Raw genomic sequence first — 57671 nt, forward strand, 5'->3', positions numbered from 1 at the left:
CGAGGCACTATGCCTTGGGATGCCCAATCGACACCTCAAGAACTCAAGGACTATCTCGACAATTCACTTCATGTAGGCCAGTCAGTGTTTATTCCTGGGTGTGGTGCCGCTTATGAACTGAGCACTTTTATTCAATATGGGCATGACGTGATCGCGATGGATTACAGCCAAGAAGCGGTAAAAATGGCGCAATCAGCGTTAGGTAACTACAAAGATAAAGTCGTATTGGGTGATGTATTTAATGCCGATTTTTCTCACTCGTTTGATGTCATTTACGAGCGGGCCTTTCTCGCAGCACTACCGAGAGACATGTGGTCAGAATACTTTGCTATGGTGGATAAATTGCTGCCAAGAGACGGTTTGTTAATTGGTTATTTCGTTATAGATGATGATTACCACTCTCGCTTCCCTCCATTTTGTTTGCGAAGTGGGGAGTTGGCAGCTTTTCTAGAGCCCACGTTTGAACTTGTGAAGTCCTCAGTGGTGGCAAACAGTGTTGAGGTTTTTAAAGGCAGAGAGCAATGGATGGTGTGGCAGAAGTGTTAGTCGTCACTGAGACTTCTTTAGAAAGTATTCGCGGAAACTGTCTGGTTCTTTTTTAATCGCTGAAAAGTAAGTCACAAATGTATGATATTTGGTCGATGCCATGAGCCAGAGAGCGATAATAGGAAAAAGTACAAAACTAACAAAAAAAAGTTTATGTTCATCTTCAAGAAGGAATAGGCCAAGAGCGTAAACAAGGAACTGAAAGTAAATATTGATTAAGTTGATTTCTGCCGCTTTAGGTTTGCCTCTAACAATCATCATGTTTGGGATAACAAGCAGTAGAGTCATGACCCCAGCAAAAGAAAAGTTTAGAGCCAAGAAAGTATCAGTAGTTAAGTGCTCAGACGACTGGTCAATCAATATTGCCAGCAACGTTACTGCCATGCCGCCTCCCATCATAATCAAGGTAATGACTGCCACGCCAACAAGAAAAGCCCAAATAGAAAGGTAATGGTTGTCAAAAAACTCTTCTGCCTTCAATCTTTTAAACCTCATCGATACATACTGTGAAATAACAGAGGTTACTTCACTCTATTCCTGTTGAGGGGATACTCACACAGAAAGAATACGTATGTAAAATATCAATAAGCGTTAGTTTTAAAGGCGGGAGTTACCCCCATAATAGGTCGAAAGGTATTTCAGAATGGCTTAGTCATTGTTGTGTGGCCATGTGTAACGAATGACAGGCTGAGCAGACTGCCGCGACGAGTTCCATATTCTCTCCTGGCGCTAATACCCCATCACCAGCTGATTTGACCTCCACTTCAGATGAAACAGTATTCCAATCTGGTGGCGTAGGGTTTTGGGTTGCTAGCCATGCAATGATTGCGGCTCGCGCACCCGGGTCTTTTACGCCGGGAAAGACCATGTTTGTGCCCGGAGCAAACTCCGGTGGTGACGCCAAAAAAAGCATCCAGTTTTTCTGCGTCCCATTGACCTTGATGCTGTTTGATGGCTTCGCTGTAATTGAAGCCGGCAATATCACGCTCTGCTAAGCCCCAAAGAGGCGGCGGCCCCACAAACACTTCCTCCATTTTTCAAACTGGTGACAAGCTTTACACACCATCGCTTGCTGTTCGCCTGCGGCTATCAACTCGTCAGTGTTTGCTAAGGCTGAGTAACTTAACAGCGCGAGAAAAGTAAACGAGAGCGGGAAAACCCGCTTATTTAAGAATGTTGCTTTCACTGTTATTCCCCCTTCATGTTTAACCCTTAACAATCAGCGCGATTCGGTGGAAGGTGTTGTTGAGGTAACCTTTCGGGTTCCATGCGATAGCAAAAGGTTGGCCCACCTCTTGGTCATCAGTCGCTTTTGCCCAAACTTCGTAGTAGCCCGCTTTGGGGAATGTCACTTTGGCGTTGAACGTCTGCCAAGCGCTGTCATTGGCTGGGGCTGCGAGTTCTGCATCCATCCATGTTGCGCCAAAATCAATCCTTTCTCGCTGAACTACCGAGAGACCAGTGGCCAGATTACTTTGCTATGGTGGATAAGTTGCTGCCAAGAGACGGTTTGTTAATTGGTTATTTCGTTATAGATGATAAGTACCACTCTCGCTTCCCTCCATTTTGTTTGCGAAGTGGGGAGTTGGAGGGTTATCTAGAACCGACGTTTAAGCTTGTGGAAGCCTCAGTGGTGGCAAACAGTGTTGAGGTTTTTAAAGGTAGAGAGCGCTGGATGGTGTGGCAGAAAAGTTGCCGTATTTAAACGCTATGGCATCAAATAATGAATACAAAATCAGCGTCACATAATGCATCTTTTAAAGACAATTATTCTTGTGGTAACGATAAGTGTTGTGAATTGGCGAAGTTGTGAGAAGTGTAGATCATGTCCTTTGAAAACATAAGGATATATAATATGGACAAATCATTTTCTCTCATCGATAAGCCTACCTTCTTAGGCTCACTCTTTCTTTTACTCAGCGTCGTTATACCCTTAATTTTATTTCCCACACAAGGTGCGGATTGGATAGCTTCGGCCAAATTTTTCATGACCGATAAGCTTGGTGTGTTATACCTCGCACTGGGTATCGCAGCAATGTGTTTTATGATTTACACCGTGTTCAGCGATCTTGGCCAAATCAAACTTGGTGAAGCCGACGAGCAACCAGAATTTGGTAACGCCTCATGGGCTGCAATGCTATTTTGTGGAGGTATTGGCGCAAGTATTCTGTATTGGGGGTGTATCGAGTGGGCATACTACTATCAATCACCACCATTTCAGTTGGAAGCAGGCAGTGAAGAAGCCATTCGCTGGGCCGCGACTTATGGTCTGTTTCACTGGGGACCGATCGCTTGGTCAATTTACCTTATTCCTGCTCTGCCTATCGCTTACTTCTTTTATGTACGCAAACAACCTGTTTTGAAAATCTCTAGTGCGTTAATGCCTGTATTAGGAGAAAAGCGCGCAAACGGTGGTATTGGCAAGTTTATTGATGTGCTGTTTATTTTTGGTATGTTGGGTGGCGCGGCGACTACGCTTGGCTTAGCAGCGCCTCTTATCAACGGTGGTCTACATCATATCTTCGGTCTTCCAAACAATACCTTCAGCCAAGTGGCTGTATTACTTCTCTGTACTGCGATTTTTGGTTACTCCGCGTATGCAGGGCTTGAGAAGGGGAGCAAATTCCTTAGTAACATTAACTTCTGGGGGGCGATGGGCTTGTTACTCTTTGTACTTGCCGTTGGGCCAACCGTGTTCATGTTAGAAACGGGCTTAGATTCTATTGGTCGTATGTTGTCAAACTTCTTTGTTATGGCTACCTGGGCGGAGCCGTTTGGTGGTTATGGTGAGTTTACAGATACACACTTCCCGCAAGACTGGACTATTTTCTACTGGGCATGGTGGTTGGTCTTTGCTCCTTGTATGGGATTGTTTGTTGCGCGTATCTCGCGTGGAAGAACGATCAAACAGATGGTCGTAGGTTCTATATTTTACGGTTCTTTAGGTTGTTTCTTATTCTTCATTGTTTTAGGTAACTATGGTTTATCGTTGCAATTGACGGGTGAGCTTGATGTCATCGCAATCCTCAACGAATCAGGCGCACCAGCGGCTATTTTTGCAATGTTAGACACATTACCGTTAGGGCCAATCGTTATTGGTGTTTTTACACTATTGTGTATCATTTTTACGGCGACTTCGTTTGACTCTATCTCGTACATTCTTGCGTCTGTGGTTCAAAATGATGTGACGGAAGAACCGATGCGCTGGAACCGTTTGTTCTGGGCGTTTACTTTGTCTTTTCTGCCAACCGTCCTAATGTTCATGGGAGGTTTATCGACATTACAAACCGCTGCGATCGTGGGAGGTTTACCATTGCTAGTTATCTCGGTGATGTTGATGGTGTCCTTTGTTCGCGCGGCGAGCCTAGATATTAAACATCAAGCAGAATACGAAGAGCCAACCATTAACATTGAAGAACTGCCGGAAATTGACCCTTGGTCAACAGAGGGAATGGCCTTGGCGAAATTTGAGCGCTTTAAAGACTTAGCTCAACAGGCGGCTGAAGAAGAGCGCGAAGCAATGGCGGCCCTGATGAGCATGCGTAAGAGAATTCGCGCATTTGCCTTAGAACACAGCTGTGAATCTGGGTTTTCGGACCATCATTTACCAGAAGATATGCAAACAGAGCTACAGCAACTAACCGAAGCGCTTGAGTTGGCTCAACAGAAGAAACAAGAACTGTCTGAGCAAGCCCAAGAATCTCGAATGGAATTTAATCATGTGTTATTAGGCGGCGCGTCGGCAGGTTTAGCAACGTCGCAGGCTTAAGAATAGACACACAAGAGCCGAGTACAAACTCGGCTCTTTTTTTTGCGTGGATACCTTACAGTTAAAAATTCTGCTCAGTCAGTGTTACTGCTTATACTATTTTAGGTTGACCATCTGATGCGGTGGCGCCGCCGTCTACAGGTAGGTTTACGCCATTAATGAAAGATGCGTCATCACTTGCCAAGAAAGTCACGACAGACGCAATTTCTTCAGGTTCGGCTGCTCGGCCAAGCGCAATGCGCTCATTGAATTTATCGCGGATGTCCTGCGGCCAGCCGTTTGTCATGTTGGTTTTTACTAAACTTGGGCATACGGCGTTAATTCTTACCCCATCCGCACCATGGTCCAATGCCATCGCTCGGGTAAGGTTCACCACTGCACCTTTACTCGCGCAATAGAATGCGGCACCCCAGTCACCACCCAAACCGGAAACGGACGCGGTATTTACCATACAACCTTTCGTTTTTAAGAGTTCAGGCAAAGCAAACTTCGCGCAATAAACAACACCATCAATGTTTACACCTGAGATCTTCTTCCAGTCTTCCACACTACCTTCAATCACGGAACCAGGGACATGTACGCCAGCATTGTTTACTAAAATATCCAGTTTACCGAAACGGGTAACAACATCAGAAATCAGTGCTGCGACTTTGTCTGGATCAGAAACATCAATGGAATGTGCCGACACACGCTGTTTATCAAAGCCCTCAACGGCGTTTGCCAACTGCTCTTCATTCCAATCGGCAAGAGCGACGTTTGCGCCTTCTTCATACAAACGTTTTGCGATGGCCAAACCAATGCCATTGGCAGAGCCAGTCACGAGTGCGACTTTATTTTTTAATCCTCTCATGCGATTTCTCCTTCGAAACTTACAAAAACGGGATCTTGATTTTTCTCTGTGCGCGGCAACATCAGTTTGTCGTTGTCGCTGTAATCTACGGGGATAGCCACCACTGCTGGTCCTTCAACATCCATGGCTTTATTCAATGTCGGTAGTAATTCGTGTTGACTAGTCACTGCGAAGCCTTTCGCGCCAAATGATTCGGCGTAGACCTTGAAATCAATTGGTCCAAATTTCACACCAGAGCAGCGCTGATATTTGTTGACCTCTTGCATTTCTACCATGTTGTAGGCGTTATCAACCCACACAATATGGACGATATTGCAGTTCAGTCTAACCGCGGTTTCTAACTCCATGCTCGATTGCATAAAACCGCCGTCTCCTGATATCGATACCACTTTGCTACCAGGTTTTAGTAGGCTGGCACCAATGGCCCATGGGAGTGCAACGCCCATTGTTTGTTGGCCGTTAGACACCAGCATTTGGCGAGCTCGAAAACAGCTCAAGTAACGAGCGATCCAGATGTGGAAGCTCCCCATATCAAGGCATAGCGTGGTATCCGGTGTGATGATAGATTGCATAGCTTTTATTAGCGCCAGTGGATGAAATCCTTGCTTGTTATAGACATTGGGATAGGTTTTGATCACTTGCCGTTGCAGTGCTACCTCTTCCAGTACTGAAAGTGCCGTTGGGGAAAGGCGAGCATATTCAGAGATATAGCTGCCCATCTTGTCTAATGACTGCGCAATGTTTCCGACGATTTCAACACAAGGCAGATAATTAAGTTGGTATTCTGCTGGTTCAATATCGAGGTGAATCACTGGGTTGCGGTGGCTGTTCCAAAGCTCAGGGTCATACTCTATTGGGCTAAAGCCGATGGTGAGAATTAAATCGGCGTCCCGCAGTAAAACATCGCCAGGTTGGTTATTAAACAAACCGACACGCCCAGCAAAGTGATGATAGTAATTGATGTCTACCGTGCCGGCGGCCTGGTAAGTGCCGACAACGGGTAGCTGCGTATTTTGAAGAAACCGAGCGATAGCAGCAGCGTTTTGACTGCGGCTCGCGTGAAGGCCAAGTAAAACCACACAGCGCTTTGCTTTACTGATTCGACTGACCGCTTCTTCGATTGCTGCGATGTCTGCGCAACCAGGCTGTGTGTAAGGCGAGGGGACAATAATGTCCGTTTGGGTTTGCTCGGATAAAACATCTTGGGGGAGACTCAAAAAGCAAGCCCCAGGACGACCTGACTCTGCGATACGAAATGCGTTCGCCATGATCTCGCTTGCGGCGTCCACATGCTGCACTTCAGCACTGAACTTAGTTATAGAGCGAAAAATACTGACGGTATCCATGCTCTGGTGTGTTTGTTTTTGTTGGTCAGTTCGTTTCACCGCACCACCGATAGCAATCAGCGGATCGCCTTCGGAGTTTGCTGTTGCAACCCCCGTAACTAGATTTCCACAGCCAGGGCCTGACGTAACCATTGTGACGCCTGCTTTGCCGGTTAGTCTTCCCATAACGCCCGCCATAAATGCGCCGTTAGCCTCGTGGCGTACCGGAATCATTTGGATGTTAGTGTCTTCAATCGCATCGAACAGTCGATCGATTTTTGCACCGGGAATACCGAAAATGTACTTAATGCCGAGAGACTCTAGCTGTTGAGCGATCAACTGAGCTCCATTTTTATTTGAAGGTTTGGATTGCATTTGTTGTCCTTATTATTTGCCTGACTTTGTTACTTTTCCGCCTTTTCTATGGCGGTATTTATATCTTCCGGAGCCAAATTGGCGTTGAGGAAGTCTGTCGATACTGGGGTATCAATCACTAGCCGCGAGACTTTGCCAATCTGGAGGAACCCTGACGAAATGCTGTAATCCTGAATATGACCACCTCCTTGGCGGTCATCGGTAATAAAGTGTTCGTGATAGCCGGGCACATTGATGCCAGTCGTATATTTAGGACTGCGAAAGCCGGCGACCACGCCTTGCTTATGCGTGAAGCGGAACGTTGGTTGTTCTTTGACCACTTCAAGCATTGGCCGATAAGGGCGTGTTTGTTTAGGTACGGTGCGAGTACGAACTGAATCGAAAACGCCATCAATGCGCACTGCGCAAAATAGGTTATCGCTTGGAACCATCTCGTCTATGATGCTATGGACTTCATGACGTGACATGCGCGATGTCAGTGGCAGCTCGATATCAGGCTTAAAAAAAGTCATGACAGCAAAGGGCGTTTTTTGCGCCAGGTCTGCCGGGTTTGCGGAGCCATCCGACTTGAGTTGAAAAACTTCCTTATCAAACGCAATCAACTCACCATCCAATTCATTGAACGTACCTAAACCAAAATCCCCATGTTTCAGCAGTTCTTCTATGGTTGTTGAGCCTTCGTAAACACCAGCGATCAAAGCACTCATTAACGAAGTCTGATAAATCTCACCATCTCCGGTAACGTGATGGTATTCAGAAAATTCTTTCGCTACTTCAAGCGAACAAGCACATAGAGGGTTATAAAATCCACGCATGAGTAAGACCAGTTATGCAATGAAGAGTATATTTAGATTGACTTCTACACGGTGCTAAATCCAATATAAAAAAGATTTATTTTGATATGGAAAATATATGGAATTTCGCTACCTGAAGTATTTTGTCGCGGTCGCCGAGACTCGTCACTTTACCCGAGCAGCTGAACAGTTAGGGATTGCGCAACCTCCTTTGAGTCAACAAATCAAAAAGCTAGAGCACGAGCTTGGCGTGGACTTATTTAAGCGCTTGTCTAGAGGAGTAGAACTGACCCATGCAGGGCAAGTCTTTTATACGGATGCGGTAAATATTCTTGCTGATGTGGAACGCGCTAAAGCAAAAGCCCGACAGATTGCCCGTGGTGAAAATACGCAGGTTAAAATTGGGTTCGCGACGTCAACATCAACCTGCATTAAGGTATTGGAGAGGATTGGGCGTATTCAAGAGAATGGGGTTCATTTACAGACGGCGGAACTATCAATGCCAGAGCTTGCCACTCAGTTAAAAAGCAAACAACTTGATCTCGCAATCATGCGGCTACCCTGTTACGCCAGTGAGCCTTTTGAGCACAAGGTGTTGTTTAACGACCCGTTTGTCGCGGTGATTCCGGCGGGGCACGAGCTGGCAAAATATCCCTGTATCCAGATGAAACAGTTGAGAGGCCATAAAATTTTACTGTTTCCACGAGAGACGGGCCCCGCATTGTTTGATGGCATGAGCACACTTTTTGCCGACGCAGGAGTAAGGCTCGAACCACAGTTCGCAGCACCGCAACTTCGTACGACGATTGCCATGGCGCAGGCCGGGTTAGGTATCGCTCTCGTACCGCGCTCACTGGCTGAACATCTCGATGATTCCGCGACAGTCGCCGAGATTGAGGATATCCCTCTCACTAGTCATGTTGTTGTTGCTTGGGAGGCATCTAATCTCAATAAACAAGCGCTAAAAGTAGCCATGCATATCGGTCATGTTGAGGCTTAAAGATGAGTCATCGAACTGGCTCTGATAGCCACAGGCAAATGTGATACTCTCACTCGTTATATGCAAAGCTATGCTTTGGTTGAATAGACAAATCTTACTCAACGAATAGAACTTACTGAGGATGTACCAATGATATACGCTGCGGTCTTTGATATGGACGGGTTGCTGATTGATTCAGAACCTTTGTGGAAGGAAGCGGAAAAGCAGGTGTTTTCATCAGTTGGTGTCCAAGTGACCGAAGTGCTGTCAAAGCAGACTGCAACTATGACGACAGGTGAAGTAACAAGGTTTTGGTATGAACGTAATCCTTGGCAAGAAAAGAGCCTAGAGGAAGTAGAGAATGCTGTTGTGGATAAAGTGGAGGCATTAATAATTGAAAAAGGATGCGAATTAGAGGGTGTTACAGAAACACTCAAATTGCTTAAGGAAAAAGGGTTTAAGATAGGGTTGTCTACTAATTCACCTTATCAACTCATTCCCATCATTTTGAACAAACTCGGTATTGCCAGTTACTTTGACGCGATATCATCGTCAGACGATGTAGAGCAGGGTAAGCCAGAGCCAGATGTCTACCTTTTAACAATCAATAAACTAGGTGTAGATTCAAGTAACTGTATTGCCTTTGAAGACTCTTATTCGGGTATGCTTGCGGCAACACGAGCAAACATAAAAACAGTCGTGATACCTCAACCTGATAAGTTCTACCAAGAGTTTAATGAAGCCAGTCTAAAGCTGCAAAAGCTATCAGAGTTTAATGAAAGCCATTTGGCGAGTTTAATGGACTTGAATTTGAAAGAAACAATTGCACCAACACCGCATGAAAGTTTTTTAGAAGAAGGACTTGATTGTGAATAGTCGGTCGCTGAAAAAATACCTACTGCCAATGTTCTTATTGGTTTTACCTATAGAATCATTCGCAAAAGATACGACTATGTTGGACGAGCTCAATAATCGATTTGTTACATTTGAAAGGCGATTTGATGATTGTATCAACTCTGCTTCTCAAAATGATATGAGTGAAAACATTGTCGGTCAGATTCAAGCGCTTAATATTGATTTTGAAATTTCGGTTGGCTATTTATACAAACAATCACTTTATTTATGCTCTGATGATGAATTCAGTGATTTAGCAAGAATTATCATGATAATTGAAACCTCCGATAATGATGGATTGCAATTATCAAAGGCAAAAGCTAGTCAAATTAGAAAGCTACTTTTTAGCAAAGTGGATTTACGTTTAGAGTCGAAGTTTCAAAGTTTACCGCAAGATAAAAAGGAAGCATTACTGAGCATTGCGAAAAAGCTTGAACCTTTTGATCTCGTAAGCATGCATGAACGACTTCAGGCAATGTAGACTTATGAAAGAGTGTTTTGAGTAGATTCTTAACGCTTAGCTTTTTCATTAAGATTGAGTATTAGGTTCAACGCCTCTAGCTCTTACACAAGATCTAGAGGCATCCATTTTTTATTGACTTAAAAGTGCCGAGCTAAGATTTTAACCCTGCAGCGGTCATCATGACGCGAAATAACATAGACACTAACCCTAATGCAGCGACGCTAACGACCCATATTCCAATCATCCAAGCCCATTGGCGGCACCAATTTTTGATTTTCATACTCACTCCTTATCAACTCGTTAATGGTACGCTTCGCCTTCTTTTACTTTTCCGGAGAAGACGTAGTAACTCCAAAAGGTGTAAGCCAGAATGATCGGGATGATGATCACTGCTCCAACGAGCATAAAGCGCTGACTGCTTGCAGGAGCCGCTGCTTCCCATATTGATATGCTAGGAGGAATGATATTTGGCCAGATACTGATGCCAAGCCCAGCGAACCCGAGAATCACGATCACCAATGCCATCACGAAAGGGCTGCGCTCTTTACGCTTTTTAACGGAGTCGGCAATCTTCAAACATACCAGCCCAGTAATGACAGGTACGGGCAGTAAGTAGAACAAATTAGGCAGAGAAAACCATCTTTCCGCAATGGCAGGGTAAGCAAGTGGAGTCCAAGCGCTCACAATGACTAATGCGGAGATCATCGCCAGTAGTGTTTTGTTAGTGAAGCGGTACATCGTGTTTTGCAGTTCACCTTCCGTCTTCATGATGAGCCATGTGCTACCAAGCAGCGCGTACGTTGCGACTAAACCCAAACCACAAAAGATGGTAAAAGGGCTGAGCCAGTCGAGTTGACTACCTACGAAGACGCGGTTTTCCACCGCAAAGCCTTGAATTACCGCACCAACAACGATGCCTTGGAAAAACGTGGTTAAAATCGATCCGACCATAAAAGAGCGATCCCAGAACTTTAAGTGGCTTTCCAATGCTTTAAAGCGAAACTCAAACGCGACGCCACGAAAGATCAAAGCAATCAACATCAACGTCAAAGGGATGGTTAGCGCTTCAATAATTACCGCGTAAGCCATCGGAAAAGCGCCAAATAGAGATGCGCCTCCAAGCACAATCCAAGTTTCGTTACCGTCCCAAACTGGCGCGACACTGTTGACCATGACGTCTTTTTGTTTTTCATCCTTGATGAAGGGCATCAGTATTCCAATACCCAAATCGAAGCCATCCATGATGATGTACATCAAAGTGGCAAAAACGATGATCGCGAACCAAATCACGGATAAATCAAAATGCATATTCTTTACCTTAACTTTGTGACAAATTCTAGATGCGGCCTGAAACGGTCGTCATGTCGTGCTCATCGTGTTCGATTGCATCGGGGCCTTTCTTGATTTGGTGGGTCATGTAGTAATACCCAAAACCAAACACCAAGCTGTACACAACCAGGAAACACAGCAGGCTGATGCTCATTTGTAGGTCTCCGTGTGCAGAAACCGCATCACGCGTTTTTTGTACGCCATACACGACCCAAGGTTGCCGACCAACCTCTGTCGTAAACCAGCCAGCGAGTATTGCGATAAGACCAGATGGCCCCATAAACAATGAAAACTTGAGGAACCAACGCGAAGTATAAAGCGTGTTCTTTTTTCGTAACCATATGCTGTAGAAGCTTTGAAAAATCATCAGAAGTCCTAGCCCGACCATGATTCGAAATGACCAAAAGACGATAGGTGAGTTCGGTCGTTCCTCTTTCGGGAAGTCTTTCAGCGCCGGGATTGGCTCAGTTAAACTGTGGCGTAGGATCAAACTTCCTAAAACAGGAATTTCTAAGGCATAGTCTGTGCGTTCTTGTTCCATGTTTGGCATGCCGAACAATATCAATGGGGTTGGTTTGCCATCGCTGTTATCCCAATGTCCTTCGATGGCAGCGATTTTGGCGGGCTGGTGTTCCAGAGTGTTTAGCCCGTGCACATCGCCAATCACGGCTTGGAGTGGCGCAAGGAACACTAAGATCCCGAGCGACTTCGAAAACATGGTTTTTACCGCAGTCGATTGATTGCCTCTCAATAAATGCCAAGCGGCTGACGCGCCTACAAAGAGTGCCGAACTGACGAAAGCCGCGACGCTCATGTGCGCCAAACGATAAGGAAATGAAGGATTGAAAACGATAGCAAACCAGTCGGTTGGCACCACACGTCCGTCGACAATTTCATAGCCTTGTGGCGTTTGCATCCAACTGTTGGAGGCGAGAATCCAGAACGTCGAAATGATCGTTCCTAACGCCACCATCGAGGTTGCAAAAAAGTGCAGCTTTTCGCCGACGCGACGCCACCCAAACAGCATTACGCCAAGAAATCCGGCTTCGAGAAAGAAAGCCGTTAACACTTCATAAGTCAGTAATGGGCCTGTGATAGAACCAGCGAAGTCGGAGAAACCACTCCAGTTGGTGCCGAATTGATAGGCCATGACAAGACCAGATACAACACCCATTCCAAAGTTAACCGCAAAAATTTTCGACCAGAAGTGATAGAGCTTTTGGTAATCGGGATTACGTGTTTTTAGCCATAAGCCTTCCAGCACGGCGAGATAGGTGGCCAAACCTATGGTGATAGCGGGGAAAATAATATGAAAGGATACCGTAAAGGCGAACTGTATCCGTGCAAGCATAAATGCGTCGAGGCCAAACATTAAACTTCCTTTGATCTTTTAAGTTTTATGAGAGAGCTATTTTAAAAGGAGCGGAATGAGGGAAGTAGGTACAGACAGTGACTATAAACCTATAACAGATTAAATATTGAAGTGTTATTATTTTGAATTCGGCTTTATGGAAGGGGATTTGCGTTTGGCGAAGTATCAAGAGTTAGTGGAACAGCTTAAAAGGCAGATAAAATCGGGGATATGGCATCCGGGTGACAAGCTGCCTTCGCTGCGTCGCCAATCTGAACACTCGGGTTTGAGCTTGATGACGGTGTTGCACGCGTATCAAATTCTGGAATCTCAAGGCTGGGTCACGTCACAGCCGCGATCTGGTTATCGAGTCGCGCCCAATATTAAGAGCTCAAATGAACCCCAAGCGCCAGCCGCGGTTTCGTGGACTGAGCAGGTAGACATCAATGAGTTTATCTTTGATGTTCTGCAGGCGAGTAAAAATCCATCCATGATCAATTTTGGCTTTGCCTATCCAGACCCAAGTTTGTACCCACGATATCACGTGAATCGGGCGATGAGCGCAGCCGCTCGCAATATGCCGATTTCCACGACCTTTGATAACTTACCGCCGGGAAACGAGCAATTACGCACCATCATCGCGAAGCGTTATGCTGCGAAAGGCATTGAAATTTCACCCGATGAAATTGTCATTACGGCAGGCGCGCTGGAGGCGTTAACGCTCAGTTTGCAAGCCTGCACAAGACCGGGAGATTGGGTGGTTGTGGAGTCGCCTGCATTTTATGGTGCATTGCAATCCTTAGAGCGGTTAGGTTTGAAAGCGCTCTCAGTAAGAACAGACCCAGTCACGGGCATTGACCTAGACTCATTGGAACGAGCGCTGCAAACACACGATGTGAAAGCGTGCTGGCTGATGTCGAACTTCCAGAATCCTCTGGGTTTTACGCTTTCTAACGAGAAAAAACAAAAGCTGATTGAACTGACACAGCGATATAACGTGCCAGTGATTGAAGATGACGTGTACAGCGAACTGCATGCAGGGAATGACTCGGTTTATCCACTAAGAATGTTTGATGACACGGGCAATACCATGTTGTGCTCCTCGTTTTCAAAATCATTAATCGCAGGGCTACGTATTGGTTGGGTTGCGGCGGGAAAGCGGGCGCTAGAGGTACAAAAGTTACAGTTAATGAGTACATTAGCGACGAGTGCACCAGTGCAAATGACATTGGTACACTATTTAACAAGCCGCAATTATGAATCTCATTTGAAGCAGTTACGGAAAAAGCTGTTTGAACGTAAAAGTAAGATGACGGTTCTGCTTAGTGAGCTGTTACCTGAAGCAGTCAAAGTGTTAAGCCAAAGCGGTGGGTACTTTATTTGGTTAGAGCTTCCCAAGCATATTGATGCCTTGCCGATATATCGAGAAGCGCTAAAAGGTAATATCAGCATCGCACCGGGAAAGATGTTCAGCCTGACAGAACAATACGATCACTGTATTCGTCTTAACGCTTCTTTTGAGCTCAATGACAAATATGTTCATGCTCTCAATCTGCTCGCTAATATTATTCGCGAGCATTTGGCGAAATAGCGACTTTCTTCAGTTTTTTGGTTTAATGGAGCGCGCCGGATTTCCAACAACTCGATCGCCCGGCGCAACGTCTTTGGTTACGACAGAGCCAGCGCCGACGACGGCCTCATCGCCAATGGTCACGCCCGGCAGTATGATTGCGCCCCCACCAATCCAAACGTTATTGCCAATTGTTACCGGTTTGGCGATCTCATCTCCGGCTAAGCGTCTTTGTGTATCGAGTGAATGAGCGGCTGTGTAAATTTGCACTCTAGGCCCAATCATGACGTTCGCGCCAACCTCAACCTGCCCATTGTCCAGAATAATGGCATCCCAGTTGATGTAGGTGTTTTCTCCGATGGACAAGTGACAACCGTAGGTAAGTTGTAGCGGTGGCTCTATACAGGCGCTGTTTTCTAATTGGACGCCCATTTCTGCCAATAGTTGTCTACGTATATCTGGGTTTGGCTCGTGGTTAAATTGGAAGACAAGCTGCGCGGTTTTGGCGCGCATTAGCTTTAGTTCTTCATCCAGACAATTATAGGTTTCTCCAGAGCGCATCCGAGTCAGTTCTGACATGACAATCATTCCATCAATGTTGTTTGCAATAAGGTGCATAATAAGTGAGAGTGATTCGAAGTGAAAATTTGATGCTTAAAAATCAGAAAGTTATCACTGATTTGCCTTGCGTCTCAAGTTGGTTGATTGGCTCGTTTAGTTCACAAAGACGTACTCCCTAAATGGCTTAATCGGTTGAAGCCAAAGTGGGAAACCACTCGAAGCGTTTTACGTAGATTACTATATAGTTAATAAGAAGAACTTAATTGAGCCGCTTGCGCTATCGATTGGGCTAAAAATATAAGACTTATGCGCTCTGGCTTGCTGGCAACGATGAATCAAGAGTGAGCACTTTATGTTCGAACGGGTCATTTCATTTTTAGAAACAACACTGTTTACCTTTAACGAACAACCTATCACGTTGTGGGCGATATTGATGGTGCCGACATGGGTCATTGTCGCTTTATGGTTATCCAAAATTTTGATCAAAACCGTTACGTCAAGAATGTCTTCATCGGGGAAAGACCCAAACGTGATTCATTTGGTTAAACGGATATTATTTGTCATCGCTCTCGCCATTATTTTTATGACCACACTTTCGATGATAAATGTGCCAATTACCGCGTTTGCCTTTCTGTCTGGTGCCATCGCTATCGGCTTCGGTTTTGGTGCGCAAAACATCATTAACAACTTCATAAGTGGCTGGATTTTGATTGGTGAAAAGCCAATCCGAATTGGGGACTTTTTAGAGGTTGAGGGCGCCAAAGGCACTGTCGAGCAAATAAATACACGCTCAACGAGAATCAGACGAACCGATGGTGTTCATATGCTCATACCCAACAGTCAGTTGATTGAGAACGTGGTGATCAACTGGACGTTATGCGACAGATTAGTTCGTGGCTCTGTCGTCGTCGGTGTCGCGTATGGGAGCGATGTCAAACAGGTTGCAGCCTTAATGGCGGAAGTGACTTCGCAGCAAGCGCAAGTTCTGAGTTCGCCAGCGCCAGATGTGTTTTTTCAAGATTTTGGTGACAATGCTTTGATCTTCGAATCTTATTTTTGGATTAACTCAACGGTTGAGGGCGGTATTCGCTCGGTCGCAAGTGCCATGCGTTTTGAAATCTACGAAGCTTTCGAAAAGCACGGCATTGAAATCGCGTTTCCACAACGAGATGTGCACATTGATGGGCAAATCAAGTTGTCTAGGGAGAGAAACGGATAGGGCGATAAGCGGTATTGGTGTTCTTATCTTGGTGTCGAGTAACCATAGCGAGGCGGTCACAACACGGATTCACCTCGCTAGAAACCAGTTTGAAGGCGTTATTGGTTGTCCCACATGACTTCGCATTCTTCTTTGATTGCTGATTTTAGCAACTCAATCAGTGGAAACGCTCTGCGTCCTAGGCTTACCGCGGGCTCTGCTTGTTCTTCCTCTTCGTCTACATCAGTAGGGAGGTTTTCTTCAGCTGCATTTTTCGCAGATAGAGCAGAAGTTAATCTTGATAGCGCGTCAGGAACATCTTGAGCGGAAATTGATCCCGGCACAGTGCCGCTGTGCCCCATCATTTTGAGCATATCTAATGCAATATCACCAAACATTGTGACGTTTGAGTGGCTTCGACAACGAAATGTTATGAGCATTTACCTGATCCTGCTTTATATGTTCGCTTTGAAACTAAATTGTAGCTGAAATCAGACACTAATTAATGTGATGAAGACCGTTGAGCGTTAAGGTTTTTATGAGTAACAATAAAAAACGGGCACGTACGTCTGCATGCCCGATGAAATACATTACCTGATTGGTTGTTGATGATTTACAAGCTATACGGATCGCCCAGAGCTAATGCGACCCTAGAAGCAGGAGACTTTCCTAACGCACGGCAAATTTGCCAACCCGCTTCATTGATGACGCCAAGGTCAACGCCTGTTTCAATCCCAAGTTGCTCACACAGATAAAGTACATCTTCCGTTGCAACATTGCCACTGGCTCCTTTCGCGTAAGGGCAGCCGCCGAGCCCCGCTACTGCGCTATCAATGGTGTTGATGCCCATTAACAAGGCTTGGTAGATATTGGCTAATGCTTGTCCATAAGTGTCATGAAAATGTACTGCGAGCGCGTCTTTTGGTAGTAGCGTTAACAACGAATCCAGCATGGCGACAACGCGATTAGGCGTTGCTTTACCGACAGTATCACCGAGCGAAATCTCATAACATCCCATATCAAACAACGTATTGGCGACCTTGGTAGTTTGCTCTGGCTTGATTACTCCCTCATATGGACACACCATGGTACAAGACAAGTACCCGCGTACAGGAATGTTGTGCTGGTTCGCCAATTCGATAACGGGTTCAAATCGAGCGAGACTTTCGGTAATGCTGCAGTTGATGTTCTTCTGGCTGAACGTTTCTGAAGCGGAGCCAAACACCGCAATTCGCTTTACACCGCTTTCCAGCGCACGTTCTAACCCTGCGAGATTTGGTGTGAGCGCGCTATAAACCACGTCAGGCTTTTTTGAGATACCAGCAAACACCTGATCGGAATCGGCCATTTGAGGCACCCACCTTGGAGAGACGAAAGATCCCGCCTCAATATGCTTTAAGCCACTGCTGCTTAGTTGGTTAATCAAACGGATTTTATCAACCAGCGTCACTGCCGTTTCATTTTGCAGACCATCACGAGCGCCGACTTCGACGATATTAACCTTCGCTGGTAGCATATTCGCGCTCCTTATCTTCACTGACGTTATCCGATATCAAAGACAAATTCAGCAGTATGGAACCGTGCTGTACTTGGTCCCCGTGCTGATAAAACAATTCGTCGACTGTTGCTGCGACCGGAGCCGTGATGGTGTATTCCATTTTCATTGCTTCGAGTACCAAAAGCGGATCGCCCGCCGCCACTTCGTCACCTTTAGCCACCATAACTGCTGAAATTATGCCGTTGAGTGGTGCGGTTGGACTTAGTTCATCATCTACATCTTTTGCAGAGTCAAAGTTAGGTTGATGAGCGAACGTGCGCTGCTGACCAAGATAAAATAGTGTTGTTCTTTGTTCATCGCTAAGTGCATTAAAGGTGTAACGCACATTATCAATATCGACGATAATCTGGTTGTCACTTTCAAGCAGGATGACCTGATGCAGCTCCTCACCACATCGGACAGTGAAGTGAGATCCTGTATCTTGCGATGATTGTTGCAAACGTACCTGATGGTTGGCATTGGCATCCGTGAAGTTAAATCGGTAAACGTTGTCAACTGACAGTCTAAAACCTCGTCTGGTTGGCGCGGGTAACGTTGAGCTGTCTGATTTTGAAATGAGATCATTCCGGTGAGCAACCGCCGCCAATGTAAGCCAGATTGAATCCGACACGTCTTGCTGCTCATTTATGCCTTGTTGATGTGTTACGAGGAAACCTGTATCGAGCTCAATCTCGGCAAAGGCTGGCTGCGAAATAATACTGTGCAGATAACCAATGTTTGTCGTTACTCCACGTACGTGATATTGAGTTAACGCCTGCTTAAGCTGCTTTAGTGCGATATCACGAGTTTGCCCCCAGACGATCAGTTTGCTGATCATTGGATCGTAATATTCGCTGATGCTATCGCCTTGGGTAACACCACTATCAACGCGTACGCGCGCTAGGCGCACATTACTGTCTGATACGGGTTCTTTTAAGTAGTCAATGCGGCCAGTCGACGGCATAAAGTCATTGTCTGTATCTTCTGCGTAAATTCGCAGCTCAATTGAATGGCCGTCGTGGGTGATTTCAGATTGCGAAATAGGTAAATGCTCGCCAGCTGCGACTTTGAATTGCCACTCCACCAAATCAACGCCGGTGATCAATTCAGTGACAGGGTGCTCAACTTGCAGACGGGTGTTCATCTCCATGAAGTAGAATTGACCTCGGCTATCGAGTAAGAACTCCACCGTGCCAGCGCCAACATAGTCGATCGCTTGAGCGGCCTGAACCGCAGCTTCACCCATTTGTTTACGCAGTTCATCACTAAGACCGGGAGCTGGTGCTTCTTCGACTACTTTTTGGTGACGGCGTTGAATGGAGCAATCGCGATCAGAAAGATAGACACAGTTGCCATGTTGGTCAGCAAATACCTGAACTTCAACGTGGCGAGGCTGCAATATACATTTTTCGATTAGAAGCTGCTTATCGCCAAAGCTTGAAAGTGCTTCACGCTGCGCACCGTCGATGGCCAGAGGCATTTCGGCTGCGCTATTGACCACTCGCATGCCTTTACCGCCGCCACCTTGTGTTGCTTTAAGCATCACTGGGTAACCGATTTTTTCCGCTTCCGCTAATAAGTGCTCTACGCTGTTGTCTGTGCCGTGATAGCCGGGAACCAAGGGCACGTTCGCCTCAGACATGATGGCTTTGGCTTGCGACTTCGAACCCATTGCTTCAATTGCGCTGGTGGAAGGGCCAATAAAAACAATGCCATTTTCGCTGCACGCTTTCGCCAGTTTCGGGTTCTCGGAAAGAAAACCATACCCAGGGTGGATAGCATCGGCTTGCCATTTTTTCGCAGCGCCGATAATCGCATCGATATCGAGATACGATTCACTCGCCGGAGCGGGGCCAATGAATTCAGCGAAATCCGCTTGTTTAACATGTAAGCTGCTGCGATCCGCTTCGGAATAGACGGCAACCGTCTCGATAGCCATGCTTTTTGCGGTTTTAATGATTCGGCAGGCAATTTCACCGCGGTTTGCGATCAGTATTCTTTTAAACATGATTCCTCCAATTGGCGGCGCGCTTTTCAAAAAATGCACTCAGTCCTTCTTGTCCTTCTGCGGACACGCGGGCGGTTGCAATAGCTTGGCTGGTGTATTCAATTAATGAATGCTCGATAGGTTGATTGTCACAACGTAAGCAGAGCGTTTTTGCTGCCTGCATGGCTTGTGGACCGTTGTTGAGCAGGTGATCAATGGTGCGATTGACGGCTTCACGTGGTTGAGCGTCTATCTGATGAAGAATACTCATCGATAGCGCGGTTTCGGCATCAATCAGTTCCGCGGTTAAAAAGTAGCGTCGGCTCTGTCTTTGTCCAATCGCTCGGATTACGTAAGGTCCGATGGTGGCGGGTAACAAACCGAGCTTCACTTCACTCAAACAGAAGCGACTTTCAGGTGTACCGATAGCGATATCGCAACAGCAGATAAGCCCAAGTGCGCCGCCAAATGCAGCGCCATGCACCATAGCAATAGTCGGTGTGCTAAAGGTATCCAGCGTATGCAAAAGTTTTGCTAGTTGCTGTGCATCTTGCAGGTTTTCACCCTCGGTTTTGGTTGCCATTGACTGCATCCAGCCAAGATCCGCACCCGCAGAAAAGTGTTTACCTTGGGCCGTTAGTACCAATGCACGTAGAGAGTCGTCTCTATCAAGTTTTTCCAAGATTTCGATAAGTGAAGCAATTAATTCATCATTAAACGCGTTATGTTTCTCTGGTCGATTGAGGCTCAACCAAGCAACGCCATTGTTGTCTTTTTCGAGCAGTAGTCCGGTCATGTGACTTCCTTTGTCTGACATTTCAGTCTGTATTCCAATACTCGCTAACCGTTACTTGTATAAACATCGGTATTCGCGAGGAGTTAAGGCTTGCCTTGCATCCGACTACATGCGGAAGATGCCAAATTTACTGTCTGATATTGGCGCATTAAGCGCAGCAGACAGAGCAATGCCGACAACATCACGGGTTTTGGCGGGATCAATAATGCCGTCGTCCCACAAACGAGCACTGGCGTAGTATGCATGGCTTTGAGTCTGATATTGCTCCGCAATTGGACGTTTGAACGCTTCTTCTTCCTCTACGCTCCAGCTTTCACCTTTGCGAGTTTTGATATCGCGGGTCACTTGCGCCATCACGCCAGCCGCTTGCTCTCCACCCATGACGGAGATGCGCGCGTTTGGCCACATCCACATCATGGTTGGATCATAAGCGCGGCCACACATGCCGTAGTTCCCTGCGCCATACGATCCACCAATAACCACGGTAAACTTCGGCACGTCTGCACACGCAACAGCAGTTACCATTTTCGCACCATGTTTGGCGATGCCTTCGGCTTCGTACTTCTGACCGACCATAAAGCCCGTTATATTCTGCAAGAAAAGCAGAGGAATTTTGCGTTGTGCGCACAGCTCAATAAAATGCGCGCCTTTTTGTGCTGATTCTGAAAATAGAATGCCGTTGTTAGCGACAATGCCAATCGGCATACCGTGAATATGGGCAAAGCCACAGACCAAGGTTTCGCCGAACAGGGCTTTAAATTCATCGAACTGGGAATCATCAACAATTCGGGCAATGACCTCTTTAACATCAAACGGCTTTTTGAGATCGGTTCCGACGATGCCGTACAGCTCTTGGGCAGGAAAACGTGGTTCCTGTGGTGCTTTTTGCTTGAGTTGAACGGGTTTCAAGTGGTTAATTTGAGAAACGGCTTGTCTTGCCAACTCTAACGCGTGGTGATCATTTTCTGCGTAATAGTCCGCCACACCAGAGGTGCGACAATGAACGTCTGCGCCTCCAAGATCTTCCGCGCTGACTTCTTCACCTGTCGCTGCTTTTACAAGAGGTGGACCTGCCAAAAAAATCGTGCCTTGTTCTTTGACTATGATGGATACGTCGCACATGGCAGGAACATAAGCGCCGCCAGCGGTACATAGCCCCATGACCACCGCAATTTGTGGAATGCCTTTGGCCGACATACGGGCTTGGTTGTAGAAAATACGGCCAAAATGGTCTTTATCTGGGAATACCTCATCTTGGCGGGGTAGGTTAGCGCCGCCAGAGTCGACTAAGTAAACACATGGCAGTTGGCATTTTTCTGCAATTTCTTGTGCTCTTAAGTGCTTTTTCACGGTGAGTGGGTAGTAACTGCCGCCTTTTACCGTCACGTCGTTCGCGACGATCATGCACTCGGTGTCATCAATCACACCAACACCCGCTACTACGCCCGCGCATGGAACGTAATCTGGATACACATCCCAGCCAGCAAACTGACCGATTTCTAGAAAGGATGAACCAGGGTCGAGTAGGGCAAGAATGCGCTCACGAACCGGAAGTTTACCTTTCTTCTGCTGATGGTCGCGGGCTTTCTCACCGCCGCCATCTTCGATTTGCGCAGTCACGGTATAAAGTTGATCTACAAGCGACGCCATAGAGCGGTAGTTTTCCTGATACTGCTCGGAATGGGTATTAATATTGGTCGTCAAACAAGCCATAAATAGCCGATCTCCATTCGGTAGACGGGTGTCACTACCCGTCTTTATTTAGGTTGAATAAGATTTAGATTGAATAAGGAAGTTGTTTCGAGTTAGAACGCCTAGGTATGACTATTAAGCGCTTTCGTTAAACAATTCGCGACCAATAAGCATGCGGCGAATTTCTGAAGTGCCCGCACCGATTTCATACAGCTTGGCATCTCGCAACAAACGGCCCGTATCAAACTCGTTGATGTAGCCGTTACCGCCAAGTAGTTGAATCGCATCCAGTGCCATCTTGGTTGCCAGCTCTGCGCTGTAGAGGATCGCGCCAGCAGAATCTTTACGGGTGGTTTCACCCCGATCACAAGCGGCAGCGACGGCGTAAACATACGCTTTAGCGGCATTCATTTGTGTGTACATATCCGCAATTTTTGCTTGAACTAGCTGGAATTCACCGATGGATTTACCGAACTGTTTACGGTCGTGAATGTAAGGCACAACGATATCCATACACGCCTGCATGATGCCAAGTGGGCCGCCTGCAAGCACCACACGTTCGTAGTCGAGGCCGCTCATCAATACTTTCACGCCTTGGTTTTCTTCGCCGAGAATATTTTCCGCAGGGACTTCGCAGTTTTGGAAGACCAGCTCACACGTATTCGAGCCGCGCATACCCAACTTGTCGAGTTTTTGTGCTTGAGTAAATCCAGGGAATCCGCGTTCCACAATAAATGCCGTGATGCCTTTGGAGTGCTGGCTTGGGTCGGTTTTTGCGTAGACAACATAGGTGTGTGCATCAGGGCCGTTGGTGATCCACATTTTGTTGCCATTTAATAGGAAAATATCGCCTTTACGTTCGGCTTTAAGCTGCATAGAGACCACATCAGAGCCGGCGCCGGGTTCACTCATAGCAAGGGCGCCGATATGTTCACCGGAGATGAGCTTAGGTAGGTATTTCTCTTTTTGCGCTTGTGTGCTGTTACGGTGGATTTGGTTGACGCAAAGGTTGGAGTGAGCGCCGTAACTTAACGCAACCGAAGCGGATGCTCGGCTGATTTCTTCCATAGCGATAACGTGGGCGAGATAGCCCATGCCTGCACCACCAAACTCTTCGCTGGTGGTCACACCTAAAAGACCCATGTCACCTAATTTGGACCAAAGATGGTTTGGAAAGTCGTTAGTTTGGTCGATAGATTGCGCTAGCGGCGCAATTTCTCTTGCAGCAAAACTATTGATTTGCTCGCGAAGCAAATCGGTATTTTCGTCATAAACAAAGTTCAGGGAAGAGTAGGTAGATTTCATTGCGTGTCCTTGCCTTTACGTCACCTACATCCCAGAGTTGAGGTGTTAGGTGACTTTTTCGCCTTTCATGGATCTCAGTGTGTTTTGGCATCGCAACTGCGCAGCATTTAACTCCATCATTACCGCTTGAATGTCGTTTGCTTGCTGTTGCAATGCTGCCTTCTTCTCTTCGATCAACCGAATCATATAGTTCAACTGCTCAGTACTTTGATCGGTATCGTAGAGTTCAAATAACTCTTTGATATCTGCAAGAGAAAAGCCCAATCGCTTACCTCGCAAAATCAGTTTTAGTCGAATTCGATCACGACCATTGTAGATTCGAGTGTTGCCTTTACGTTCTGGAGTTAGGAGACCTAAATCTTCGTAGAAGCGAATGCTTCGAGTAGTAATGTCGAACTCTTTCGCGAGCTCGCTGATCTTAAATGTGTTCATTCCTTAACCTTACGACTTTCGTATAACATTTACATGAATATACAATTCGTTAACGTTAAAGTAAACAAACAACATCCACTCTTGAGCCTTGATATCACTCGCATTTACTCGAAATCAAAGAATCACTCGAACAAACAATAACCTCAAACTTGACGTTAACGTAAATGTTAGTATAGTTATGACGTAAACGTCAACAAAAGGTTAATGGAATGAAAAATGAAACATGGATTGTTGCCGCTAAGCGAACGCCTATCGGCTCTTTTCAAGGTGCATTAGCTTCAACAGATGTCACGGAACTCGGTGCGAAAGCCATTCAAGGGGCGCTAGCCGAAAGCCAACTCGATGTGCACAAAATAGACGAAGTGTTGATGGGGTGCGTTTTACCCGCCGGTGTGGGGCAAGCGCCTGCAAGACAAGCAAGCCTTAAAGCTGAAATGCCACAATCGATTGGTTGTACGACACTGAACAAAGTTTGTGGATCGGGTATGAAAACCGTGATGCTGGCATATGACCTTATTCAATCTGGTAATGCGCATGCTGTCATCGCTGGTGGCATGGAAAACATGTCGTCTTCTCCTTATCTATTAAAGAAAGCGCGTGATGGTTTCCGTTTAGGTCACGAGCAAGTGCTTGATCACATGTTTTATGACGGGTTGCAGGATGCCTACCAAGGCGAGCTGATGGGTGTCTTTGCAGAACAGACGGCGCAAAAGTATCAGTTCAGCCGTGAAAGTATGGATGCCTGGGCGCAACAGTCGTTGACTCGTGCGCAGCAAGCAATCGAACAAGGTTTGTTCAAAGAAGAGATCGTGCCTGTTAACGTAAAAAGTCGACGCGGCGAAACCTTGGTTGTAGATGATGAGCAACCGAGCAAACTCGACGTCACTAAAATTCCTACCTTACGCCCTGCGTTTGCCAAAGATGGCGGCGTAACCGCAGCAAACTCTAGTTCCATTTCGGATGGTGCGTCGGCAATGATCTTAGTCGATAGTGAGTTTGGTCGTCAGGAAAACCTTCAGCCTCTAGCCAAAATTGTCGCGTACAGCACGCATGCAAGACAGCCTGATGAGTTCACCATCGCACCAGTCTTCGCGATTGAATCGCTGCTGGAAAAAACGGGCTGGGACAAATCAGACGTGGACCTTTGGGAAATCAATGAAGCTTTTGCTGTCGTGACTCAATACGCGGTGAAAGCTCTCGAACTGGACGAGAGCAAAGTGAACCCTCGCGGAGGGGCTTGTGCGCTGGGGCATCCAATAGGCGCAAGTGGCAATCGAATCCTTGTCACTTTGATTCATGCGCTAAAACAAACTGGTGGTAAGCGTGGCGTTGCATCGCTTTGTATTGGCGGCGGCGAAGCTACCGCTATCGCGATTGAAATCTGCTAAATCACTCTCAACAAAGTTTCACTTACATAACAGTAGTTAGTAACAAGCTGAAAAATACAAGGATGTCATCATGACAGAACAAGTAAAGCAGTATATCGGTGGTGAATTTGCCATCTCCGATTCAAAACAATGGCTAGATGTAACCAACCCGGCAACCAACGAAGTGATTGCACAAGTACCTTGTGCCACGGAATCGGAAATGAATGCGGCGATTGCCAGCGCAACAGAAACGTTCAAACGCTGGAAAGAAGTTGCAGCGCCGGAGCGTGCTAGATTGATGTTGCGCTACCAACATTTGCTAAAAGAGCAACACGATGAGTTGGCGATACTGCTTTCAAGTGAGACAGGCAAAACCCTCGCGGATGCAAAGGGTGACATTTGGCGTGGGATTGAAGTCGTAGAACAAGCGGCGAACATTTGTAGCTCAATGATGGGCGAAACGGTTGAGAATGTCGCAACCAATATTGATGGTTACTCTTACATTCAACCGCTCGGTGTTTGTGCTGGCATCACACCGTTTAACTTCCCTGCGATGATCCCATTGTGGATGTTCCCGATGGCGATCGCTTGTGGCAACACCTTTATTTTGAAGCCGTCAGAGCAAGTGCCACTAACGGCAATGAAACTGGCGGAGCTGTTTGAACAAGCTGGCGCACCAAAAGGCGTATTGCAAGTTGTTCACGGGACCAAAGAGCAAGTCGACCGCATTCTGACTGATCCAGTTGTTCGTGCGATCTCTTTTGTTGGCTCTGTGCCCGTTGGTGAGTACATCTACAAAACAGGTACAGACAACCTGAAACGCGTGCAGTCATTTGCAGGTGCTAAGAACCACATGGTCATCATGCCGGATGCAAACAAACAGCAAGTCATCAATAACCTAGTTGGCGCGTCAGTTGGTGCTGCAGGCCAACGCTGTATGGCGATTTCGGTTGCCGTATTTGTCGGCGAAACCAAAGAATGGATTCCAGAGCTTAAAGAGGCGTTAGCTCAGGTTCAGCCTGGCGCGTGGGATGATGAAACCGCCGGTTATGGTCCGCTGATTAGCCCTCAAGCGAAGCAGCGAGTGGTGAATCTGATTAATGAAGGCAAAGCGTCAGGCGCGAATTGTGTTCTGGATGGAACAGACTGCCAAGTGCCTGGCTTCCCGAACGGTAACTGGGTGGGGCCAACACTGTTTACCAACGTGACCACAGACATGTCGATTTATCAGGAAGAAATTTTCGGGCCTGTGCTGTTAACTATGGAAGTGGATGACCTAGATGAAGCGATTAAACTGATCAATGCAAACCGCTTTGGTAATGGTACGTCTATTTTTACGGCGAACGGCGCTGCCGCGAGAAAGTATCAACACAATATCGAAGTAGGTAACGTAGGCATCAACGTGCCGATTCCGGTGCCATTGCCATTTTTCTCATTTACTGGGTGGAAAGGCAGCTTCTACGGCGACCTGCATGCTTACGGTAAACAAGCGGTTCGCTTCTACACCGAGACGAAAACTGTCACCGCGCGTTGGTTTGAAGATGACATTCCAAGCGGTCCAAACATGACCATTCAACTTAGCTAATTACTGGATTAGCGACACCTCTAGCCAAGCGCCACCGTTTAAGTGGGCTTGGCTCGGATACAAATGCAACGAATTAGAACTTAGGACTTCAAGATGGATTTTGAATTAAACGAAGATCAACTCGCGTTTGCCGAAGTAGCAAAGCAGTTTGCAGACCAAATGTTAGCGCCTCATGCGGCCGAGTGGGATGAAAACCATCATTTCCCTAAAGATGTACTGCGTCAAGCTGGTGAACTTGGTTTTCTGAGCATCTATACGCCGCCAGAGCATGGTGGCTTGGGGTTATCTCGTTTGGATGCGGCGATCATTTTCGAGCAGTTGGCTATGGGTTGTACCGCGACTACTGCGTTTATGACCATTCACAACATGGCGACGTGGATGATCACCAGCTTTGCCAAAGCCGAAGTGGCGCAGCAGTTTAGCGCGGATCTAATTTCGGGTGAAAAGCTCGCTTCCTACTGTTTAACCGAACCTAATGCAGGCTCTGACGCCGCTTCACTGACGACCAGTGCAGTGCGTGACGGCGATGAGTTTGTCCTGAATGGCGCAAAAGTGTTTATCTCTGGTGCGGGTGATACGGACGTTCTTGTCGTGATGGCGCGTTCGTGCGGCGAAGGAGCGGGTGGCGTTTCTGCATTCGTTGTTCCTGCTGATTGCGAAGGCATTAGCTACGGTAAAAAAGAAGCCAAAATGGGTTGGAACTGCCAGCCAACTCGCATGATTACCTTCGAAAATGTTCGTATTCCGGCTGACTATCTGTTGGGTGAAGAGGGAGAAGGCTTTAAGTTCGCCATGCTTGGCCTTGATGGTGGTCGAATCAATATCGCTACTTGTTCCGTCGGTACTGCGCAACAAGCACTGAACGAAGCCAAGCAATACATGAACGAACGCAAACAGTTCGGCCGTTCACTGGCGCAATTTCAAGCGTTGCAGTTCAAGCTTGCTGATATGGCGACTGAGCTGGTCGCTGCGCGTCAAATGGTGCGACTCGCTGCCGCTAAACTCGATGCCCAGCACGCAGAAAAAAGTGCGTACTGTGCCATGGCAAAACGCTTTGCTACTGATGTGGGCTTTAAAGTCTGCGATCAGGCGCTGCAAATTCACGGTGGCTATGGCTACATCAAAGAATATCCAGTCGAGCGCCATTTCCGAGACGTTCGTGTTCACCAAATCCTTGAAGGTACCAACGAAATCATGCGTCTGATCGTCGCAAGACGATTACTAACGGAAGGCGTTGAGCTGCTTTAGTCAGCGAGACACAGCCTTACCTAAAGAAATTAAAAAGGACTGAAAGATTATGACGGCACAAATCAAATTAGAGCGCGAAGCGCATATTGCCAAGCTCACGATTAGTAATCCGCCAGCGAACACTTGGACGCTTGAGTCTTTGAATCAGCTAAAAGAGTTGGCAATTGAACTTAGTAATGATCGCTCTATTTATGCGTTGGTTTTAACAGGCGAAGGCGAGAAATTCTTTTCTGCTGGAGCAGATCTTAATAACTTTGCATCGGGTGATAAATCACAAGCAGCAAACATGGCGTTCGCATTTGGTGAAGCGTTTGAAGCGCTTTCTGCATTCGATGGGGTTTCTATCGCAGCGATTAATGGTTACGCGATGGGCGGCGGTCTGGAAGTGGCGATGGCGTGTGACATTCGTATCGCAGAAGAACAAGTACAAATGGCACTTCCTGAAGCATCGGTAGGTTTGTTGCCGTGTGCGGGAGGGACGCAAAACCTGACCGCGTTGGTAGGTGAAGGTTGGGCGAAGCGTATGATCCTGTGTGGCGAGCGTGTGACGGCCGAGCGAGCGGAAAAAATTGGGTTAGTCGAAGAGGTGGTGGCGAAAGGTCAAGCACTCGAAGCGGCTATGGAGCTAGCACAGCGTGTTGCAGGTCAATCACCGAAATCTGTGTCTGCGTGCAAAACGCTAATTCAAGGTCGACGCAGCCAAACTCATGCAGCTGGATTGGTTTTGGAGCGTGAACTGTTTTTGCAGCTGTTCAATACACAAGATCAGACTGAGGGTGTGAATGCGTTTTTGCAAAAGCGCAAGCCACAATGGACAAACAGCTAGCGGAGGCCAAATGACAGGTACAGTAAATGTTTCAAAACTTGAGTGCGCTGATGGCTCTGTTATTGGTGTGCTAGAGCTTGATAACCCAGCAGCTCTCAACGCGTTGAGTTACGTGATGATTGAGAAGTTGTACAAACAGCTTAATGAATGGCAAACGGACGACAGCGTCATCGCGGTATTCTTGCATGCTCAAGGTGAAAAAGCGTTTTGTGCTGGTGGTGATATTCAAGCGATCTACCGTGCACTTGAAAACAAAGAGCAAGACTTTGATTCTGCGTTTTCAGCGATGGAAACCTTCTTTGACCTCGAATATCGCTGTGACCATCTTATTCATACTTATCCAAAACCGATCATCGCGTGGGGACATGGTTATTTGATGGGCGGGGGAGTTGGCCTGTTTATGGGTGCCAGCCATCGCGTAGCAGAAACCACCACACGCTTTGCAATGCCAGAGATTAAAATTGGCCTTTACCCAGATGTAGGCGCGACGTACTTCCTAAACCAGTTGCCAAAACATTTGGCACTTTTCCTGAGTTTGACAGCTTGCCAAATTAACGCAACAGATATGAAAGCGTTGGGGTTAAGCCAATGGATTGCACAGCCAGAAAACAAGCAAGTGCTGCTGGATCTGCTTGCATCGGTAAGTTGGAAAGGTGAAGCGAACATCAACGAAAAAATCGCCACTACGCTGCGTTCGGTACACGTGGACGAGCCAACCGAAGGGATGTTGATGCCCTATGCGGAATTGATTGAGCAGTTATGTTCGGGTGACTTAGCGTCAATTGTTGATGCAATCAGCCGTGCTAACGTTGATAGCAAGTGGTTCGTCAATGCGCAAAAAGCACTGAACTATGGCAGTCCGTTGTCGCTCAGTATCACTTATCAGCAGTTAACGCAGTATCAAAAACTCTCTTTGAAAGCGTGTTTTGATATGGAATTTAACCTAACACTACGTTGTGGCTTAGAAGGTGATTTTAGAGAAGGGGTTCGTGCGCTGATTATTGATAAAACCAATCAACCGACTTGGCAACATCGCACGGTTTCTGACGTAACGCCACAAGTTTTGGAGCGCTTCTTCTCGCCAATTGACTCAGCAGAATACCCACTGACCGCATCGTCGGTAGCTATAGCGGCACTTTAGTACAAGGAAGAAATACGATATGGACAAAATTGCATTTATTGGCCTTGGTAACATGGGTGCGCCTATGGCTAAGAATCTACTCAAAGCGGGCTTGAATGTCGAAGTATTTGATTTGAACCTAAGCGCAGTTGAGGAGTTGACCGCATTGGGCGCTTCAAGTGCCGATTCCGTTCAGCAGTCAGTACAAGGTGTGGAGGTGGTTGTCACTATGCTGCCAGCGAGCCAACACGTTCAAAGCGTTTATCTTGGTCAAGATGGCATCTTAGATAGCGTCGAATCAGGCACCTTGCTGATTGATTCATCCACCATCGATCCTACGACTGCTCGTTTGGTTGGCGAAAAAGCATCGCAACTTGGTATCAGTTTTGTTGATGCACCAGTATCTGGTGGCGTTGCGGGCGCAGCAGCAGGTACGTTAACTTTCATTGTTGGCGGCTCACAAGAGAACTTTGTTCAAGCCAAAGCGGTGCTTAGCCACATGGGTAAAAACATCTTCCATGCTGGTGATGCTGGAGCTGGTCAGGTGGCGAAGATCTGCAATAACATGATGTTGGGCATTTTGATGAGCGGCACCTGTGAAGCACTCAATTTAGGGATGGAAAACGGACTCGATCCCAAAGTGCTTTCCGACATCATGTTGCAAAGTTCAGGACGTAACTGGGCGCTAGAGCTTTATAACCCTTGTCCAAGTGTGATGGAAAATACGCCTGCAAGCAATGGTTATCAAGGCGGCTTTATGAGCCAGTTAATGGCTAAAGATCTGGGTCTTGCGATGGAAGCGGCGGTTGCCAGTCAAACATCAACGCCAATGGGCAGCTTGGCTCGTAATCTGTTTAATTTTCACAACGGTCAGGGCAACGGGCAAAAAGATTTTTCAAGCTTGTTTGAGTTCTACCAAAAGCAAAATCAGGCCTAAGGAGCGCTTATGGAGTTAGCAAATAAGGTCATTGCGATCACGGGGGCAGGGCAGGGGCTGGGTAAACAAATGGCACTGTCACTGGCGGAAAATGGCGTTCATCTTGCGCTTATCGACCTCAATTCAGATCAACTGGCTGAAACGAAAGCGGAATGTGAATCTCTCGGCGTTACCGCTCGTTTTTATGTGACGAACGTGACTGACGAACAGCAGGTGTGCACTGCTTTTGAGCAAATTGAGGCAGATTTCAAGCAGCTCAATGGCGTTATCAATAACGCAGGTATTATGCGTGATGGTATGTTCATTAAAGTCAAAGATGGTCAGGTTAACACGATGTCGCTGGAACAATTTCAGTCTGTTCTAGATGTGAATGTAACAGGCACTTTCCTGTGTGGCCGTGAAGCGAGCAAGGTAATGCTGAACACCGATAGCAAAGGGGTTCTGATCAACATATCCAGCGTTGCGCGTGCCGGGAATATTGGTCAAACCAACTATTCAGCATCTAAAGCGGCGGTAGCCACCATGGCAACGGTGTGGGCGAAAGAGTTAGGGCGTTTCGGAATTCGCTCAGTGGCGATTGCTCCGGGTGTCATCAAAACTGCCATGACAGACCAAATAAAACCTGAAGCGATGGAACGTTTAATCGGAATGATTCCGGTTGGACGTTTAGGTTTGGCGGATGAAATTTCATCGACCATAAAATACGTGTTAACCAACGAATTCGTGACCGGAAGAGTGTTCGAAGTCGATGGCGGAATGCGAATGTAACCCCTTCTGCAACATAAAAAAGGGGAGCGAGTTTGATTGTCCGCTTCCTTCCATTTTCTCCTTTCTTTTATTGCTTCTATCTGAAAAATGTATTGGATGCATCGTCGACTGCTATCTCATCGAACGGTATAAAAATTGATTCTATTTCTAATGTGAATGGTTAGTTCTATATTGCTTGTCATGTAAATGTATCAACTCACAACTAAGACGATCTTTTGTCTCACTAACGAGATCGTCATTCTTGGTGTGTAAAAAACACTCTTATTGGTCATATTGTAACCGAAAACTATTTCGGCATCTAAAGATGGTGATTTATTATTCAGCGCAAAATACATGGGAATATGAGGCTGACTGAATAACCTTCAGTTGTCTTAATAATAAATAATCAGAATTCTCAATTACACTGAAGTAACTACCCATTAGGGAAGAGCAATAATGTCACTATTTCATTCGCTTAGGACGATGCCGCTATTATTGGGGTGTCTGTGTTTTTCTGTTCAGGCCTCCACAGAAAAGGTGGAACAGGAAGGTAAGTTTTTACAGTCGTTAGAAGGCATCGAAAATCAAATTTACGCATTACCTCAGAGTTCTTTAGCTTTGATTGAAGCGTTAGAAGAAGAGTCTTTACTACAAAACCAACCAACAGCGCTGTTGGTGCGTTACTGGCTTGCCAAGGCCACGGTTTTAGAGCTGCTAGGGCGCGTAGAAGAGAGTCAGAGTGTCGTTCAAAAAGGATTGGAGCTTGTGCGTCCACAGAGCCATGAGTATCTCCTGTTTAAGTTGATTCAGATGCGAACTATGGTTGGAAAGAGCGATATCGATACCGCGCTTTCTGCGTTGGATAGCTTGTTGGAAACATCGCGTGAGAATGGTGATAAGCAACTTGAATCAGAAATCCTGTTGCTAAAAGGACGCTATTACGATGAGCAAGGTGAGTTTAAAAAATCCTATGCTGCACTTATGTCGTCCATGGATGTGGCTGAATCTTCAGGTGTTCACGGGCTGGTCGAACGTGCAGCACTAGAGCTAGGTGACGTACTTGTCAAAATTCAGGGTTACGACCGATCTGAGGCGCTTTTGGAACAAGCATATCGCTATTTTAGGGATAGGCGTATGTCGTTCAATGAGTTGTTGAGCGTTTTGACGATAGCGAAACTTCATAAAGCACAGTTCCAATACGAAGAGGCGATAGCGTCATATCAGCGAGCGTTAAAGCTGGCTCAAATTATCGGTGATGGACGCTTTAGATTTCGAGTTAACCTTGAACTTGCAGCTTTATATCGCGAGACGAATCAAGAAAAGAAGATGGTTAACCACTTGAAGCTGGCGGAGAATTTACAGTACAGAGAAACGTCTAGCGCGTATTTGGCAACATTTAAGTTGTTACAAGCCGAATATATGTTAGAGCAGCAGCAATTTGAAATACTTTTAGCGATGATCGCGCCAATGCTGCCGGAGATTATAGAGAGTCGATACGTCAAGCAACAGCAAATGGAGCTACTAAAAGTCGCCGCTATGGCCTATGCGGGGAGCAATGACTTTAAACTAGCATTCGAAACTTACGGTAACTATCACGATAAATTTATCCAATTTAGTAATCAAAGAGAAGTTGAAAATCTTGAGCGCCAGCAGACGTTATTTGAATTGGAACGACTTGAATATGAGAACGAAGATCTCAACTGGAACAATGTGTTGCAGCGTATGGAGCTAGAAAATAACCGTCGTACTTTTTACTTATTGGGTGAAGCGCTACTTGCGCTCATCGGTGTTCTATTTTTGATGGCGGTAGTATTTCTCGTCGTCAATCGCTCGCGTTTGAGAATGCGTCGCCTCGCAAAGACAGACACATTGACAGGGTTGTTCAATCGCCGTTTTTTAGAGGACTGGTTCACTAAGCCAGTAGAAGTGAGGCGTGAGCGAAAAGAGAAACCGGTACCTCAATCTAAGCAAGAAAAGATACAACACTTTGTTTTTGAGCAAGTCGAGCAAGTTAAGTACGGTTATCTAGCTTTAAATAAATGGGTAGATAGCAAACTCGATAAACAGAAAATGGTGCCAAATAAACCACAATCGGGGCCAGTAACTTTAGCGTTAATCGATGTGGATTATTTCAAGCAGGTAAATGATACCTATGGGCATGTGTTTGGAGATACCGTACTAACGGGCGTTGCCAAAGTGTTGGAGGAAACTGTACGTGAGAACGACATTGTTGCTCGCTTTGGTGGGGAAGAGTTTGTTGTTGTTATGCCCAATACAGACCATAAAAACGCCCTTATTACTGCAGAACGTTTACGTAGCGCTTTATCCCTACATGGCTTTGTTACGGAACAGAAAGAAGAAGTGAGAGTGACCTGTAGTTTTGGAGTCGTTACCACTGAAGATAATGAGATGAGTTTTAAATCACTTTGCGATCAGGCCGATAAATTGCTTTATCAAGCGAAAGCGAACGGACGCAACTGCGTGAAAGGTCGCTCGCTAGCGTAACAGAAATCAAGAGTTCAGGCTCATCGCACGATGAATCTGAACTTATCCGTCCCATTTACTTTGATAGCCAAGTGACTTTGAGATCCTTGCTTCGAATATAAAACGCTGAATCTAACATCTTAAAGTCACTTGGCGATATTACTTAAAAATGGCTTAAGGATATCGAATCGCATATTCATGGCGTTCAATATAACCTCTCTCTTTGCCTTCTTCACCTTCAAAGTGCGAATGCCACTTGTGTCTACAAAACTATAACAAACTAGTGTGTCTATTCTTTGTACAAATAAACCGTGTACAGGTGAAATGATTAGTGGTCGATATAATTTTTTTGTGGCACAGATTTTTGTTGTTCAAAAATCAACTCGTTCATAATCGTTTTAAAAATAGAGTAAGAGTTAAGTATTTGATTTTGTTTTTCTTGTTTGTTTGTTCTTAAACTAAAATCTAGTTATCCCGACAAGTTCTTACCGAGCGATTTTTCGTACACCCTCAACTTTTCATCCTTTTTTACTAACATTTTTCTTTAAAAATAATTTGAGTTCGAATTAATTTTCAGGCATTTTATATTTAACTAACCGTTCAATTAAAAATAACAGGGACGCAAAATGCCAAAGGTGGGGATGCCTGAAATCAGAAAACCGCAGCTTGTGAAAGCGACAATGTCAGTGATTGATAGAGTCGGTTTACACGCGGCGAGTATTTCGTTAATCAGCAAAGAAGCCGGTGTATCAACGGGGATTATCAACCACTATTTCGGTGGTAAGCACGGATTGCTGGAGGAAACGATGCGAGAAATCTTGCGTCAGCTTTCGTCCACTATCACACAGAAGTTACGTGAGCTGCCAAGTGATGCTCATCACCAAAGAATTAATGCAATCATTGACGGTAACTTTGTCGGCTATCAGGCAGAAAACCAAGTTGCTAAGACTTGGCTGGCGTTTTGGTCGTACTCAATGCATGACGAGCAGCTCAAGCGTTTACAGCGTGTCAACGAACGACGTCTATTGTCCCACCTAAGAAAAGAACTCAAAGCATTATTAAATGCAGAGCAGGCTGAATTGGTTGCTCATGGTATTGCATCACTTATTGATGGAATTTGGCTGCGCGGAACGCTCAACCCGCAAGGCATTGATGCAGAAAGAGCGAGAATCATCATCAACGATTATCTCGAAAAACAACTTACGTTTTATTCTGAAAAAATATAAAAGTTACAGGTCTTCAAAATGGAAATGAAAGCACACTATATCAATGGTGCGATGTACGACGGGTGTTCAGATGAACACTTCACCACTTACAATCCGGCGAATGGTGAGCCATTGGCCAACATTAAACAAGCGAACCAAGACGATCTTCAAGCAGCGATTGAATCGGCAAAGAAAGGTTTTGCTGCATGGTCGGCGATGACTGCGATTGAGCGCAGCCGTATTTTACACAAAGCCGTTGCCATTTTACGTGAGCGTAATGACGAGCTGGCTGCATTGGAAGTGGCAGATACTGGTAAGCCCATTCAAGAAGCTATCGCAGTTGATATAACAACAGGTGCCGATGTTCTTGAGTACTACGCTGGCCTTGCTCCAAGTCTACAAGGTGAACAGCAGCCACTCAGCGACGATCAGTTTTTCTATACACGTCGTGAGCCATTGGGCATTTGCGCGGGTATTGGCGCTTGGAATTATCCAATTCAAATTGCGATGTGGAAATCGGCGCCAGCACTGGCTGCGGGCAACGCAATGATCTTCAAGCCATCAGAAGAAACACCATTAACGGCGCTTAAGCTCGCCGAAATTTATTCAGAAGCGGGCATGCCAGATGGCGTATTTAATGTCGTGCAAGGGGATTACCGAGTAGGACAGATGCTAACGGCGCATCCTGATATCGCAAAAGTGTCATTCACGGGTGAGTCAGGCACCGGTAAAGTCGTCATGAGTGACAGCGCTAAGACACTAAAACAAGTAACTATGGAGCTTGGTGGTAAGTCTCCACTGATTATTTTTGATGATGCGAAGTTAAACGATGCCGTTTCTGCGGCCATGGTGGCGAACTTCTACACCCAAGGTGAGGTTTGTACGCACGGTACACGTGTATTTGTCCATGAAGGTATTTATGACGACTTTATCGCACAGCTTAAAGCCCGAACCGAGTTGTTAGTCGTCGGCGATCCGCTTGATGAGAACACGCAAATTGGCGCGCTAATCTCTAAAGATCATGAATCGAAAGTTCTAGGAGCGATTGAAGCCGCGAAAGCGAGTGGCGCGACGTTACTCACTGGCGGCTACAAAGTAACAGACAATGGCCTAGCTAATGGTAACTTTGTTGCTCCAACCGTATTTGTCGATTGCGATGATGACATGAACCACGTTCAACAAGAAATCTTTGGCCCGGTAATGTCAGTTCTGAAATTCCGCGATGAGTCGGAAGTGATTGCGCGTGCAAATGGCACCGATTATGGCTTAGCGGCAGGTGTATTTACTCAAAACCTATCTCGTGCGCACCGTGTGATCCATCAAATTCAAGCGGGTATTTGTTGGGTGAACACATGGGGTGACTCACCTGCGGAAATGCCAGTTGGCGGCTACAAGCAATCAGGTGTTGGCCGTGAAAACGGAGTCGAAACCCTTAAACATTACACACAAACGAAGAGTGTTCTGGTTCAGCTAAGCGACTTCGAAAGCCCTTACAAATGATACTACTCATAGTAGATAACTGACCACTTTAGCTTGTTAAAATGCTCGATAACTACGTTGTCAATTTTGATTGTAGGTTAACTACTTATCAAAATTTCCGCCTTGTTCTCAAGCATTTTTCCTACGCTAATTTCGTTCACTTATCTACGGTGATGAGTATTAACTCCTAGGAGAATAAAAATGCAACAACACTACGATTACATCATCGTCGGTGCGGGTTCGGCCGGCTGTGTGTTAGCGGATCGCTTAAGTGAAAGTGGTCAAAATTCGGTCCTATTACTCGAAGCGGGTGGGTCGGATAAAAGTATTTTTATCCAAATGCCAACAGCGCTTTCTTACCCGATGAACACTGAAAAATACGCGTGGCAGTTTGAGACGGTTGAAGAGCAAGGGTTGGATGGTCGCCAACTTCATTGCCCTCGCGGAAAAGTTCTGGGCGGTAGCTCATCTATCAACGGCATGGTTTACGTTCGCGGACACGCTTGTGACTTTGACCAGTGGGAAGAGGAAGGCGCGAAAGGCTGGAATTATCAGTCGTGTTTGCCTTATTTCCGTAAAGCAGAGTCTTGGATTGGTGGTGCTGATGAATATCGGGGCGATCACGGTCCAGTCGGCACATGTAACGGCAACGATATGAAGCTCAATCCACTGTACCAAGCTTTTATTGATGCAGGCAAAGAAGCGGGCTACCCAGAAACAAAAGATTACAACGGTTATCAGCAAGAGGGCTTTGGCCCAATGCATATGACCGTCGACAAAGGCGTACGCGCTTCGACCTCTAATGCATACTTAAGCCGCGCTAAAAAACGCAAAAACTTCACCCTAATGAAGAGGGTGACGGTTCATCGAGTTTTATTAGAAGAAACTGGTGCAGAAGGCAAGAAAGCGGTAGGCGTTGAATTTGAAAAGTCAGGTTCAATTCAGCAATGTTTTGCGAATAATGAAGTGATTTCGAGTGCGGGTTCGGTTGGCTCCGTTCAGCTGTTGCAGCTTTCAGGCATTGGCCCTAAGGCAGTATTAGAAAAAGCGGGCATTGAGGTGAAACACTCGTTGGAGGGGGTAGGTAAAAACCTGCAAGATCACTTAGAAGTGTACTTCCAATATCACTGTAAACAACCTATCACGCTCAACAGCAAATTAGGTTTGGTGAGCAAGGGCTTGATTGGCACTGAGTGGATATTAACTCGCAAAGGCCTTGGTGCGACTAACCACTTTGAATCGTGTGCATTTATCCGCTCTCGAGAAGGGCTAAAGTGGCCAAATATTCAATATCACTTCTTGCCAGCGGCAATGCGTTATGACGGGCAAGCTGCTTTTGATGGTCATGGTTTCCAAGTGCACGTTGGACCTAACAAGCCAGAAAGTCGCGGGTCGGTCGAAGTTGTCTCTGCGAATCCGAATGATAAGCCGAAGATTGAGTTTAACTACATTTCCACTGAACAAGATAAGCAGGATTGGCGTGATTGTATTCGCCTTACTCGCGAGATCCTCAATCAGCCAGCCATGGATGAGTTTCGTGGGGACGAGATCCAACCCGGTCTGAACATCACAACGGATGAACAGATTGATGAATGGGTGAAGCAAAACGTCGAGAGTGCTTACCATCCATCTTGTACCTGCAAAATGGGCGCAGATAATGACCCATTAGCCGTCTTAAATGAGCAATGCCAAGTACGCGGTATTCAAGGTTTGCGTGTGGTGGACTCTTCTATTTTCCCAACCATTCCGAACGGTAATTTAAATGCGCCAACGATTATGGTGGCAGAACGCGCCGCGGATATGATTTTGGATAACGCCCTAGAAACGTCGAACAACGTACCAGTTTGGATTGCACCGGACTGGCAAGAGATGCAACGAATGCATCCGCCAAAAAGAGATCTCGATTCGATCTCATAAAATGAAAAAGTCAGTAATCATTACAAGGAATTCAACATGTCTAAGATGACAAAAATCTTCTCAACAATTGCACTAAGTACTTTAGCAACAGGCGCTTACGCCAACCAATGTGAAACGGTTCGTTTCGCAGATGTAGGTTGGACTGACATCACAGCGACCACTGCCGTTACATCAGAGTTACTTAAAGGGTTGGGGTACAAAACGAAGACCGATCTTCTGTCTGTGCCTGTAACTTACTCCTCTATGGCTAATGGTGATATCGACATTTTCTTAGGTAACTGGATGCCAACGATGGAAGGTGATATCGCGAAATACCGTGATGCAGGTACTGTTGAAACCGTACGCGCGAACCTCGTTGGCGCAAAGTACACGCTAGCGGTTCCAAAATACGTTTATGACGCAGGCGTAACCAACTTCGCTGACCTAGTAAAACATGCCGACAAATTTAAAGACCGCATTTACGGCATTGAACCTGGAAACGATGGCAACCGCTTAATTCAGTCAATGATTGATAGTAACGCATTCGGCCTAAAAGATTTCAGCCTAGTTGAGTCCAGTGAAGCTGGCATGGTGTCTCAAGTATCACGTGCCGCACGCCGCAATCAATGGATTGTGTACCTAGGTTGGGCGCCGCACCCAATGAATAGTAACGTTGAAATGGAATATCTAGCGGGTGGTGATGACTTCTTCGGTCCTAACTACGGCGGCGCGAACGTCTACACAAACGTACGTAAAAATTACCTCGCTGAGTGTCCAAATGTAGGTCAGCTAGTGAAAAATCTAGAGTTTAACCTAGAAATGGAAAATGAACTGATGGAAGCGATTCTTAACCAGAAACAGAAGCCATCAAAAGCAGCGCAAGCATGGTTGAATGCAAACCAAGAGCAAATTGAAGCGTGGCTAGAGGGCGTGAAAACGGTGGATGGCCAAGATGCGCTAACAGCTATTACAAACTACTTAAAAACAAACGCTTAATAAGCAGTATTTGAGCTCGTTTTTTTAAAAGAAAGTGGGCAGAGTTTTGCCCGCTTCATTAACACAAAGGTTTTATTTTGAATTTTATTACGGACAACAAACTACCGTTGGGCCAATGGATGGAAACTGGCGTCGATTGGTTAACCATCAATGCATCGGGTTTTTTCGATGCAATCTCTATTACACTTGAAACGATCATTCTTTTCGTGGTGGACATTTTTAAATGGATGCCACCTGCAGCGCCAATCATTATGACGGCGGCAATTGCTTGGTTCTTACATCGCAGCATTCCTCTTGTCGTATTTATCGTGTTGGCCTTACTCGCAATTCTCAACCTTGGTTACTGGCAAGAAATGCTGGAAACCTTTGTCCTTGTGTTTGCAGCGACAACGATTTCCGTATTAATTGGCGTGCCGTTGGGCATTATGGCGGCGCACCGTCCTTGGTTATACACCTTGTTGCGGCCAATACTCGATTTGATGCAGACCGTACCGACATTCGTTTACCTAATTCCAACCTTGGTTCTGTTTGGCTTAGGTATTGTCCCTGGTCTAATCTCGACCATCATTTTCGCTATCGCTGCGCCAATTCGATTGACGTACCTCGGCATTATTAAAGTTCCGGAGGAGCTACTTGAAGCGGGTAAAGCATTTGGTGCCAGCCGCATGAAGTTGCTGTTTAAGGTGGAGTTGCCTGCGGCATTACCAAGTATTATGGCCGGTGTTACGCAATGTATTATGTTGTCTTTGTCTATGGTTGTCATTGCGGCGCTTGTTGGTGCTGATGGGCTTGGTAAGCCAGTCGTACGTGCACTGAATACGGTAAACATTTCACAAGGTTTTGAAGCGGGTTTAGCGATTGTACTCGTTGCCATCATTCTTGATCGCTTGTGTAAAGCACCAAACCAGAAGGAGGCATAATCATGGACGCTATTACTATTAAAAATCTTGATGTCGTTTTTGGTCAGCAACAAGCACAGGCGCTAGCACTACTAGATCAAGGGAAGTCTCGACAAGAAATCATTGATGAAACTGGCCAAGTGGTTGGGGTTGATAATGTTTCGCTGAACGTGAAACAGGGTGAGATCTGTGTCTTGATGGGGCTTTCGGGCTCGGGTAAATCAAGTTTGCTGCGAACGGTTAACGGATTGAACGATATCTCTCGTGGCTCTCTGAAAATCAAAGATGGCGACGATATGGTTGAGCTCTCTAACTGTGACGAACAGAAGCTGCGCCACCTTCGTACGCACCGCGTGTCCATGGTGTTTCAGAAGTTTGCATTGATGCCATGGTTAACGGTGTTAGACAATGTAGCGTTTGGTCTAGAGATGCAAGGCATTGGTAAAGCTGAGCGCCGTAAAAAAGCGCGTGAACAGCTCGAAATGGTCGGTTTGTCTGAGTGGGAAACGAAATTCCCGCACGAGCTCTCTGGTGGTATGCAGCAGCGTGTTGGCCTAGCGCGAGCGTTCGCGATGGACACAGATATCTTGTTAATGGATGAGCCGTTTTCAGCGCTTGACCCATTGATTCGTGCTCAGCTTCAAGATGAATTGATTCTGCTGCAAGAAAAGCTAAACAAAACCATTCTTTTTGTGAGTCACGACTTGGATGAGGCGCTTAAAATCGGCAACAACATCGCCATTATGGAATCAGGAAAGCTGATTCAACATGGCAAGCCAGAACAGATCATTCTTGCTCCAGAAAACGATTATGTGGCGGACTTTGTTGCTCACACTAATCCATTAAATGTGCTGAAGGGACGTTCCTTAATGCGTGACGATTTGGTTCGCGAAGATACGCGTGTTCTGATTTGCCCTGATAAAGATATTTGGGTGATACAAGAGAGCAAGGGGTTAAGTTTAGCGGATAAAGGTAAATCGTTGATTCAATGGAAGAGCGATTCTTCGAACCTTGATGAAGTTAATGAAAACTCTCTGGTTCAGGTTAGCCCAGAAATCAGTATGCGAGAAGCGATTGAACTTAAACAGCGCAGCAATCAGCCTCTGCTTATGGTTGAAGATAATAAGCTGGTTGGTGTGTTAAGCGACAATGAGCTTTACGATGCATTGCTTGGTAATTTTAAGTCAGAGCAAGTTGCGTAACGTTGACGCAGAACCAAGTAAAAAAGAGCCGCACATTAATGCGGCTCTTTTTAGTTTAAACAATGAGTTAAGTCGCTAAGCTAAGACAATGGTCGACTATAGAGTCGTAATTACCTCATCCATTGCAAGGCGTGCTTTTGGAAGACCATGATTGTAATCTTCCCCATCTTTATGGTAGCCAATCGCCAGCGCAACTTCACAAATATGGCCCTCAAGCTCTTCTTTAAACTCTTCTCCAATCAGAGCCGGATCGACACCTTCCATCGGTGTTGAATCAATGCCTAGTCGTGCCAATGTGTGTAGTAGGTTGCCTAGTGCCAAATAGACTTGTGCTTTTGTCCAGTTTCCGTTGAAGCCATTTTCGTCCGTATTTGCATCGGCAAAAGCGTAAGCACCCATAAAGTTGTTGTACATCTCCGCTGGCAAGTGGCCAGATGTTACTTCTGCATCCACACGCTTCGCAAATTTCTCTTTAGTAAATTTAGGATCGTAAGCAAACAGAATCGTATGTGATGCGGCTTTCGCGTGTGGTTGGTTAAACTGATGCATATTTGCAAACGTATTGTGGAAACGTTGCTTCGCTTCATCACTTTCAATAACGATGAATTTCCATGGTTGTGAGTTGATAGAAGACGCTGACAAGCGCAGTGCTTCTTTGATTATCGCCATGTCTTCTTGAGAAACGCGCTTGGTTTCATCATATTTTTTTGCAGTGTAACGGCTATTTAGATCGGTAATGATTTGATGGGACACGTTTATATCCTCTTTATGTGATGACAGATGAGGATGCACTAGCATCGACAACCATGCGTACCTCGAATATGGGGTCATGATAATGGATATTTTTTCATTGATAAGAGGGTGTTTATTTAAATCACTTTTTACTTTTTGTTGAAAATCGATGTGGGTTGATCGGTTTGAAACTTAAAAGTCCTTATTTGGAAGCTTTTATTTGATATTAAATTAAACTCATATTAAGGCGTAGGGGAAAGCAACATGAACGTGATTGAAGTTTTTAATGATAGCTATGAACGTTGTACTTCAGATCAGGAGTTTTTCGACTTGTTCTACAAAAATTTATGGTCGAAAAGTGCCAACTTTAGACAGAAGTTTGACGGTATAGACATGCACCAACAAGTGAGAATGCTTAGAGGGTCTATCGTATTTTTTATGATGGCAGATACCTCGACCGAAGCGCACAAAATGGTGGAAAAGTATGGGAAAAAGCATGCAAGTGCAGATATTGGTATAGAGCCGCAGGATTTTGATGTTTGGCTTGAGAGTTTGTTAGAAACGGTTCGACAGTGTGATTCTGGGTACGATGCCGATGTTGAAACCGCTTGGCGAACATGCTTTAAAACGGGCTTAGAAGTAATGAAACAAGAATGTGATAAAGAAGATGGGCACTTCCTTAAAGCGAGTACCAAATAAGGAAGTAACGTGAGTGGTCGTTACTTCCTAGGGTCAGAACCTTACTTATCTTGTGTCTCTTTATTCTTTTTCACCGCTTCGGCGATATCACTGACAGCTTCGACAAGATTGATCGGCATTGGAAAAATAATAGTGGATGTTTTGTCTGTAGTGATTTCAGTGAGTGTCTGCATGTAACGTAATTGCAGTGCATTCGGTGCTTCGTTGAGCATTTGCGCTGCTTCTTTTAATTTATTTGAAGCCTCTAACTCACCAGTAGCGTGAATGATCTTCGCCCTACGGTTACGTTCTGCTTCTGCCTGACGGGCTAGGGCTCTGACCATGCTGTCATTTAAATCAACATGTTTGACTTCAACCGTAGCAATCTTGATTCCCCAGTCATCAGTCTGTTGATCGAGAATGGATTGTAAATCCTTATTGAGGCGTTCTCGCTCTGATAGCAATTCATCGAGTTCATGCTGACCCAATACCGAGCGCAGCGTGGTTTGTGCTAGCTGGCTGGTAGCATCGCTGTAGCTTTCAATATTGTTAATCGCCATTTGAGGATCGACTACGCGAAAATAAACGACCGCGTTGACGCGCACAGAAACGTTATCTTTGGTAATTAAATCTTGTGTCGGCACATCCAAAACGACAGTACGTAAATCAACCCTCACCATTTGCTGAATAAATGGGATAAGGATGATCAAACCAGGTCCTTTGACTTCTTGAAATCGACCAAGAAAGAACACAACCCCACGTTCGTATTCTCTCAAAACCTTGAACATTTGGGTCGCTAGTGCGAACAGCAGCACCACGATCACCGCAACGGTATAGAGCATCATAAAGCGCCTCCTATTTATTTTGGCGGTCATCAGGCATCACAGTTAAGGTCAGCCCTTTAACATTAACAATGGTGACGTGATCACCTTGTTTGAATTGTTGATGGTCTTTGGCTTTAGCTCGCCATAACGCACCGTTGAGTTGAACGCGTCCTTCGCCATCGATAAAGTCATCGCTTACCACAGCGACCTTCCCAGGGTAAGTCTCTAAACCCGTCGTTACACGCCGGCGGCGAATTTTGAGCAGCAGGCCGACGGTCAGCACGATTAGAGCTACGGAAAATATGGCAATACCAAAAATCAAAGGAAGGGCGATCTGGAACCCTGGTAACTCACTGTCCATGAGAAATATCGAACCGAGTACAAAGGCGACAACGCCGCCTAACCCCAAAATACCAAAGCTCGGACTGAATGCTTCCGCTATCATTAGTGCAATACCGAGTAACAGCAGACCAAGACCTGCGTAGTTGACAGGCATCATTTGTAGTGCGTACATGGCAAGAAGCAGACAAATCCCACCTAGCACACCGGGTAAGCCAATTCCTGGGTTGTAAAATTCAAGAAGTAAACCGTAGATGCCGATGAGCATTAGAATGTAGGCAACGTTTGGATTGGTGATAACGGCTAACATTTCTGCTCGCCAATCTGGCGTTCTTTCAACCCATGTTGGATTTTCAAGTGACAATGTCACAGTGCGATTGTTTACTTTAACAGTTTGCCCATCTATGGCTTTGACTAAGTCCTCTGGCGAATTGGCGATGTAATCGATCACGTTTAATTCTAATGCTTCTGTTGCATCCAAGCTCGCCGCCTCGCTTACTGCTTTCTCTGCCCATTCTGCATTTCGTCCATGAAGTTTTGCTAAGCCTTTAATGTAGGCTTTGGCGTCGTTAATTACCTTTTTCTCCATTGCGGTTTTAGCGGGAACTTTTTCTGAGCTTTCGTTGGTTCCTTCTGGCGTTTCTTCCGCGTTTTGATCTTTGCCATCATCCGATGAAGGAGGTTGAGGCGCACCACCTAACGCGACGGGCGTTGCAGCTCCGAGGTTTGTCGCTTCAGCCATGGCGGCTACGTGACTAGCGAGCAAGATGTATGTTCCGGCACTGGCGGCTCTAGAACCAGATGGGCCGACCCAAGTCGCAATGGGAGTCGAGGAGGTGGTAATCGCGTGAATAATATCTCGCATTGCGCTATCTAAGCCGCCTGGTGTGTCCATCTCTAAGATCACTAAACTGACACCGTTTAGTTGAGCTTCTTCTATTTCACGAGATAAATAGTCGCTAGTAGCAGGCCCTATAGCACCTTTGACAGGAACAATCCAAACGGTATTCGCCAGTGCTTGACTGGCCATCAAGAGTAAAGGTAAGAACCATATCCATAGTCGTTTCATGCAGTCCTCCTTGTGTGGTCACAGGGACTTTTTGAAATCCTAATTCAAGTATATCCAAATAACTTAGAGATGCTTGAGTATAGGTTCTAATGAATAAGTTCCCGAGGCTAATTAGGAGACTACATTTTTATATATAAACGCTGTGTGAGATAGTAAACTAAAGCAAATTATTGGTAATTGTGATGTTTATGTTTATTGTTCAGCGTTTGATTAAGTTGGCCGTTATCTGTGCCGTATTCTTTACTATTTTCGATCTGATCTCGTATGGAGAGGTGACTTGGTTTCAACGGTTTTTGGCTTTTCTACACTAAACTCAGATTTCAATACGTTAGCTACTCATAAGGCGATAGGTTTCTTCCTATTCGCCTTATTACTCCCTCTTCAACCAAAGCCTTAAACAAAGCAATACTTAACTCGTTTTTTCAACTTCCTGTCGGTGGAAAAAACGCCAAAGTGCAACTAAATTCATATCAATGACAAGTTTAAGGTATGTAGTTGATGAGGCAATTCAGCGCAATCGCACTAGCTGTTGTAACACTCATTTTGAGCCAAACAACAACCGCAAGAAACGCGAAGATGTTAGGTGATATCTCCCTAGTTCAGCCCATACAGGGTGATCCTAATGTGGATATTAAGCTAGCGAGAATTGGCTGGCATCTCTTCCGCGATCCTCAATTATCGTCAAATGGTAATGTCAGCTGCGCGACATGCCACAATCTGCAAACCAATGGCGCTGAAAATACACCAGTCTCTACGGGGGTGAAAGGTGATGGAATTAGAAATTCTATAACAGTGTTTAATGCGGCGTTAAATTATCGTTTTTTATGGGATGGAACGGAAAACACCTTGATGGCTCAGATTGATGGTCCAATCCATAATCCAATGGAAATGGACTCAAACTGGCAAACAATAGAGCAATATGTAAAAGAGAGTGAACATTATCAAGCGCTATTTAGTCGTGACGATGAATTGCCGATTAACGTTCATAATATCAAGTCCGCTATTGTGGAGTTTGTTGAAGGGCTGCAGACGCCTGGCGCACCATTCGATGCTTACTTATTGGGTTACACGCATGTACTGAGTGAACAGCAAATCAGAGGTTGGAAAACATTTCAGACTTCAGGTTGTGTGCAGTGTCATCAGGGCAAAAATATCGGCGGAGCGATGATCCAAAGGTTCGCCTATTTCAAGGATAAGCCAGTAGTAGAGGACTCGGGCCGGCAACTCGTTACGATAGAAGATGAAGAGCGATTCTATTTTAGAGTAGCCAGTTTACGCAATGTCGCGCTAACGAGTCCTTATTTTCATAATGGGCAAGTCGATAAGTTATCCGACGCGATACAAATCATGGCTAAAACCCAGCTCGGTATAACGATGAACGATGAGAATGTCGCGGACATTGAAGCATTCTTGCAGTCGTTGACAGCACCTAGACCCATAATTTTAGAGGTGTTGGAAAATGAATAAATTCAAACTGATCAACTTTTGCTTTTTTATTGGGATACTGACGTGCTGCACACTGGCGTATATGTCGTATATGAATTCAAAAAACGCTCAAGAATTTCATGCAGAGCTAATGAATATCGGACATGAATTGATTGAAGAGCGTGATGTTATCGTGAACCGATATGCCGTTGAAGATAGGAAAAACTATGAGTTAACAACATCTTTAGTAGAGATAGAAATCGCAGCACAGGCACTGTTGGAATCATCAAAGGCATCAGTTTGGTTTCCCGTGACACCCAATCGTATAAAAGTTAGGGATACGCTTGAACAGTTTAAGGAGCGAGTGCTTCAAACAACGTTGAAGCTTGATATGTTAATTGGTGTTCAGGTAGAAAATCGGTATGCATTACTCATGTTGTTCAATTTATATCAGCAAGATGTTTCTACCGAGAGCGGTCAATCATTGGGTGGCAGCCGTTATTTTGAATTTCTCAACCAGTTGCTTCTAACACAAACTGAAGTTGAGAGTGAAAAGGAAGCAAACTTCCTTAAACGGCTTCAAACGAGTGATAAAAGAATTGAATTGCTGACGAATGAACTGCTTGATCACACTTATATTGAGTTTGTCGAAAGCTCAGAGCATCGGTTACTCAATATTGCTCAAAGTGAGGCGCGTTTTACGTGGTTGTTTGTATTTATCGCGGTGATGTTTCTAGTTAGCGCGTTTGTTTATCAGTCACATCACCGAATGCATAACTTAAAACAGTTGAATCTTGAAATTGAAGAGGCGAGAAACAAAGCCGAGCGAGCGGCAAAAGCGAAATCAAATTTTCTCGCTGCAATGAGTCACGAACTAAGGACGCCGATGAATGGCGTACTAGGGCTTTCTCAAATGATTGCAGAAGAGACCAAAGAGCCGACGACGAAAGAGCATATTAGGGTTATTCTTGATTCTGGCCAGCATCTGATGACTATCCTCAACGATATTTTGGATTTTTCTAAAGTTGAAGAAAACAAACTGGAATTTGAGCAAGCTAAGTTTAAGCTCGATCAAGTGCTTTCTCCGGTGTGTAGCGCAATAAAACCACTTGTTGATGAAAAAAATATCGAGTTAATCTTGGAAAACGAGGTTTCTGAATATACTGAATTTACTGGAGATTGTGCGCGTTTACGACAGATCTTGTTTAATCTCGCCGGTAACGCGGTGAAGTTTACCAATGAAGGGCATGTGCTGGTTAGAACTGAGTTAGATGAATCGAATCAGTTGTTGGTCATGCGCGTGAGCGACACCGGTATTGGTATTGCGCCAGACAAGCACGAGCATATTTTTAACTCGTTTGAGCAAGCAGACTCATCAACGACTCGAAGGTTCGGCGGAACAGGGCTTGGGTTAGCCATCGTCAAAAAACTAACCGATTTGATGGGTGGCCATATTACTCTGAAGAGTATAGAAGGCGTTGGAAGTCAATTTATCGTTGAGTTGCCGATTCCTTGGGTAGAATCTGCTCCGAAAAAGCAGCAAGAAGCACCGAAACCTCGCGCAAAATCACACCATTTAAAGATACTACTTGCTGATGATAACCGTGTGAATGCCATTGTGGCAAAAGGGTTTTGCGAAAAGCTTGGGCATGAAGTGGATGTTGCAGAAAATGGATTAATCGCGGTTAAAAAGGCGAAAGAGAACGAGTACGACCTGATCTTGATGGACAACCATATGCCCGAGATGAATGGCGTTGAGGCGACACGCGTTATCCGACAAGAGTTAGGTATCAAGACATTACTCTTTGCGTACACGGCAGACGTATTTCGTGAAGCTCACGATAGCTTTATCGAAGCAGGAGCAGACCATGTGCTTACGAAACCGCTACAGCATGAGAGCTTTTCAGACGCTCTCAAACAGTTTGCCGCCAGACTCGAACCGAAACAGAATCCGCCACTAACGAGTGACAGCAATGTGCTTCAATTGCAACGTAAGCCAATCGAGAACTTAAGGTTAACAGAGGAAGAACTCTCCCGTTCAGGCATGTTTACTTCTTTACGAGATGAGCCAGAAGAGCTCGACGAGTTGCTAAAAAGCATTATTGTCGATTTTGAGACTTCTGTTGATGAACTTATTGAATACTTTATGGCTGAAGACTTTGCTTCATTAGAGCTGACGTTGCACAAAACGAAAGGGATGGCACTGAACCTAAGTTTACCTATTTTGGCGAGCCAAACGGAGGCCCTGGAAACTCAACTTAAAGCCAACCAAAGTCCCGAGATTGAGCAGTTGCAGATGCTGATCAATCGGTTACAGGTCAACATCCATCAGTCTCATAGACTTTTGGATGATATCCAGAAGAACAATGCCGATCCTCAACAGATTTTATAGTCCCTGTGAGTGCGATGCTTTCCTTAACTCATTTTGTTGTGGTTTACTGTGGCAAGGACGGATAGTGTTGATTCGTCGTCGGAAAATCAGGGAGTTAGAATGAGTAAGCATTCCGCTTTAATCAAATGGCATCGTAAAGCTGGCGAAGAGTTTAGTGATAATAAGTATAGTCGGGCACACATTTGGCAATTTGATGGAGGGTTGCAAGTCCCAGCATCTCCATCTCCCCACGTAGTACCATTACCACTATCCGTAGAAGAAAACGTTGATCCAGAAGAAGCGTTTGTCGCGGCACTTTCTAGTTGTCATATGCTCGTTTTCCTGTCTATTGCAGCAAAGCGACGTTATGTTGTGGACAGTTACTTCGATGAAGCGGTAGGGGAGCTTGAAAAAGGCGAAAACGGAAAAGAGTGGGTATCAAAGGTAACGTTAAACCCTAAGATAACATTTTCAGGTGAAAAACAACCGACACCATCTCAATTAGAAAAACTGCACCACATGGCCCATGAGAATTGCTTTATCGCCAACTCCGTTAAAACAGAAGTGACAACGCTTATTGCGAATTAAGTGGAGCTCTTTATCAAAAAGCGCGGCCTATTGCGGAGTTATATTAAGCCAGCAGTCATCCTGCTGGCTCGTTCATCTAGACGACACCTTGCTCAATCATTGCATCAGCGACTTTTCTAAAGCCTGCAATGTTGGCGCCTAAAACTAAATTTCCAGGTTGGCCAAACTCTTTACTGGTTTCGTTTGCATTGATGAAAATATTTTTCATGATGGTTTGCAACTGACTATCCACTTGTTCAAACGTCCAGTTTTGCATGCTGGCGTTTTGCGCCATTTCAAGTTGACTGGTTGCAACGCCGCCTGCATTGGCTGCTTTTGCAGGCCCATAAGCTATGTCCGAGTCCACGATAATATTGGCAGCATCACGGGTGGTTGGCATGTTCGCCCCTTCACTAATCAAAATACATCCGTTTTCGATAAGAGCCAGTGCGTCGTCTGACGTTAATTCATTTTGAGTCGCACAAGGGAAGGCAGCATCAGCCTGATATCGCCAAACAGCATGTCCTTCATTAGGATAGTCGCCCTCTGGTGTGTATTCTGCTTCAGGGTAAGTTTCTAAATATTCTTCTAAGCTTGCTCTTTTCACTTCTTTCAGTTGTTTTAGGAGCTTAAGATCAATACCGTGCTCATGATAGATCGTACCTCGAGAGTCGCTGCATGTAACTGGCGTTGCTCCCATATGGTACAGTTTTTCAATGGCGTAGATAGCCACGTTGCCAGCACCAGAAACGAGACAAGTTTTCCCTTTCAATGAATCGTTGCGGTCGTTGAGCATGCACTCTGCAAAATAGACGGCGCCATATCCTGTCGCTTCTTTTCTGGCGAGTGAGCCACCCCAAAGCAGACTCTTGCCTGTAAGCACACCTTCGTAGCGGCCCGTCAATCGTTTGTATTGACCAAACATATAGCCAATTTCGCGCGCCCCGACACCGATATCGCCTGCGGGCACATCGGTGGTAGGACCGATGTGACGGTACAACTCGTTCATAAATGATTGGCAAAATCGCATGATCTCGCCGTCGGATTTTCCTTTAGGATCGAAGTTTGAACCGCCTTTGCCGCCACCGATAGGAAGGCCAGTCAGTGCGTTTTTAAAAATTTGCTCAAAGCCGAGAAATTTTATGATGCTCGCATTGACTGAGTGATGGAATCTCAATCCTCCTTTGTACGGCCCCAAAGCAGAGTTGAATTCAACTCGATAACCTTTGTTTACTTGTACATTTCCAGCATCATCAACCCAAGGAACTCGAAACATGATTTGACGTTCTGGCTCGACGATCCTCTGGATAATCGCTTGTTCCTTATATTTATTATTGCCTTCTATTACCGGCGCGAGAGAAGTTAATACTTCTTCTACCGCTTGGTAAAATTCTTTTTGCGCAGGGCTACTGTGTTGCAACGCAACAATAGTATCGTGTATGTATGACATAGATTTCTTCCTTGATGTGAATAAGCAATCAGTTTATATGAATGTATTTCCATTAAATAGTGATTTTGACCAAGATTCAATGGTTGTAGTGGTCTTTCCTGCGGATGAGAATGTGCAGCTTCTAACCCAGGCTGTGTTGGTTGAGATAGGTAGGGCTAGCTAAGTAAGCGGGTGGTTGAGTGATCAGTTTCACATATAACAAGCAGAAATCACTTTAGTCGATGTTGTTGTGCAGTTACGCAAATTGTTTATGTTAACGTCATGTTAAAGTTTGTGTGTGTGATAACTTGTGAAAAGACAACTATATGGATGAGCTTAAGGTTCTGAACTCGTTTATTCAGCAGAATGGCCTACCAGCGTTTGGCCACCTTGATGGAATTCCAACATCGTTACAGCTAGATAAATTTACCTACCTCGATGAGATGGATAAGCCGGTATCTAAGTGGCGCCGTTACCGCGATTATAAGCAGTTTCAGTTCGTCAATTTGGTCACACCTAATTACGTCATTGGAGTAGCGATTGCTGATATACGGTATTTAGCATCCGGCTTTTGCTACCTGTTTGATATTAAAAAGAATAAGTTGATTGAGCAACAATGGTTGAAACCTTTTAATATAGGTTATCAAACTCAGCCTTCCAGTTGGTGCAGTCTTGCCCATCTTGCTAACAAAAGAGTTCAGTTTTCTATTAAGGATGGTATTTGGCACGTCCACTTTGTGACAGAGTCAGTCAATGCGGATCTCTATTTACGTCCAGAAAATATGAGTTTGCCATTAATGTTGTGTACGCCAACAGGTTATGCGGGTTGGACATATACTCAGAAGCACAATGCGTTAGCAGTAGACGGTAACTTGTTCATATTAGGAAAAGAGCAAGATCTTTCAGAGGTGGCTGCTGGTTACGATTTTTCCGCTGGGTACATGCGGCGAGAAACAAGTTGGCGCTGGGCGAGTATCAATTGCTTTGAGGATGACAGGCGTCTGGGGTTGAACTTGGCAGCTGGCGTTAATGAAACTGGCTATTGCGAAAATGTATTGTGGATTAATGGTCAGCGTCACTTTTTGCAACCTGTGAAGTTTCAGTTTTCACGAAGTGATGAAGGGCAAAAGTGGCATATTACGTCTGAAGATAAACGAGTTAACTTACAGTTCACGCCTTTGAATCGACGCTCAGAGAAGAAAAATTTTTGGCTTCTCAAAAGTAACTTTCGTCAGTACATCGGTTATTTCTCTGGCTATATTATCGATGGAAATGGCATCAAACATCAGTTAGAAGAAGTTATGGGTCTTACTGAAGATCACTATGCAAAATGGTAGAAACACAATGGATTGGACGCAGTTGATGGACCGCCCAGAATTACTTCTGATGATTCTGGCTCCAGTTTTCTTTTTCTGCATGCTTGCCGAATATTGGTTCGGACAAAGAAGAGGACGCTTGCCTGAAAGCGCGACGTATTACTTCCCTGAAGTAGCGTGTAATTTTGTTCTTGCGGGCTTACACCAAGCGACAGACATACTCACGGGTTTACTGATTGCTCAGTTGTATTTGTGGTGGTTTGATTGGCGTTTGTTTGATATCGAAATGAGCGTCTCAGCTTTTCTTTTACTTGTTGTCCTGCAAGATTTTTTCTATTACTGGTTTCATCGGGCTAGCCATCGTATTCGTTGGATGTGGGCCGCGCACGTTGTTCATCACAGTTCGGAAAGAATGAACTTCAGTACCGCCTTTCGTCAAAGTTTAATGTATCCGCTAGCGGGGATGTGGATTTTTTGGTTGCCCTTGGTGATTATTGGTTTTGAGCCAAAATGGGTTGTCTTCGTTGTGTTGTTTAATCTGGGCTTACAGTTTTTTGTTCACACCCAATCAATTCGTTCGCTCGGGCCACTAGAGTGGGTATTTAACACGCCGTCTCACCATCGCGTTCATCATGGTGTGAACCGTCAGTACATCGACAAAAATTATGCGGGTGTATTAATTATTTGGGATCGAATGTTCGGAACGTTTGAACCAGAGGTGGAAACGGTTCGGTATGGGGTTTCTAAACCTGTAAACAGCTTTAATCCCATCCGCGTGACGTTTGCAGAATGGAAAGACATGTTTTATGACGTAACTCGACCAAACTTATCATGGAAACAACGCTGCCGCCGTTTGTTCGCTCCGCCATCGGATTTTTATGAGTAAATTGAGATAAAGAGATTGGAGCGGGCAGCGGGAATCGAACCCGCATCATCAGCTTGGAAGGCTGAGGTAATAGCCATTATACGATGCCCGCGCATCGATAGGACTCGGTTAATATGCCACACTGGACGAAAAAGAAAAGTCTTTTCTCATCAAATGTTTGTCAGTTGCCTAAAAAAGTAGCGGACTGATGTTAAAGTGTTCATTGTCTCTGGTTTTTTGTGGCACTCGCGATTTCGTTACTAAGCCTAGAGGCTTCCAATTAGGTCGTAAACACCGAATTCTTAGGTGTTTAGATGTTGATGATATTCAAGATTTTTTGTGCAAAGGTTAATCTCGTTTATTGAACAGTCACGTTTCATGGTCAAGACTAGATATTGAAATGATTACTTTTTACTGTTGATGCGTATGTATAACACAGGGTAATTCTGCTGAAACAGTCAGCTTAACCAAAGGAGATTTAACATGATGAGAGGTTTGATATTAGGGTTGGTGGTGATGCTGGTATCTGCTTGTACGACCGTGACAACCGATGTAGATAAACAAGCCGACTTTTCAGCTTACAGAACGTTTGACTTCGGTGCTCAGGCGGAAGCTCCTACCAGTATTGATGGTCGACGTATTGAGCAAGGGCTTGCTGAACAGCTTGAGGGTAAGGGTTTAAATAAGGTAAATAGTGGCGGTGACCTTTACGTACATCATGATATCGTAGAAGAATCCGAGCTTGTTTCTTCAGGATCGTCGGTGAGCTTTGGCTATGGCTGGAATAGCTTTGGTGTGATCACTTCAAGCCCAGAAAGATATAAAGAGCGTAAGTATGGGAAGTTGGTGGTTGAACTGGTTGATGCAAAGGCTAATCAAGTCGTTTGGAAAGGCGTTTCAAGTCGTAAACTGTCTGAGTCAATGAGCTCTGAGAAAAGAGAATCTCTCATCCAAGAAGAAATCGCGAAGATGTTTGAAAGCTACCCTTACGGTGAAAAATAATTAGTATTCTTAACGATTAAGAATACTAATTGCCAATAGTTACGCACAGGGTTAAAAGAACTTATCATTTTGGTTCTGGTTACCTTTGTGCGTACGACTCTGATTGCTTTACTCGGACTACTTTTCTGCTTGTTGGCTCCGAGCATGAGCCTTGCGCACTCACACCCAAATTTTCTTTCCGTTCATAACCAGAATATCGCTGTTGACGCTAAGTCGAAGCACTTTTCAGAACATCCCATCTCTTCAATACAACAAGACTTTCCGAGTTTAAACAGCCGGAATGTATTGAGGGTTAGCCATGCTAAGGAAATGAGCTCGAACGACGATGTAGAACCCGAATGGTTTGAAATGCTTGATGTAACATGGTGGGCGCATCGTTCGGAAATTTACTCGATGAAGCGGCTAAAACGCATCGGTAATGAGGCTTTAGATTGTTGTATTGAATGTATTTTTACTCACTCTAAATACAGAATAGGCGTGAGAAAAGAATCGAATTTCATATACCGCTTTATACATGCTCGCTAACACATTCCATGTTTTTGCAACTTTTGGTTAATTATGCTTAGGAGCGGTTTATGTTTGATTCGATCATTCAGGTCTTGAGTGCTTTTTGGCATCAAGATTTCACGGCGTTAATGGCGCCAGGCAGTGCAGGTTTGGTTTATTTTGTTGTTGCTGTGAGTATCTTTTTGGAAAGTGGTTTTATTCCTGCTGCACCTTTCCCATGCGACAGTGTCGTCGTATTATCCGGTACGCTGGCGGCGGTTGGCGTCCTTGACCCAATTATGATCATGTTGGTGATAGCTGTTAGTGCGGGGTTGGGAAGTTGGGCGGCTTATTTACAAGGCAAGTGGCTAAATCGCTTACCTAAGGTTCAAGGCTGGGTGAGTGCGGTTCCTCAAAAGCGTTTGGAACAAGTCGACGTATTACTCAGTAAACATGGATTGGTTGCGCTTTTGTGCGCGCGGTTTATTCCGGTTGTTCGTTCCCTATTGCCATTAATGATGGGGTTGCGAGTGAAACGTATTAGTAAATTCCATTACTTTGCGTGGCTGAGTGCGATTTTATGGACGCTGATATTATGCGGTTTTGGTTCATTACTTCCTTTGCTACCAGAAAATATGAGCAAAGCAATCACAATGCTATTAATGGCGGCACCAATAATTACTCTTGTGATTGGAGTGCTTAGTTTCTTGTTTGTTAAAGCACGTCGAGCGACCTGTAAACCCAAGGATGTGTCAGAGTTTTCCCAATAAGTTTACTTTGATTTGCACTTTTAAGCTTGTATGCAGATTAGACCTCTAATCGACAGGTTTTTGTCAGTAAAAAGAAAGGCGCATACATTGCGCCTTTCTTTTTGAGTGTCGTTAGGGTTTCGAATTTAATAGCCAATGCTATATAGGTATTCGCCAACTTCTTTGCACTGAGACTTGTAGATGTTCTCTACTTCAGACTCATTCTTATCTGCTGCTTTAAATTCAAGTTCGGCAGACGATAGCTGGTCAAAGCTGTAGTCTCTCTCAGACATTAAGTAGTGTCTGAACATCGCTCTGTGTTCCGGAACTGCAATACGTGCGTTAGAAACGTTGGCACACTCTAACAGAGTGTCGTTACTCATTTCTTCTGGCTTAGTTTCTGTGTTTGCTAAGGTTGAGCCCGCTGCAAATAGTAATGCTAGTGCGATGGTTGTAGCGATTCTTGTCATTATATGGACCTCAAATTGGTTCTAGTAACAATGAGCATATTGGTTCTTATCGTTACATTTTCGTGTTCTCTGTATGTCATAAAAAGTTAAACAACAGAGAAGGCGTTGCGACCATGAGTAAAGACGTACATTAAGTTCGCTTCCTTTCTTCCTGAGAGGCGATAAAGAGAGCGTTGACTCATGAGTCCGCCATAACTGTCTAGAGGTAAGCGAGATGCTTGTTTTGCCAACTCCAGTAGTGGTGGAGAAGAGAAAGCAATAAGTAAAAAATAATCAGGAGTAAAATCTGATGATAAAACGCCATCAGTAGCTGATGTTCGGCGACAGGAGACAAGCCCGAACAACTCGCGCTTTATATGTAGGTAGTAACTTTCTGAACCCCAAGAGCTCAGAGAAGCTGAGGCATGAAAATCAGTGTGTGCTAGCTCAAAATCGTCCTGTTGAGAGAGTTTAAGTAGGCGCTCGGAAGTGTAATGTTTGGTGTGGTGCCACTCATGCGCATATGAAGCTGTGATGAGCCCTGAGAGCAGGGACAAAGAAAGCATCAATAATATACGGTGTAGATAACGCAAGAAGTAACCCTAAACATATAAAGCCACAGTTACCCACCATGATTAAGGAATCTTAGTGGAACTATGATAACGATGAAAGCCAGTGTCTGATCAACTCAGCGTATACTAACGAGATGGAAGGGGGATGAACAGAGTTTTCTGATCGCACTTAGGTATATCAGCGAATAACACAATAATTTTCGCTTTCGAGTAAGCGAAAATGGAAAGAGAGTCGTTGCACAGGACGATTAAGCTAACAGGATTATTACTAGGGAAGAAATAGAATCTTCTTTTTCTTCCCCATATGTGTCGCATCGATATTATGCGCTTGCGTAAATAACGCTGCCGCCTTTTATGGTGTCAATGATCTCGCGAGACAACTTCTCTGGCAAAGCAGGGCAACCCCAACTGCGTCCGAGGTATCCATTCTTCTTGATGAAGGAAGGGTTTGCGTAATCGGCACCGTGCACGACAATGTAACGCTCGCGAGCTTTGTCGTTTAATCCAGAGCTTAGCCCATCTAATCGAAGTGAATAGCCATTTGAGCCGTAGTAAGTGGTATCAGTCAAAAAAGTGCCCAATGATGTTTTTCGCGAGTTCACGACATTTGAAAACTGTGTCGCTGTTTTCTTTCCGCTGTTCACGCCGTGAGAAACATACGTATTGTAGATTAGCTTCTTTTTATCTAAATCCACCACATAAAAACGCTTTTCAGTTGATGGTTTACTATAGTCGATGATCGTTAGTACCGACTTCTTTCTATCGGGTGTCTTCTGATAAGCGATGTAAGCGTCACTGAACAACTTAAAGTCTACTATGCCATCTAGCTTGGCTTGTTTAAACACATGTTCAACTTGCTTTGGTCGTAAATGATCCCTGGGTTCGTTATCTGATTGTTTTGCAAAAGCAAAAGGTGATACAGACAACAGCGCACATGTAAATAATATAATTAATTTTTTCATCTTGGCTAAATAAAACTCTATGGTGTTACAAATTTACCGATTGCTTCATGCATTCGTTAAAACAACATGCACATCAATATAATTCTATTCCC

At 45.3% G+C, this 57671-nt stretch carries 52 protein-coding genes, 1 tRNA gene and 2 pseudogenes (1 of these 55 cut by a window edge); 30 read left to right on the forward strand and 25 right to left on the reverse strand.

The window, feature by feature from the left end; all coding sequences use genetic code 11:
• Nucleotides 1-546, forward strand: the 3' portion of a protein-coding gene (locus R7F07_RS04850; protein ID WP_171343155.1) for a methyltransferase domain-containing protein. Its footprint begins 51 nt before the window's first position; 546 of the gene's 597 nt are visible here — the last part of the coding sequence; the start codon falls outside the window, past its left edge; its stop codon occupies nt 544-546.
• 3 nt (nt 547-549) lie between these two features.
• Here the strand turns inward: R7F07_RS04850 and R7F07_RS04855 are convergent, their stop codons facing one another.
• The 3 genes and pseudogenes from R7F07_RS04855 to R7F07_RS04865 all read right to left on the reverse strand — a co-directional run.
• Nucleotides 550-1026: a hypothetical protein gene (locus tag R7F07_RS04855; protein WP_171343156.1), complete on the reverse strand. Its 477-nt coding sequence runs from the start codon at nt 1024-1026 to the stop codon at nt 550-552.
• 175 nt (nt 1027-1201) lie between these two features.
• Nucleotides 1202-1675 (reverse strand): annotated as a pseudogene (locus R7F07_RS04860) (c-type cytochrome); the annotation flags it as partial.
• Nucleotides 1676-1751: 76 nt separating this feature from the next.
• Nucleotides 1752-1976 (reverse strand): annotated as a pseudogene (locus R7F07_RS04865) (molybdopterin containing oxidoreductase); the annotation flags it as partial.
• Here R7F07_RS04865 and R7F07_RS04870 point away from each other — a divergent pair.
• Complete coding sequence (locus R7F07_RS04870) at nt 1961-2251, forward strand: hypothetical protein (RefSeq protein ID WP_017633689.1); 291 nt, start codon at nt 1961-1963, stop codon at nt 2249-2251. The pseudogene R7F07_RS04865 and the gene R7F07_RS04870 overlap by 16 nt on opposite strands.
• 150 nt (nt 2252-2401) lie before the next feature.
• The gene (locus R7F07_RS04875) at nt 2402-4315 is read left to right on the forward strand and encodes a BCCT family transporter (protein ID WP_318110450.1); all 1914 of its coding nucleotides are present in this window, start codon (nt 2402-2404) and stop codon (nt 4313-4315) included.
• Between the two features lie 91 nt (nt 4316-4406).
• Here the strand turns inward: R7F07_RS04875 and R7F07_RS04880 are convergent, their stop codons facing one another.
• Genes R7F07_RS04880 through budA form a run of 3 tightly spaced genes read right to left on the reverse strand, consistent with a single transcriptional unit; the run spans nt 4407 to nt 7680 of the window.
• On the reverse strand, nt 4407-5165 hold the full coding sequence (locus R7F07_RS04880; RefSeq protein ID WP_005373277.1) for an SDR family NAD(P)-dependent oxidoreductase: 759 nt from the start codon (nt 5163-5165) through the stop codon (nt 4407-4409).
• Complete coding sequence (gene alsS, locus R7F07_RS04885; RefSeq protein WP_171343158.1) at nt 5162-6865, reverse strand: acetolactate synthase AlsS; 1704 nt, start codon at nt 6863-6865, stop codon at nt 5162-5164. Before alsS ends, R7F07_RS04880 begins: the two co-directional genes overlap by 4 nt.
• A 29-nt stretch (nt 6866-6894) precedes the next feature.
• Nucleotides 6895-7680 (reverse strand): acetolactate decarboxylase, encoded by a 786-nt coding sequence (gene budA / locus R7F07_RS04890; RefSeq protein WP_017633685.1) that lies wholly within the window; start codon nt 7678-7680, stop codon nt 6895-6897.
• Nucleotides 7681-7777: 97 nt separating this feature from the next.
• Between budA and R7F07_RS04895 the strand changes: the two genes are divergently transcribed.
• The 3 genes from R7F07_RS04895 to R7F07_RS04905 all read left to right on the forward strand — a co-directional run bounded on the left by R7F07_RS04895 (nt 7778) and on the right by R7F07_RS04905 (nt 10013).
• Entirely contained in the window at nt 7778-8659 is an 882-nt protein-coding gene (locus tag R7F07_RS04895) for a LysR family transcriptional regulator (RefSeq protein ID WP_171343159.1), read from the forward strand.
• A 129-nt stretch (nt 8660-8788) separates the two neighbouring features.
• Entirely contained in the window at nt 8789-9514 is a 726-nt protein-coding gene (gene hxpB / locus R7F07_RS04900) for a hexitol phosphatase HxpB (RefSeq protein WP_053349210.1), read from the forward strand.
• Nucleotides 9507-10013 carry a hypothetical protein gene (locus tag R7F07_RS04905; protein ID WP_020480907.1) on the forward strand — a complete coding sequence of 169 codons (507 nt, stop codon included), beginning with the start codon at nt 9507-9509 and terminating at the stop codon, nt 10011-10013. The genes hxpB and R7F07_RS04905 overlap by 8 nt, the downstream gene beginning before the upstream one ends.
• Nucleotides 10014-10146: 133 nt before the next feature.
• Here R7F07_RS04905 and R7F07_RS04910 read toward each other — a convergent pair whose 3' ends face one another.
• From R7F07_RS04910 to R7F07_RS04920, 3 genes are read right to left on the reverse strand one after another with little or no spacing between them, the layout of a single operon-like run.
• The gene (locus tag R7F07_RS04910) at nt 10147-10275 is read right to left on the reverse strand and encodes a DUF2474 domain-containing protein (RefSeq protein WP_074190543.1); all 129 of its coding nucleotides are present in this window, start codon (nt 10273-10275) and stop codon (nt 10147-10149) included.
• Between the two features lie 20 nt (nt 10276-10295).
• Nucleotides 10296-11303 (reverse strand): cytochrome d ubiquinol oxidase subunit II, encoded by a 1008-nt coding sequence (gene cydB / locus R7F07_RS04915; protein ID WP_171343160.1) that lies wholly within the window; start codon nt 11301-11303, stop codon nt 10296-10298.
• 28 nt (nt 11304-11331) lie between these two features.
• Nucleotides 11332-12696: a cytochrome ubiquinol oxidase subunit I gene (locus tag R7F07_RS04920; RefSeq protein ID WP_318110451.1), complete on the reverse strand. Its 1365-nt coding sequence runs from the start codon at nt 12694-12696 to the stop codon at nt 11332-11334.
• A gap of 136 nt (nt 12697-12832) precedes the next feature.
• Here R7F07_RS04920 and R7F07_RS04925 point away from each other — a divergent pair, with 136 nt between their 5' ends.
• The gene (locus tag R7F07_RS04925; RefSeq protein WP_017820344.1) at nt 12833-14266 is read left to right on the forward strand and encodes a PLP-dependent aminotransferase family protein; all 1434 of its coding nucleotides are present in this window, start codon (nt 12833-12835) and stop codon (nt 14264-14266) included.
• A 9-nt stretch (nt 14267-14275) separates the two neighbouring features.
• Here the strand turns inward: R7F07_RS04925 and R7F07_RS04930 are convergent, their stop codons facing one another.
• Nucleotides 14276-14824 carry a sugar O-acetyltransferase gene (locus R7F07_RS04930; protein WP_130546309.1) on the reverse strand — a complete coding sequence of 183 codons (549 nt, stop codon included), beginning with the start codon at nt 14822-14824 and terminating at the stop codon, nt 14276-14278.
• A gap of 334 nt (nt 14825-15158) precedes the next feature.
• Between R7F07_RS04930 and R7F07_RS04935 the strand changes: the two genes are divergently transcribed.
• Nucleotides 15159-16025: a mechanosensitive ion channel family protein gene (locus R7F07_RS04935; RefSeq protein ID WP_005373258.1), complete on the forward strand. Its 867-nt coding sequence runs from the start codon at nt 15159-15161 to the stop codon at nt 16023-16025.
• 98 nt (nt 16026-16123) lie between these two features.
• Here R7F07_RS04935 and R7F07_RS04940 read toward each other — a convergent pair whose 3' ends face one another.
• From R7F07_RS04940 to R7F07_RS04970, 7 genes are all read right to left on the reverse strand, one after another.
• On the reverse strand, nt 16124-16444 hold the full coding sequence (locus tag R7F07_RS04940; RefSeq protein ID WP_005373256.1) for a DUF1840 domain-containing protein: 321 nt from the start codon (nt 16442-16444) through the stop codon (nt 16124-16126).
• Nucleotides 16445-16617: 173 nt separating this feature from the next.
• Nucleotides 16618-17520 carry a hydroxymethylglutaryl-CoA lyase gene (locus R7F07_RS04945; protein ID WP_171343162.1) on the reverse strand — a complete coding sequence of 301 codons (903 nt, stop codon included), beginning with the start codon at nt 17518-17520 and terminating at the stop codon, nt 16618-16620.
• On the reverse strand, nt 17501-19549 hold the full coding sequence (locus R7F07_RS04950) for an acetyl/propionyl/methylcrotonyl-CoA carboxylase subunit alpha (protein WP_171343163.1): 2049 nt from the start codon (nt 19547-19549) through the stop codon (nt 17501-17503). The genes R7F07_RS04945 and R7F07_RS04950 overlap by 20 nt, the downstream gene beginning before the upstream one ends.
• Nucleotides 19542-20324 carry an enoyl-CoA hydratase-related protein gene (locus R7F07_RS04955; RefSeq protein ID WP_169628738.1) on the reverse strand — a complete coding sequence of 261 codons (783 nt, stop codon included), beginning with the start codon at nt 20322-20324 and terminating at the stop codon, nt 19542-19544. Before R7F07_RS04955 ends, R7F07_RS04950 begins: the two co-directional genes overlap by 8 nt.
• Before the next feature lie 105 nt (nt 20325-20429).
• Nucleotides 20430-22037: a carboxyl transferase domain-containing protein gene (locus tag R7F07_RS04960; protein WP_171343164.1), complete on the reverse strand. Its 1608-nt coding sequence runs from the start codon at nt 22035-22037 to the stop codon at nt 20430-20432.
• A gap of 114 nt (nt 22038-22151) precedes the next feature.
• The gene (locus R7F07_RS04965; RefSeq protein WP_171343165.1) at nt 22152-23321 is read right to left on the reverse strand and encodes an isovaleryl-CoA dehydrogenase; all 1170 of its coding nucleotides are present in this window, start codon (nt 23319-23321) and stop codon (nt 22152-22154) included.
• 45 nt (nt 23322-23366) lie between these two features.
• Entirely contained in the window at nt 23367-23753 is a 387-nt protein-coding gene (locus R7F07_RS04970) for a MerR family transcriptional regulator (protein ID WP_005373242.1), read from the reverse strand.
• A gap of 209 nt (nt 23754-23962) precedes the next feature.
• Between R7F07_RS04970 and R7F07_RS04975 the strand changes: the two genes are divergently transcribed.
• The 14 genes from R7F07_RS04975 to choV all read left to right on the forward strand — a co-directional run bounded on the left by R7F07_RS04975 (nt 23963) and on the right by choV (nt 41744).
• Nucleotides 23963-25141 (forward strand): thiolase family protein, encoded by a 1179-nt coding sequence (locus tag R7F07_RS04975; protein ID WP_025767891.1) that lies wholly within the window; start codon nt 23963-23965, stop codon nt 25139-25141.
• A gap of 70 nt (nt 25142-25211) precedes the next feature.
• Entirely contained in the window at nt 25212-26705 is a 1494-nt protein-coding gene (locus R7F07_RS04980) for a CoA-acylating methylmalonate-semialdehyde dehydrogenase (protein ID WP_047101355.1), read from the forward strand.
• 93 nt (nt 26706-26798) lie between these two features.
• The gene (locus R7F07_RS04985; RefSeq protein ID WP_005373226.1) at nt 26799-27953 is read left to right on the forward strand and encodes an acyl-CoA dehydrogenase family protein; all 1155 of its coding nucleotides are present in this window, start codon (nt 26799-26801) and stop codon (nt 27951-27953) included.
• Nucleotides 27954-28002: 49 nt separating this feature from the next.
• On the forward strand, nt 28003-28779 hold the full coding sequence (locus R7F07_RS04990; RefSeq protein ID WP_017633670.1) for an enoyl-CoA hydratase: 777 nt from the start codon (nt 28003-28005) through the stop codon (nt 28777-28779).
• 10 nt (nt 28780-28789) lie between these two features.
• Complete coding sequence (locus tag R7F07_RS04995; RefSeq protein WP_171343166.1) at nt 28790-29920, forward strand: enoyl-CoA hydratase/isomerase family protein; 1131 nt, start codon at nt 28790-28792, stop codon at nt 29918-29920.
• A gap of 19 nt (nt 29921-29939) precedes the next feature.
• The gene (gene mmsB / locus R7F07_RS05000) at nt 29940-30836 is read left to right on the forward strand and encodes a 3-hydroxyisobutyrate dehydrogenase (protein ID WP_171343167.1); all 897 of its coding nucleotides are present in this window, start codon (nt 29940-29942) and stop codon (nt 30834-30836) included.
• 9 nt (nt 30837-30845) lie between these two features.
• Nucleotides 30846-31604: an SDR family oxidoreductase gene (locus tag R7F07_RS05005; RefSeq protein WP_005373217.1), complete on the forward strand. Its 759-nt coding sequence runs from the start codon at nt 30846-30848 to the stop codon at nt 31602-31604.
• A gap of 462 nt (nt 31605-32066) precedes the next feature.
• Nucleotides 32067-34088, forward strand: coding sequence for a tetratricopeptide repeat-containing diguanylate cyclase (locus tag R7F07_RS05010; RefSeq protein ID WP_031812775.1), 2022 nt, complete (start codon nt 32067-32069; stop codon nt 34086-34088).
• A 605-nt stretch (nt 34089-34693) separates the two neighbouring features.
• Nucleotides 34694-35293: a transcriptional regulator BetI gene (betI, locus tag R7F07_RS05015; RefSeq protein ID WP_017820329.1), complete on the forward strand. Its 600-nt coding sequence runs from the start codon at nt 34694-34696 to the stop codon at nt 35291-35293.
• 18 nt (nt 35294-35311) lie between these two features.
• Nucleotides 35312-36772, forward strand: a complete 1461-nt coding sequence (gene betB / locus R7F07_RS05020) for a betaine-aldehyde dehydrogenase (RefSeq protein ID WP_033906452.1) — start codon at nt 35312-35314, stop codon at nt 36770-36772.
• 180 nt (nt 36773-36952) lie between these two features.
• A complete protein-coding gene (gene betA, locus R7F07_RS05025) occupies nt 36953-38668 on the forward strand; it encodes a choline dehydrogenase (RefSeq protein WP_258495801.1) in 1716 nt (571 codons plus the stop codon).
• Nucleotides 38669-38704: 36 nt separating this feature from the next.
• On the forward strand, nt 38705-39643 hold the full coding sequence (locus R7F07_RS05030) for a choline ABC transporter substrate-binding protein (protein ID WP_005382646.1): 939 nt from the start codon (nt 38705-38707) through the stop codon (nt 39641-39643).
• 77 nt (nt 39644-39720) lie between these two features.
• Nucleotides 39721-40563 carry a choline ABC transporter permease subunit gene (gene choW, locus R7F07_RS05035; RefSeq protein WP_005392552.1) on the forward strand — a complete coding sequence of 281 codons (843 nt, stop codon included), beginning with the start codon at nt 39721-39723 and terminating at the stop codon, nt 40561-40563.
• Between the two features lie 2 nt (nt 40564-40565).
• A complete protein-coding gene (choV, locus tag R7F07_RS05040) occupies nt 40566-41744 on the forward strand; it encodes a choline ABC transporter ATP-binding protein (protein WP_017633664.1) in 1179 nt (392 codons plus the stop codon).
• A gap of 96 nt (nt 41745-41840) precedes the next feature.
• On the opposite strand, the gene R7F07_RS05045 is transcribed toward choV, so the two are convergent.
• Nucleotides 41841-42497: a nitroreductase family protein gene (locus R7F07_RS05045; protein WP_005373200.1), complete on the reverse strand. Its 657-nt coding sequence runs from the start codon at nt 42495-42497 to the stop codon at nt 41841-41843.
• Between the two features lie 243 nt (nt 42498-42740).
• Here R7F07_RS05045 and R7F07_RS05050 point away from each other — a divergent pair, with 243 nt between their 5' ends.
• The gene (locus R7F07_RS05050) at nt 42741-43175 is read left to right on the forward strand and encodes a globin (protein WP_005373198.1); all 435 of its coding nucleotides are present in this window, start codon (nt 42741-42743) and stop codon (nt 43173-43175) included.
• A 41-nt stretch (nt 43176-43216) separates the two neighbouring features.
• Here the strand turns inward: R7F07_RS05050 and R7F07_RS05055 are convergent, their stop codons facing one another.
• Together R7F07_RS05055 and R7F07_RS05060 are read right to left on the reverse strand one after the other, a co-directional pair.
• Nucleotides 43217-43999: a slipin family protein gene (locus R7F07_RS05055; protein ID WP_005373196.1), complete on the reverse strand. Its 783-nt coding sequence runs from the start codon at nt 43997-43999 to the stop codon at nt 43217-43219.
• A 10-nt stretch (nt 44000-44009) separates the two neighbouring features.
• Nucleotides 44010-45386 (reverse strand): NfeD family protein, encoded by a 1377-nt coding sequence (locus R7F07_RS05060; protein ID WP_047101372.1) that lies wholly within the window; start codon nt 45384-45386, stop codon nt 44010-44012.
• A gap of 498 nt (nt 45387-45884) precedes the next feature.
• Here R7F07_RS05060 and R7F07_RS05065 point away from each other — a divergent pair, with 498 nt between their 5' ends.
• The 3 genes from R7F07_RS05065 (at nt 45885) to R7F07_RS05075 (ending at nt 49770) form a co-directional block, all read left to right on the forward strand.
• Entirely contained in the window at nt 45885-46853 is a 969-nt protein-coding gene (locus R7F07_RS05065) for a cytochrome-c peroxidase (RefSeq protein WP_005373180.1), read from the forward strand.
• Entirely contained in the window at nt 46846-49203 is a 2358-nt protein-coding gene (locus R7F07_RS05070) for an ATP-binding protein (protein ID WP_171343169.1), read from the forward strand. The genes R7F07_RS05065 and R7F07_RS05070 overlap by 8 nt, the downstream gene beginning before the upstream one ends.
• A gap of 99 nt (nt 49204-49302) precedes the next feature.
• Nucleotides 49303-49770, forward strand: a complete 468-nt coding sequence (locus R7F07_RS05075) for an OsmC family protein (RefSeq protein ID WP_017820322.1) — start codon at nt 49303-49305, stop codon at nt 49768-49770.
• A 76-nt stretch (nt 49771-49846) separates the two neighbouring features.
• Here the strand turns inward: R7F07_RS05075 and gdhA are convergent, their stop codons facing one another.
• Nucleotides 49847-51199, reverse strand: coding sequence for an NADP-specific glutamate dehydrogenase (gene gdhA / locus R7F07_RS05080; RefSeq protein ID WP_005373174.1), 1353 nt, complete (start codon nt 51197-51199; stop codon nt 49847-49849).
• 305 nt (nt 51200-51504) lie between these two features.
• On the opposite strand from gdhA, the gene R7F07_RS05085 reads away from it, so the two are divergent.
• Complete coding sequence (locus R7F07_RS05085) at nt 51505-52515, forward strand: DUF2804 domain-containing protein (RefSeq protein ID WP_171343170.1); 1011 nt, start codon at nt 51505-51507, stop codon at nt 52513-52515.
• 7 nt (nt 52516-52522) lie between these two features.
• Nucleotides 52523-53380, forward strand: a complete 858-nt coding sequence (locus tag R7F07_RS05090; RefSeq protein ID WP_005373167.1) for a sterol desaturase family protein — start codon at nt 52523-52525, stop codon at nt 53378-53380.
• 16 nt (nt 53381-53396) lie between these two features.
• On the opposite strand, the gene R7F07_RS05095 is transcribed toward R7F07_RS05090, so the two are convergent.
• Nucleotides 53397-53471: transfer RNA gene (locus R7F07_RS05095), tRNA-Gly, on the reverse strand.
• 371 nt (nt 53472-53842) lie between these two features.
• Between R7F07_RS05095 and R7F07_RS05100 the strand changes: the two genes are divergently transcribed.
• Nucleotides 53843-54361 carry a DUF4136 domain-containing protein gene (locus R7F07_RS05100; RefSeq protein ID WP_053304498.1) on the forward strand — a complete coding sequence of 173 codons (519 nt, stop codon included), beginning with the start codon at nt 53843-53845 and terminating at the stop codon, nt 54359-54361.
• A 575-nt stretch (nt 54362-54936) separates the two neighbouring features.
• Nucleotides 54937-55617, forward strand: a complete 681-nt coding sequence (locus tag R7F07_RS05105; RefSeq protein WP_054577812.1) for a DedA family protein — start codon at nt 54937-54939, stop codon at nt 55615-55617.
• A 125-nt stretch (nt 55618-55742) separates the two neighbouring features.
• Here the strand turns inward: R7F07_RS05105 and R7F07_RS05110 are convergent, their stop codons facing one another.
• From R7F07_RS05110 to R7F07_RS05120, 3 genes are all read right to left on the reverse strand, one after another.
• Nucleotides 55743-56066, reverse strand: coding sequence for a hypothetical protein (locus R7F07_RS05110; RefSeq protein WP_005373158.1), 324 nt, complete (start codon nt 56064-56066; stop codon nt 55743-55745).
• An 86-nt stretch (nt 56067-56152) separates the two neighbouring features.
• Nucleotides 56153-56611, reverse strand: coding sequence for a hypothetical protein (locus R7F07_RS05115; protein WP_017633653.1), 459 nt, complete (start codon nt 56609-56611; stop codon nt 56153-56155).
• 326 nt (nt 56612-56937) lie between these two features.
• Complete coding sequence (locus tag R7F07_RS05120; RefSeq protein WP_017633652.1) at nt 56938-57579, reverse strand: murein L,D-transpeptidase catalytic domain family protein; 642 nt, start codon at nt 57577-57579, stop codon at nt 56938-56940.
• Nucleotides 57580-57671: the final 92 nt, after the last annotated feature.

It is taken from the genome of Vibrio sp. YT-16 (genome assembly GCF_033337405.1).
GTDB classification, from domain to species: domain Bacteria; phylum Pseudomonadota; class Gammaproteobacteria; order Enterobacterales; family Vibrionaceae; genus Vibrio; species Vibrio alginolyticus.

What these genes read in the sequence shown, in the direction of transcription:
- R7F07_RS04870 (WP_017633689.1), top strand. Translation starts at nt 1,961, where the DNA reads ATGTTGCGCCAAAATCAATCCTTTCTCGCTGAACTACCGAGAGACCAG.
- R7F07_RS04875 (WP_318110450.1), top strand. Translation starts at nt 2,402, where the DNA reads ATGGACAAATCATTTTCTCTCATCGATAAGCCTACCTTCTTAGGCTCA.
- R7F07_RS04880 (WP_005373277.1), bottom strand. Translation starts at nt 5,165, where the DNA reads ATGAGAGGATTAAAAAATAAAGTCGCACTCGTGACTGGCTCTGCCAAT.
- alsS (WP_171343158.1), bottom strand. Translation starts at nt 6,865, where the DNA reads ATGCAATCCAAACCTTCAAATAAAAATGGAGCTCAGTTGATCGCTCAA.
- budA (WP_017633685.1), bottom strand. Translation starts at nt 7,680, where the DNA reads ATGCGTGGATTTTATAACCCTCTATGTGCTTGTTCGCTTGAAGTAGCG.
- R7F07_RS04895 (WP_171343159.1), top strand. Translation starts at nt 7,778, where the DNA reads ATGGAATTTCGCTACCTGAAGTATTTTGTCGCGGTCGCCGAGACTCGT.
- hxpB (WP_053349210.1), top strand. Translation starts at nt 8,789, where the DNA reads ATGATATACGCTGCGGTCTTTGATATGGACGGGTTGCTGATTGATTCA.
- R7F07_RS04910 (WP_074190543.1), bottom strand. Translation starts at nt 10,275, where the DNA reads ATGAAAATCAAAAATTGGTGCCGCCAATGGGCTTGGATGATTGGAATA.
- cydB (WP_171343160.1), bottom strand. Translation starts at nt 11,303, where the DNA reads ATGCATTTTGATTTATCCGTGATTTGGTTCGCGATCATCGTTTTTGCC.
- R7F07_RS04920 (WP_318110451.1), bottom strand. Translation starts at nt 12,696, where the DNA reads ATGTTTGGCCTCGACGCATTTATGCTTGCACGGATACAGTTCGCCTTT.
- R7F07_RS04925 (WP_017820344.1), top strand. Translation starts at nt 12,833, where the DNA reads ATGGAAGGGGATTTGCGTTTGGCGAAGTATCAAGAGTTAGTGGAACAG.
- R7F07_RS04930 (WP_130546309.1), bottom strand. Translation starts at nt 14,824, where the DNA reads ATGTCAGAACTGACTCGGATGCGCTCTGGAGAAACCTATAATTGTCTG.
- R7F07_RS04935 (WP_005373258.1), top strand. Translation starts at nt 15,159, where the DNA reads ATGTTCGAACGGGTCATTTCATTTTTAGAAACAACACTGTTTACCTTT.
- R7F07_RS04940 (WP_005373256.1), bottom strand. Translation starts at nt 16,444, where the DNA reads ATGCTCATAACATTTCGTTGTCGAAGCCACTCAAACGTCACAATGTTT.
- R7F07_RS04945 (WP_171343162.1), bottom strand. Translation starts at nt 17,520, where the DNA reads ATGCTACCAGCGAAGGTTAATATCGTCGAAGTCGGCGCTCGTGATGGT.
- R7F07_RS04950 (WP_171343163.1), bottom strand. Translation starts at nt 19,549, where the DNA reads ATGTTTAAAAGAATACTGATCGCAAACCGCGGTGAAATTGCCTGCCGA.
- R7F07_RS04955 (WP_169628738.1), bottom strand. Translation starts at nt 20,324, where the DNA reads ATGACCGGACTACTGCTCGAAAAAGACAACAATGGCGTTGCTTGGTTG.
- R7F07_RS04960 (WP_171343164.1), bottom strand. Translation starts at nt 22,037, where the DNA reads ATGGCTTGTTTGACGACCAATATTAATACCCATTCCGAGCAGTATCAG.
- R7F07_RS04965 (WP_171343165.1), bottom strand. Translation starts at nt 23,321, where the DNA reads ATGAAATCTACCTACTCTTCCCTGAACTTTGTTTATGACGAAAATACC.
- R7F07_RS04970 (WP_005373242.1), bottom strand. Translation starts at nt 23,753, where the DNA reads ATGAACACATTTAAGATCAGCGAGCTCGCGAAAGAGTTCGACATTACT.
- R7F07_RS04975 (WP_025767891.1), top strand. Translation starts at nt 23,963, where the DNA reads ATGAAAAATGAAACATGGATTGTTGCCGCTAAGCGAACGCCTATCGGC.
- R7F07_RS04980 (WP_047101355.1), top strand. Translation starts at nt 25,212, where the DNA reads ATGACAGAACAAGTAAAGCAGTATATCGGTGGTGAATTTGCCATCTCC.
- R7F07_RS04985 (WP_005373226.1), top strand. Translation starts at nt 26,799, where the DNA reads ATGGATTTTGAATTAAACGAAGATCAACTCGCGTTTGCCGAAGTAGCA.
- R7F07_RS04990 (WP_017633670.1), top strand. Translation starts at nt 28,003, where the DNA reads ATGACGGCACAAATCAAATTAGAGCGCGAAGCGCATATTGCCAAGCTC.
- R7F07_RS04995 (WP_171343166.1), top strand. Translation starts at nt 28,790, where the DNA reads ATGACAGGTACAGTAAATGTTTCAAAACTTGAGTGCGCTGATGGCTCT.
- mmsB (WP_171343167.1), top strand. Translation starts at nt 29,940, where the DNA reads ATGGACAAAATTGCATTTATTGGCCTTGGTAACATGGGTGCGCCTATG.
- R7F07_RS05005 (WP_005373217.1), top strand. Translation starts at nt 30,846, where the DNA reads ATGGAGTTAGCAAATAAGGTCATTGCGATCACGGGGGCAGGGCAGGGG.
- R7F07_RS05010 (WP_031812775.1), top strand. Translation starts at nt 32,067, where the DNA reads ATGCCGCTATTATTGGGGTGTCTGTGTTTTTCTGTTCAGGCCTCCACA.
- betI (WP_017820329.1), top strand. Translation starts at nt 34,694, where the DNA reads ATGCCAAAGGTGGGGATGCCTGAAATCAGAAAACCGCAGCTTGTGAAA.
- betB (WP_033906452.1), top strand. Translation starts at nt 35,312, where the DNA reads ATGGAAATGAAAGCACACTATATCAATGGTGCGATGTACGACGGGTGT.
- betA (WP_258495801.1), top strand. Translation starts at nt 36,953, where the DNA reads ATGCAACAACACTACGATTACATCATCGTCGGTGCGGGTTCGGCCGGC.
- R7F07_RS05030 (WP_005382646.1), top strand. Translation starts at nt 38,705, where the DNA reads ATGTCTAAGATGACAAAAATCTTCTCAACAATTGCACTAAGTACTTTA.
- choV (WP_017633664.1), top strand. Translation starts at nt 40,566, where the DNA reads ATGGACGCTATTACTATTAAAAATCTTGATGTCGTTTTTGGTCAGCAA.
- R7F07_RS05050 (WP_005373198.1), top strand. Translation starts at nt 42,741, where the DNA reads ATGAACGTGATTGAAGTTTTTAATGATAGCTATGAACGTTGTACTTCA.
- R7F07_RS05055 (WP_005373196.1), bottom strand. Translation starts at nt 43,999, where the DNA reads ATGATGCTCTATACCGTTGCGGTGATCGTGGTGCTGCTGTTCGCACTA.
- R7F07_RS05060 (WP_047101372.1), bottom strand. Translation starts at nt 45,386, where the DNA reads ATGAAACGACTATGGATATGGTTCTTACCTTTACTCTTGATGGCCAGT.
- R7F07_RS05065 (WP_005373180.1), top strand. Translation starts at nt 45,885, where the DNA reads ATGAGGCAATTCAGCGCAATCGCACTAGCTGTTGTAACACTCATTTTG.
- R7F07_RS05070 (WP_171343169.1), top strand. Translation starts at nt 46,846, where the DNA reads ATGAATAAATTCAAACTGATCAACTTTTGCTTTTTTATTGGGATACTG.
- R7F07_RS05075 (WP_017820322.1), top strand. Translation starts at nt 49,303, where the DNA reads ATGAGTAAGCATTCCGCTTTAATCAAATGGCATCGTAAAGCTGGCGAA.
- gdhA (WP_005373174.1), bottom strand. Translation starts at nt 51,199, where the DNA reads ATGTCATACATACACGATACTATTGTTGCGTTGCAACACAGTAGCCCT.
- R7F07_RS05085 (WP_171343170.1), top strand. Translation starts at nt 51,505, where the DNA reads ATGGATGAGCTTAAGGTTCTGAACTCGTTTATTCAGCAGAATGGCCTA.
- R7F07_RS05090 (WP_005373167.1), top strand. Translation starts at nt 52,523, where the DNA reads ATGGATTGGACGCAGTTGATGGACCGCCCAGAATTACTTCTGATGATT.
- R7F07_RS05100 (WP_053304498.1), top strand. Translation starts at nt 53,843, where the DNA reads ATGATGAGAGGTTTGATATTAGGGTTGGTGGTGATGCTGGTATCTGCT.
- R7F07_RS05105 (WP_054577812.1), top strand. Translation starts at nt 54,937, where the DNA reads ATGTTTGATTCGATCATTCAGGTCTTGAGTGCTTTTTGGCATCAAGAT.
- R7F07_RS05110 (WP_005373158.1), bottom strand. Translation starts at nt 56,066, where the DNA reads ATGACAAGAATCGCTACAACCATCGCACTAGCATTACTATTTGCAGCG.
- R7F07_RS05115 (WP_017633653.1), bottom strand. Translation starts at nt 56,611, where the DNA reads ATGCTTTCTTTGTCCCTGCTCTCAGGGCTCATCACAGCTTCATATGCG.
- R7F07_RS05120 (WP_017633652.1), bottom strand. Translation starts at nt 57,579, where the DNA reads ATGAAAAAATTAATTATATTATTTACATGTGCGCTGTTGTCTGTATCA.